We start from the raw sequence: 57671 nt of genomic DNA on the forward strand, positions 1-57671 counted from the left end.
TTTTCAGTATTATCTTTTTTCATTTTCTCCTTGACTTTTTATTTGCAGGCTTTTTAAAAAACGCCCAGACAGGTTTTAAAACGCTTGCTGTTTTCACATCCTGTCCGGGCAAGGGGTAAACGTTAGATAAATAATTCGTCCTGTAATTTGCGCAGTTGTACAATCAGGTTATCATTGTTCAGAACAACATCGTCATAGGTGATGACTTCCCCGGCTTTTTTATCATGGACCAGCTGTGTTTTCTTATCAACAAGACCCATCGGAAGCGCATTCTGTCTGTCCGCTTCTGAAGCAGCCATAAAGGTTCCCCGGATAGTGTACCCGCCAATACCATCTAACATTTCGCCGGCTTTCATATCCTTTTTAGCGACAGCAATGGTTTCAGCCACACGTCCACAGCGTGGTACAATGGTTGGTTCATGATCAATGCAGGCCTTTGCCACAGACATTGGCGTTTCTAAAGAAGTTAAGTGATATGGACGGTACAGTGTATAGTTTGGTCCAGGTCCCATGCTCAGATAAGTGAGCTCTGCTGCAATATCCGGCTGATCTGTTCCGATGATTACAAACACGCCAGGCGCCACGCCATTGATATATTCAATAACACCATAGTTGTCTAACACACCGCCGCGGCCTTCACTCTTAAGGCTTAATACATCATTCAGATGGGCGACATCGCTTTCTGCACCGTGTGCACCGGTAACATCTGGTACAAAACCAGTGGCGTTGGCCATAGCTGTCATCTCAACCATGGTTTTAGTGCCGTCCTTAAAGGCGCAGATCATCTTTGGAGAAGCGCCTTTTTCTTTTGCGATTTCTGCTACGGTTTCTGGTGTGCAATCCAATGCCAGTGGATTGTTCTTTCCTTTACCAACAACCTTGACATCAAATCCAAGACCTTTTGCATAATCATACATTTCTACAACAGCCCCGGGTTCATCCCCTGCGGAGCCTGTGTAGACAACGCCGGCATTGTTGGCCAGTTTGTATAAAAGATGACCAATGCATACGTCGGTTTCAACATTTAACATACAAATGTGTTTACCGGCGTTGATGGCGTCCATCGCAACCTTGGCCCCGACTTCCGGTACACCCGTTGCGTCGACAGCACAATCAATAATATCGCATTTCGTTGCGATTTCATTATTTTTTGTAACGATAAACTTGCCCTGTGCCAAAAGCTTATTGGCTTCTTCGACCGTTTCTGCTTCTACAAAATCTTCGCCTTCTTTATAACCGGAATCCAGGTATGCACGTTTTGCATTTTCAAGCACAACGTCAACCACAACAACCGGGTCCATCCCTTTCATGACTGTCATTTGAGCGGCCATGCCACAACCCATCTGGCCTGCGCCAACGATACTGGCTTTAATTGGTTTGCCTTCGTCTTCCAACTTCTGCAGCTTGTACATCATGTTAATCATTTTAAATACCTCTTTCTATATTAAAAATTTGTTAAACAATTTTTATCTGGCAGATTAATACGAATCTGTTCTTTTTTGCCAGATTAAGTGAATAAAATTTCAAACTGATCTCCAGGCTTTATTTCCGGGATATCCCCGCCAGACAGTTCAATCTGCCCTGGCAGTTCCACATTCTCTCGTCCTGTAAATTTAAAAGAACAGTGCCCCATAGCCTTTAAAGTATGGTTTGCTTCCTCACCTACTGCGGTAACAATATATTGATTATTGCCAAAAATGACCACATCTCCTGGCTTAATTTCCTGATCCATTTCACAGATAGTATGAAGAATGGACATCTCTGCCAGAGATTCCGGCGCATTTTCATTAAATACGATTATAAAATTTCCTTCTGCCGCCATTTCCTCTACCAGCGGTCCAATGGTTGTTACAGTACTTTTATAGTCCATTTCATCCCTGCCTTTTAATATAACCCAATGCTGAAAGCATAAGCGATCAAAACAGCTACAGGACCTGTTATCAAGCGTTCAAACAGCACAGCGGGCACACCGGCGTCAATGGTTTCCGGTTCTGCTTCTCCAAGAGAAAGGCCAACTGGTACAAAGTCACAGCCTACCTGTGCATCAATGGCGAAGAGCGCTGGTAATGCCAGAGACGGATTGATGGCGCCCACGCCAATCTGCTGGCCAATTAAAACGCCGACCACCTGGGCAATAACAGCGCCTGGCCCAATAATTGGAGAAATGATTGGTATGGCACAAATAATACAGATAACCAGCAAACCTGGGAGTGTATTTGCAAGCGGCGAAATAGTGTTTGCGATCCAGTCACCAAGACCGGTTCCCTGAATAATCCCGATAAGCATGGCAACAAAGGCCATAAACGGGAGAATATTACGGATCACCATATCAATGGTATCACGGCCTGCCTGGAAGAACTTACCTACGACGCCGCCAACGCCTTTACCAAGCCGCACGATAATGCTTTCTTTCTTTTCTCCTTTAGCGCTTTCCTTCTTTTTGCTTTCTTCTTTCTTCTGCTTTTCCTGCTGGATTGTTTTCTCTGTGGCGATGGGTGCTTCAGAGCCATCTGCCAGCTGAATATTGTCCGGCTTTACGCCCGACACATAAATATCCTCAGTGATAAACTTAGCTAATGGGCCGCTCTGACCTACTGAAGTAATGTTAATAGTCGGTATCTGCTTTTTAGGGTAAACACCGCATCGTGCCGTACCACCACAGTCAATGACCACGCAGGCGAATTCATCATCAGGAACACCGGTCGAGAAGCCGTCAACTGCCGTCGCTCCGGTTAGCTCCGCAATTCTCTTCGTAAGCGGGTCAATACCGCCGCCTGTAACAGAAACGATCTTACTGCGCTTTTCGGTTGGCTGGATAACCAGCGGGCCACCCCAGCCTGAAGAACCCTTTGATACTTTAACGGCTTTATACATTTGCGTTTTCCCCCTTTTTCATAAATTTAATGGTCAATCTTTCGCAGATAATCCCGCGGATCAGTATTACGATAACACCAACGATAAAGTAGCGAATCGCCAATGGTCCAAGATCTTTGCCTAAGGTTGTGAGCCCTGCCGCAATCCCGCCGTAAACAAAGTATTCACCAGCGTTTGCATGGGGGAACAGACCTGTGATTGGATGACAGAAGGACACTGCCGCATCATAAAATGCAGGCTTGTATTTTTCATCCAGGAAACGCCCCATTGTGTAAGCCATTGGGTTACACAGGAAAAACATTGACAGGATTGGCAGCAGCGTATACCTGAGTAAAAAGTTTTTACTGCAGATAATTCCCAGCTTATCAACCTTGTCCTGGCCGATGATCGCGATCAGAGCATTAACCGCTGTGATCAGACAAACAAGCGTTGGAATGATTCCGGTGATGTAGCCAACAAACTGTTCACCCCCGATTTGAAACAGCCCAATGAATGAAGTCGCTAAATTTGATAAGAATTCCATAATTACCTCCTCGTTCTTTTCTTTTTTAATAATCGCTGTTATGTAAGCGGAACTACCGTAATCTACATACAGCTCATTATTTACATTGACTCTTTAGCCGTAAGTTGTCCAGTACATTCAAGCATTCGTTTTTTATTCTCCGTTTGTGTATCTTCTACAGCAAGTCTTTTCTCGATAGACTCTACAGCCTGAATCAGGGCTCCCTTTTTTTTAGTCATTTCTTCCGGATCATAGGGATGTCTCCGTCTTCTACGCCGAAATTCTTTAGCATCTTCTTCCAGACCAATTCTTTTTAAATCTGACAGACTCTTTCCGAGCATGATTTCTTTTGTTTTAAACCCTGCAAAGATTGTAAGCCCCTTCATCTGACGGTAAGCTACTACCTGGTTTTTACGCCTGCTATAAGACACAATCAAAATTTGTCCTGCCTTCAGCCCTCCTTTCGTATGCCCAATACCAATGGTACCGGTCCCTCTTAGCTTACCCAGTTCCCGTTGATAGCGCTTTATCTGAAATAGACTGAGTATCATCTGAAGCGCCATCAACGCAAATACAACTAAAAACAATAAATTCCTTTGCATTTTCCTTTACCCCTTTTTTGTTTTTTAAGTCCAAATGCCTTTATTTTTGTCTTTTGTTCCTGGCTTTAGTTGAATTATATAATGCACATTTGTAAATGTCAATCAGTTATTTTGTTTTTGACAGCATCTTTGTTTATCAAAATTTATATAACTTTGGCTTAATTTAGCCGAATGTACTCGTTTTCTTTCGCATTATTTGTCTTATTTGTTAAAATAATGTCATTTTAGATTAGTGTTTTATAATTTACAAATGATAATTTAAAGATGTTATTTGTTTAACAATCATCGATAATTTACAAAAACAAAAAACACTTTATATAAATTTTGTTCTTAACTGTTTTAGGAAGAAAAAAAGCGCCACATTCTCATCAAAACAGAGAACGTGGCACCTCTTATATTTTATTAATAGCTATTCGCCAATCACGCAGACCTTACATTTTCTTGGTCTTGGGCGCGAGCAGTCAAAATCAACAAAATAAGCATATCCCGTCACACCAACGCCAAGATTTCCTTTTTCCACATCAAAAACCTCACTTGAGCCGATAATCGTCGCCTTCAGATGAGCATCACAATTGAAAAGCTGTGTCCGGTCACCTCCCGGAAGATAAGTTTCAGCATTCGGCCAGGATTCAACCTCTCGATAATGTTCTTCACCCGGATAAAGATACTGGTCCGCTGTTTCATGCTTCGGAAAAATTTTATTAAGCCCGTTATTCAGATCGACCTGCAAAAATTCATCCCCTTCTTCGGTATAATCGTGGACAAACTCCTCAAAAAAAACGGCACAGGTTGTATGCGGTGAGGAGACAGCACAGATACCGTCCTGAATACCACTCTCCTGAATAATTTTTTTTAGTTGTGGCGTAATGTCAAAATAAGTTGGTCTGCCACCGTGAGATTCCAGTTCAATTTGTTCTTTATACATCTTCATTGCATTGTTCCCCTTTCTTCTCTTTATCGGCCTTTGCCATGGCTTCTGCCATATCGCGTACCATCCGGGTCGGATCTGGCGCGCCGATAATCCCAGAAGTCGCACCGGTACCATCCGCGCCCAGCTTAATAATATTGTAAACATCCTCTGGAGAATTAACGCCTGAGGCGATCATGATCATAATTTCCGGATTCACGGCATGAATCTGTTCAGTTGTTTCCAGCACATAGCTGTCATCCGCCGTTTCTCCAGTGCCGATAAGGTCTGTTGGTTCAGACAATAAAATATCAGGCTTCATTTCCGCAATCGCCCTTGATTCTACAACCGAGTCCGCACAGACAACCGTGAGCATCTCAAGTTCTTTTGCACGGTTCATTGCAGCGTAGAGCTCTGCCACTGTACAGCTGTTCTCTGCGTGATTCAAAAAAACAGCTTCTGCTCCCGCAGCTTTTAAAGATTCTGGCAGCACATGTCCCATACCTCTTCCCGGACGCAGTGACTCCATATGCTGAGCTGTCACAATAATATTTTTGGTATTTTCTGCAATATAGCGAATATCCGCAAAGGGACAGGTAAAGAAAATTTCAACTCCGGTATCCTCTGCCACCTTGTCGGCGGCTTTGGCCAATTCTAAGCTTTTTTCACCATAAAGGTAGGATTTTGGGTTCACGATCAAAAAAGGCGTTCTTACTTTTCTCATTATCTATACCTCCACTGTTTTAGTCTCAAAAACACCATAATAATGCTCAAGGGTCTTCTGCATGCCCTCTTTGGAAGCCCTTTTAACATCCAGATAATTATCAGGTTTTTGTTTATTCAGGTTTTCCATAGCGCCGGCCAGAAAGTCAGAAAAAATGTTAATCTTAGAAATGCCGCTTACGGCGCACTTGTTCAAATTATCATCGCCAGACGAGGAACCGCCATGAAGAACCAGGGGTGTGCTTACTGCCGCAGCTATTTCTTTTAAACGGCCGAAGTTAATCTCAGGAATTCCTTTATACATGCCGTGGGCTGTCCCGATCGAAATCGCCAGGGAATCAACATTTGTCGCTTTAATAAAGTTTTCAGCATCCTCTACCGTGGTATATTTTGAGTCTGTTTCATCATGATTCTCATAGTTTTCTCCAGCGCCTACATGTCCGATTTCTGCCTCTACTACCACACCTCTCGGGTGCGCGTAATCAATAATCTCCTTCGTTCTTGCAACATTGATATCAAAGCTTTCCATCGAAGCATCAATCATAACTGAAGAAAAACCCAGATCAATCGCTTTTTTAATTAATTCCGGTGTCGCACCGTGATCCAGATGTAAAACCACCGGAACACTTGCAGCTTCGGCATATTTTTTGCCAACAAGGGCTGCATCCTCCAGATTAATGTCTTCTCCCAGATGGCTTTCCGCCAAAGCCAGAATAAGAGGAAAGCCTAGTTTTTCCGCTACCTCCACATGCCATTTCAATGATTCTAAATCAATAAAATTAGCTGCTGGTATTGCAAAATGCTTCTCTTGAGCTTTTTTAAACAATTCCTTTGATGTTACTAACATAATTAATCCCTCCATAGAATAAAAGCTGGCGATATCCGCCGCTAAACAGGCAAAAGGTGAGCTCTCCTTTTTTATAACATATGTTCCTGTAAGTCTTTTTTGTTCTTGCCTACTTATGATTATATGTGTTTTTTATTTTTTGTCAAATTTTAAACTCCAATTAAAAATTATTTTAAGAAGCGACATCTATTTTTTACATTTGTTATTTATTTCTTTTTTGATATTTCTTTTTTTCTAATCAAACACCTGATTTTCCTTTTATATAAGCCAATTTTCAAACAAATATGTTTTTTCTTTAAAAATAAAAAATATATCTTTATTAGCAATCAGAACGTTTGTAAAATATTTTTAGTTTTTATTTTTACGATTTTAAATTATTTTAACTTTTCTTTATTTTCTTTTTATCGTTTATTCTATTTAAAACATTTGTTAAATTACAACTAAAAACAATGGTTTTTCTAAGGAAGCTGTGTTAAAATTCAAATGAACTGATACATAGAATCGAGGAGTTTTCAATGAAAAAAAACATTATTGAGGATGAACGTATGATGCTGCGCGTCAGCGATATGTACTACAATAAAAACATGAGCCAGCAGGATATTGCCAATAAGCTATCCATTTCCCGTCCTACCATTTCCAAACTGTTAAGCGCTGCCAGAGAACACGGCATTGTTACCATTACCGTATCGGACACCACTGGACGTAAATACTTTCAGCTGGAACAGCTATTAGAAGAAAAATATGGATTGAAAGAGGTTTTCATTGTAGAAACCCTAGAGGACACAGCCGAAACCAAAGCGCTTATGGGCAAAGCCGCCGCTCAATATCTTTCACGAATTATACGTGACGGCGATGTTATTGGCGTTACCATGGGGACTACAGTCGCGCAGATTGCGCCTCACGCCAATAATTCCTACCACTCTAACCTTACCTTTGTCCCTTTGATTGGAGGCATTGGCACTGTCGCCACTGAACTACACAGCAACTATATTGCTGAATCCATGGCCCGCGCATTTGGAGGTATTTATTATCCGCTTCATGCTCCTGCCATGATCTCCAGAAAAAACACGAAAATTGAGTTGATGAAAGAAAACAGCATTCAGCGCGTTTTTAAAAAGGCTAAGCGCATGGACATCGCGATTTTAGGTATTGGCGCACCTACCAGCAATTCTACCATTATAAAAACCGGTTACTTTACCCCAGAAATGTTTGAAGAGATTCGCGAACAGAAAATGTGCGGTGATATCTGTATGGTTTTCTATGACGAAAACGGTAATATCGATAAATTTGAATATAATGAAAAAATGATGTCCATTGACCTGGGCGTGCTCAAAAACACGAAATACTCTATCGGTGTCTGCGGCGGGGTTGACAAGCCGGTTGCCATTTCCGGCGCCATTAACGGCGGTTATATTAATGTGCTGATTACCGATTATGCTTGTGCACAGATTCTGGACCGTATGAAAAGTGAATAATTTTTTACAACATAAAAGGGTGACCGCCCGAAACGGGCGGTCACCCTTTTATCGCTACTTCCTGTAACGCGTATGGATATTACGGATATCACTTTTAATTTGGGCTACCAGATCGCCGAGATTATCAAATTTAATTTCACCACGAACTCTCTCCTTAAAAGTCAGGGTAACGTAATCACCGTAAATATTCTCATCAAAATCATAAATGTAGGTCTCAATACTATAGGGATGCTTTTCAAAAGTGGGATTAAACCCTAAATTAGTAAGCCCATCGTGTTCCTGGCCACGAACCCTTATCTTTGTATAGTAAACACCACTGCTGGGAAGAATGACTTTTTCTTTCATTTTCAAATTGGCAGTAGGAATATCAAAGGTATGCCCAAGACCTTTCCCTTTTACAATGGTCCCCTCAATGCTGTAATCCCGGCCTAAAAAAGTCGATACTTCATTTACTTTTCCCGTGCCGATGAGCTCCCGAATCAGGGTGCTGCTAACTGATTGTCCGTCGATAATACACGGCGGAATAACGGTCACCCCAAAGTTAAAACGCTTTCCAAACTCTGTGAGCATCTGGATATCCCCTTCGCCTTTAAAGCCAAAGCTATAGTTAAAACCGACCACAATATGAACAACATTATACTTTTGCAGCAAATAGTCCCGTATAAAAGCTTTTGGACTGTAGCACATCAGCTGATCATTAAAAGGATTCAAAAAAACATAATCAATTCCCAAGTCTTTCATAATCCGGACTTTTTCTTCATTCGTGGTAATAAGCCACGGTGAGTATGCTGGGAAAATATGGGTCAGCGGATGCTCTGCAAAGGTCATGACACCACTGGCACAATTCAGCTCTTTTGCTTTTCTGATGGTGGCATTAATAAGCTCCTGATGCCCCAAGTGCACACCATCAAAGAAGCCAAGAGCCAATACAATTTTTTCATTTGGATTAATTTCGGTATTCATGGTTATTCTCCCTAAAACATTTTAATTGGTTGAACATAGGGTTCCTCGCCAGCGCAAAACCGGCCAATACCTACAAATTCTTCCTGGTCATAGAGACGCAGAATTTCACTGTCTTCAAAGTCCGCAAAATTTTCTACAGCATTCCACTGATACAAACGGTTGCCGCTCCTCAGAAAACGGCCGCCCCGTTCGTTGGCCGCTACCATTCTGAACTTTTCCAGCGCATACTCTGGCTCATGAAAAAAGCACTGGGCACGGCCGACCAGCATTAAATTTTTAAGCTGGGATAAGTGCAGTGCATTCTCTATTCTAAAATCCCCAACCCTTTTACGGTAAAGGTCTCCCATACAGGCTGCCGTCCCCAATTTTTTACCGATATCGCGGCAAAGAGAACGGATATATGTACCTTTAGAGCATTCTACAACAAAACGTGCCTTATAAGGCAGTTCACCCATCTCTATTGCTTCTATCCGGCTGATATGGATGGACCGCGGCGGTATTTCAACCTTCTCACCCGCTCTTGCATAGTCATAAAGCTTACGCCCATTGATTTTTAAGGCTGAATAAATGGGCGGTACCTGCATACTGTCTCCCTCAAAAGATTTAAGTACTTTTAAAAATTCTTCTTTGGTGAAGTGTACCGGCTCCTCTGCGGTCACCGTCCCCGTGCAGTCACAGGTATCCGTTTCCTGACCGAACAAAATTTCCGCCTCATAAACCTTATCAAGATCATTTAAATATTCTACCGCTTTAGTGGCTTTACCCACACATAAAACAAGCACTCCCTGGGCATTAGGGTCCAGCGTCCCCGTATGTCCGATTTTTTTAGTGTGTAATATCTGCCGGGCCTTAAAAACAACATCGTGTGATGTCATTCCTTTTTCCTTATAAATATTGAGATAACCGTTTAGCTCACTCATATATCTTCTTCATGCTTCCTGTAGTACTCGATCACTTCGATCAGTTCTTTTTTCAGCGCTTTCAGGTCTCCTTTAAAGGTAAATCCCGCGGCGCGCATGTGGCCTCCGCCTCCGTATTTACGGGCAATCAATGAAACATCAATTTTAAATGGCGTCTTTGAGCGGAGTGAAACACGGTAAATACCGCATTCTACTTCTTTTACTGTCGCAGACAGCTGAACGCCGATAACATTCATACCAATATTGGCAACATCGTCCGTTATCTGGACAGGGCCCCCATATTTACAAATATCAGCATAGCTTAAAAAGATCCATGCCAGGGTATTGTCTTCATACAACTGTAACGAGTCTACCGCCTTGCCATACAGCTTCATTTGGGCATAATTTTTCTCGCTGTGAAGCCGTTTGGACAACACCGCGAAATTATCCCGCTTTTCATAAAGACGGCTTAAAATCTGATGGGTCTCGGCAGTAACATTGGCAAACTGAAAGCTGCCGGTGTCGGTAGAGATACCAGTAAAAACAGCCTCAACCATCTCAGGATCCAGTTCAACGCCCAGAGCATCTAAAATACGAAAGACCAGTTCAGCAGTAGCGGCAGTTATCTCTAAAAAATTAATGTCGCCATACCCCTGATTGGTGGCGTGATGGTCTATGACCATGGTCGTCCGCGCATCCACCATCGGGACTGGCTTAAACGCATATTCTATTGTTGAACAGTCCAGAAAAGTTACAACGTCATATTCATCCCGAAGCTCATCTTCAAAATAGCGGCTTTCACTGAAAAACTGAAGCTTATCCTCTAAAGGCGTTTCGATGTAATAATCGACGTTCTTCCCCAGGGCTTTAAGGCCTTTTCCAAAGGCAATAGCAGACCCGATGGCATCGCCATCGGGTTTATTATGCACGAGAATCAAAAAGCTCTGATTCTCTTTTATACAATCAAGAATCTCTGTCGGTACCTTCTTCATCCTCAGATGCTCCTTTATCTTTTTTCAGACTTGCTAAAATACTGTCGATATGCATGCCATATTCTACAGAATCATCTAATTTGAAAGTAAGCGCCGGAATGGAGTGAACCTTAAGCACTTTCCCAAGGTTTGCCCGCAAAAAGCCTTTTGCATTATCTAAGAGTCCCAGGACTTCTTCTTTTTCTTCAGGCGTTCCGAAAATACTGACATAAACCGTTGCAGTTTTGAGATCAGGCGCCGCCTTAACATTTGTAATACTAAGCGTATCACGATTAAAACGGCTGTCCTTCATTTTTTGTTGAATGATCAGACTCAGCTCACGTTGAATCTGACCATTAATTTTTTCTATACGATGTGATGCCATAATAGCACCCCCTTTATTTTACAGTTCTCTTGCCACGGCTTCCATGACAAAAGTTTCGATAACATCACCGATCTTGATATCATTGTATTTATCAATTCCGATACCACATTCGTACCCACTGGCAACCTCTTTGACATCATCCTTAAAACGTCTTAAGGACGCGATTTCGCCTTCAAACACGACGATACCATCGCGAATAATCCGAACCTCATCGTTTCTGGATATCTTACCATCCGTGACATAGGAACCGGCAATCATGCTGCCATTAGGTATCTTAAACACTTCTCGGACTTCGGCATTCCCGGTAACTTTTTCAACAAATTCCGGTGCCAGCATCCCTTCCATGGCTTTTTTGACATCTTCGATCGCATCGTAGATGACACGATATAAACGGATATCCACTTCTTCGGTTTCTGCCGCCGCCAGCGCATTTTTATCAGGACGCACGTTAAAGCCAATGATAATTGCATTGGAGGTAGACGCCAGCATAACGTCTGTCTCGTTAACCGCGCCAACTGCACCATGGATCACATTAATACGTACATCATCTGTGTTCAGTTTTTCAAGCGACTGCTTGATCGCTTCAATGGAACCCTGAACATCCGCCTTGATAATGATATTGATATCCTGAATCTGCCCTTCCTGAATCTTTGTAAACAGGTCATCCAGAGACAGGCGCATCTTAGCCTGACGGGCATCCTTTTCCATTTCACGGCGTTTTTCTGCCAGCTGTCGTGCTTCTTTTTCATTTTCGAGCACGATAAAGTCATCCCCTGCCACAGGAATATCCGACAAACCGGAAATTTCAACCGGAGTGGATGGACCAGCTTTTTTAATGCGCTTGCCCTTATCATCGATCATAGTACGAACTTTACCATAGGTCATACCTGAGATAATGGAGTCTCCCACGTGCAGTGTCCCCTGCTGTACCAGAAGACTGGCAGTTGCGCCCTTTCCTTTTTTAACCTGAGCCTCAATAACGCTTCCACGGGCTGCACGCTTAGGATCTGCTGTCAACTCGCCCATTTCGGAAACTAACAGTACCATTTCCAGCAGCGTATCGATATTTTCGCCCTTCTTGGCTGAAACCGGCACAGCGATAACATCACCGCCCCATTCTTCGACTACCAGATTATGCTCTGTTAATTCCTGTTTAACACGCTCAGGATTGGCGCCTTCTTTATCAATTTTGTTAATCGCAACAATGATCGGAACGCCGGCCGCCTTGGCATGGTTAATGGCTTCCACAGTCTGGGGCATGACGCCATCGTCAGCCGCTACCACCAGAATGGCGATATCGGTCATCTGCGCCCCTCTGGAACGCATGGCGGTAAATGCCTCATGGCCTGGTGTATCGATAAAAGTGATGGATTCACCATTGATGGTAACCGTATATGCACCAATATGCTGGGTAATCCCGCCAGCTTCACCGGCTGTAACATTTGCTTTACGGATACGGTCTAAGAGGGAGGTCTTACCATGGTCAACATGACCCATAACAGTAACAACCGGCGGACGCTTAACTTCGTTTCCGGTATCTTCTTCGTCGTATTCTTCCAGAATTTTGGTGACGACATCCTCCATTTTAACAGCTTTAACTTCATAGCCCAGCTCAGACGCCACAATTTCAGCGGTTTCATAATCAATCTGCTGATTAATGGTCGCCATGGTACCTGCCATCATTAAAATTTTAATAATTTCGGTCGCGCCAACATCCAGAATTTCTGCCAGCTCTCCAACGGTTACCAATTCAGGAATCTCAAAGACCTGATTCTTCATCTTTTCAGTCTTCTTCTCATCCTTCATCTTTTTGTAAACACTGCGGGCCGTTTTCCCTTTTTTGCTGTGATCTCTTACTTTAGCGGGCTGATTATTATTGTTATTATTTCTTTTCTGGTTTTTATTTTTGCGGTCTGGCTTGCTGTTATTGGGCACAGTCTGGCCTTTGGCATTATTGGGACGATTGTTATTATTGCTTCCGTTGTTTCCCTGTCCGCTGATATTTCTCTTTTGCTGGTTCTGGCCGTTATTCCCATTTCTCTGGCCATCTGCTGGATGGCGGTTCTGAGGTGCATTATTGTCCCTTTGCTGAGGCTTTCTTTCCTGCTGCTGAGGCTTTCCCTGCTGAGGTTTGCGCTCTTGCTGCTGAGGCTTGGACTGCGGCTGCGCTTTAGGCTGGGACTTGTTGTCCTGCTTGGACTGCTGAGGCTTGCGGGCCTTTGCTTCCTGTTTCGGCGCTGCTGCTTTAGGTGCTGCTTTTGGCTGTTCCTTAGTATCTTCACCTTTTTTGTATTCTTTTCTGAAATCAGTTACCTGTTGTTCTGTTAACACACTCATGTGATTTTTTACGGGAATATTATGCTTATTTAAGATATCGACAAATTCCTTACTGGGAACGTCGTATTCGCTTGCTAATTGATAAACTCTTAACTTTGACATATAATTCCTCCCTTCAATTGTTTTTATTTGTTCATAGATCTCTCCATAGCTGTATTTTTCATCTGCCGTTATGGCCTATGACAGCTGTTCTTTTATTTTTTGACGCACTTCTTCGACGGTATCTTTGTCGATTGGCCGTTTAAAAGCTTTTTCAAGAATATTTTTACTCAGAAAAGCGTCCAGACATTTGGGGTCATCACAGATATAGGCACCCCGCCCGTTGGCTTTTCCCGTTGGATCATAGAATATTTCATTGTCTTTATTGCAGACAATACGCAATAGATTTTTCTTCTCAATTTTTGAATGACAAACCACGCAGGTTCTTACGGGCATTTTTTTCATTGCTTCCTCCTGCACACATTATAATATTATATCACAGAGATATGGGATAAATCTTTACTTATTCAAAAAAGTCATCCAAATCCTCTAATTCGTCCGTCATTACCAGATCGTCCAGTACATTATCGAGGCTTTCGGCATTATCTTCATCAATCTGAATGTCCAGTACCTCGTCCAATTCATTTTTCAGCTCATCCAGAATATCCTCTTCTTCTCCCACGTGTGTATAATCCGCGTCAAAGTCAGGGTTTTCTGCCAGCATACGCTCATAATCACTTTTGCTCTTGATATCAATTTTCCAGGATGCCAGCTTTGCCGCCAGCCGCACGTTTTGCCCCTCTTTGCCAATGGCCAGTGATAATTGAAAATCATCAACAACAGCAATAGCGGTTTTTTCGGTTTTATTCGGCAGAATCCGGTAAATCTTTGCAGGACTCAGGGCGTTAGACAGGTATTCACGTACATCATCGCTGTATTTAATAATATCAATCTTTTCACCGTTCAGCTCATTAATAATGTTCTGAACCCGGATTCCCTTTTGTCCAACACAGGCCCCAACCGGATCAACCGACGAATCATTGGCTTTAACGGCAATCTTGGTTCTCGAGCCTGCTTCTCTGGAAATAGACACAATGTCTACAATCCCATCATAAATTTCCGGCACTTCGGTCTCAAAAAGCCGCTTGACCAGACCCGGGTGTGTTCTCGACAATCTGAGCTGCGGCCCTTTAGTGGTCTTGCGTACCATGAGCAGATAAACCTTCAGACGCTGTCCTGGGTAGTATTTTTCTCCAGGAACCTGTTCCATTGGCGGCATACAGCCTTCACTGTTTCCAATATCTACAAATACATTGCCACGCTCAATACGGTTGATGATCCCGGTCATTACCTCATCCTGGCGTTCCAGGTATTCATTATAAACCATATTGCGTTCAGCTTCCTTGATTCGCTGAACAATGAGCTGCTTTGCATTCTGAGCTGCAATACGTCCAAAATCTCTTGGGGTGATAACCTTACGGTAGACATCTCCAACTTCATAGGTCGGATCAATCTCACGCGCCTCTTCGAGGGATATCTGTGTTTCCAGATTTTCGACATCTTGGACAATATCGCGGGTTGCATAAACGGTAATTTCTCCCGTATCACGGTCGAGCTTTACATCCACATCCTGCACATTGCCATAATTTTTTTTGTAGGCGGATTCGATGGATACCTCAATGGCGTCGATCAGTTCCTCCTTGTCGATGTTCTTTTCTGCTTCTAAAGCATCAAGAGCTCTCATAAACTCTGCATTCATAATTATTCGCCTTCCTAAAATTCAATTTCCGGAGCAACCTTGGAAACAGCAGACATTTCCAGCTCCATCATTTCTTCAGAGTCAAGCTGTAGGGTCAGCGTTGCACCATTGTAACCTTTGAGGATACCGCTTAACTGTTTACTGCCATTCACCGGCGCATAGAAATTGACCACAATGCGTTTATCCATATTGCGGACAAAATCCTTCTCCTTTTTTAAGGGACGGTCAATTCCCGGAGACGAAACCTCCAACAGGTAGCTCTGCTCAATGGGGTCTTTTTCATCCATCAGGTCACTGAGCTTACGGCTGACCGCTTCGCAGTCATCCAGCCCAATGCCGTTCGGCCCATCTATGTAGGCAGTTAACACCCAGTCTTTTCCGGCCTTTTCAAAGGTAACATCAACGCACTCATAGCCCTCAGCTTCCACCACCGGTGCAATGAGTTCCTCCAGCATTGATTCCTTGGATTGTTTTTTCATATATTCTCCTAAATTTTAATAAGCTTCAGAAAACACACAAGAGTGGGTTTCCCCACTCTTGTGAAAGACTTATTTAGTTTCACAAATAAAACCAAGATGGTTTCAGTTGACAATCAAATCACTTCTGGCTAAACTGCCATGATCTCCGCTTCTTTTTCCTTCAGCACACCCTCGATGTTTTTCACTTCATCATCGGTTAGCTTCTGAATTTCCTTTTCGCCCTGGTGCAGCTCATCCTCACTGATCAGGCCTTCCTTTTCAGCGTCTTTCAGATCCTGTACGGCTTTACGGCGTATATTACGCATGGCAACCTTACATTCTTCACCATATTTCTTGGTTAATTTAACCAGCTCTTTACGGCGTTCTTCTGTCAGTTCCGGCACAATCAGACGAATGATTTTACCGTCATTCGATGGGTTAAAGCCCAGATCCGCAGTCAAAATAGCTTTTTCGATCGCAGAGATCGAGGTGCTGTCATAGGGCTGAATGGTGATCATACGCGCTTCAGGCACTGCCACGCTTGCCAGCTGGTTGATGGCTGTCGCCGCTCCATAATAATCAACCGTAACTTTATCAAGAATATGAGGGTTCGCACGGCCTGCTCTCAGACCTCCTAAACTCTCATTTAAGTTATTCAGGGCTTTCTGCATTTTATCATTGGCTCTGTCTTTAATTTCGTTTAACATTATTCTGCCTCCTCGATAATTGTTCCGATGGTTTCGCCGCGAACGGCTTTTAAAATATTTTCCGGCTGGTCCAAGCCGAAAACAAGGATTGGTATTTTATTATCCATACACAGGGTAATGGCTGTGGAATCCATAACCTTTAATCCCTGGTTAATAACGTCAATATAAGTCAGACGATCATATTTTTTAGCGTCTGGATTCACTTCCGGATCGGAGTCATAGACTGCGTCCACACTCTTAGCCAAAAGGATCATCTCTGCATCTACCTCGGCTGCACGCAACGCCGCTGTGGTGTCCGTTGTAAAGAATGGATTGCCTGTTCCGGCTGCAAAAATAACCACGCGTTTCTTTTCCAGATGTCTGACTGCTTTGCGGCGTATATAAGGTTCAGCTACTTCTTTCATTTCGATGGCGGTCTGTACCCTTACCGGCACACCCATCTGTTCCAAAACATCCTGAAGTGCCAGCGCGTTGATAACAGTGGAAAGCATTCCCATATAATCGGCAGTCGATTTATCCATTCCCTCGCCAAAACGGCCTCTCCAGAAATTGCCGCCGCCTACAACAATCGCGATCTCAACATCCTGCTCAAAAACCTCTTTTACAGATTCACAGATACGCTGTACCGTCGGTGGATCAATGCCAAAGCCAATCTTACCAGACAGGGCTTCGCCGCTCAGCTTGATAATAATTCTTTTATATTTCGTCTCCATATAATCCCCCTTTTATTCTTAGTTTGATTATACCTCAGAAGCCCCTTTTTTTCAAGACAGGCTCAAGAATAACCCAAACTGTAAAAAAAGAACACTTTCGTGCTCTTTATCACAAATCTATTCAGGTACCGTTTGTATCGGCTTACCTTTATGCCAAAGAGCCGACGCAATCATAAACTGTCTAATATACAGTCATAATGAACATTTATATTATAACTTAAAGCAGGCGCTTGCGTCAAGCTTCTTTCACAAGAAATTAGCAAAAACAGCTTCATCATTTATCAGCGCTGTTCTTTTTGAAAAATACTGCAACGAGATGAGAAAGGCCGTTTACCAATGTCCACCTTTTTTCCGTTATCATTCCTGACACATTTTGTTAAAATACGCTCTATGCCAAAGGCAATCACCAATACTACCCCAAATAGCAGAAGCGCCCCGGTATTCAGAGCCATCTCCAATCCCAGCAGATGGCTGAATAAAAAGACTGCTCCAAAATAACCCGCCGCCATTGTGACCACAACAAACAAACGCAGCTTTGTAAAAGGCATGTTATTTTTTATGACAGCCTGCATACTGAGTAAGCCTGCCAGTAAATAAAGTATGGTTATTTTCTCGACCATTCCGATTTGAACCACACCCAACACTGCTGCGAAGTTTATCAGCAAAAACGCCGCAATAATGGCCACTGCATTCGGCAGAGCTTTTCGCAAAGCTGATGGCAGAAACCGTTCCCTGATCCTCCGTCCATCTGCTTCAAAGGCTGTTACAAATGAAGGATAAGCTTCTATCGCTGCATCGATCAGTGTAATCTGGATCGGCAGAAAAGGAAACGCAATGTTAGTCAAAACGCAAATGAACGTCAAGACCACCGAATAAATCGTCTTGATAAAAAAAACCCCCGCGGCACGGGTAACATTATTCACCACACGCCGCCCCTCCAACAAAAGTCCTGGCAGCGCCGAAAAGTCTGATTCTAGCAAGACCACCTGTGCAGCCTGCCTGGCCGCATCGCTTCCATTTCCCATAGCAATGGAGCAGTCAGCTTCTTTCAAGGCCAAAAGGTCATTGACGCCGTCGCCCGTCATTGCGACAGAATGCCCTTCAGCTTTTAATGCCTGAACCAGTTTCTTTTTCTGCTGGGGCGTGGTTCTTCCAAACACCGTATATTTTTCTGCAATTTTTCTAAAATCTACATTTTCACCCACAGACATCATGTCAATCGCTTTGTCATAATTCTTTAGCCCGGCGTCCTTCGCAACCATGGATGCCGTTACTGGGTTGTCGCCGGATATTACTTTAACGGTGACGCCTTGTTTTCTAAAATAATTTAAAATTTGGGGTGCGCTCTGGCGTATGCGGTCCCGAATAACGATCCCTGCTATGGGGATCAGCTTTGTTTCAGATAAATTTGTCTGGCTTGTCATTGTACCCTTTGCAATACTCACGACAAGCACCCTCCTGCCTCTTTTTATTTCTGTCTTTAACGCATTGGGTATTTCACCCTGTAACACTTTTTCCGGTGCGCCGATAACCAGTGTATCTCCCTTTTCAAAAGTCATCGCAGCCCATTTTCGTTCAGAGGAAAATGCGACGCTTGAGTATACAGCATAAGTGCTGCTCTCTTTAAAATATGCTTTTAACGCCTGAAAGGTCGCATTATTATCAATACTGTGCTTTAAAAAAGAACCCATTAATGGCTCAAGTTTTACCTTTTTTGCAATGGTGTTTTCAAAAGGCAGTATCCTTTCTACCTCCATTTTCCCTTCCGTTAATGTGCCGGTTTTATCGAGGCATAGTACGTCTACATGGGACAATGTCTCTAAAGAAAACATATCCTGAATCAATATTTTATTTTTTGCCAGCTTAATGACGCCGCCGGCCAATGATACGCTGATCAATAGCACCAACCCTTTTGGCAGCATTCCTAACAGGCCAGCAGAAGTGGATACTACCGAAATGAAAAGCGGATCGCTCCTCAAAACAAATGCTTCCAGAAACAAGATAATTCCTAAAGGAATAATAAACAAACTGGTAATACGGGTTACCTTACGCATGGACTGCATGAGCTCAGAACTCTGTTCCTTTACCTGTTTGGCCTCCCGCGCTATTTTAGACGCGTAATTATCTCCTCCAACGTGAGTGACCTTCGCCAGGCACCGGCCGCTGACCAGGCTGCTGCCAGACAGCAGATCGTCGCCGGTTCTCTTTCCAACAGCGTCCGCCTCACCTGTCAGGAGTGCCTCATTTACCTCGGCGTCGCCAGAGAGCACTATCCCGTCACAGCAAATCTGCTGACCTGCGCTCAAAACCATAACATCTTCTTGAACAACCTCATCAGTCGCAATCGTCTTTTCTTTTCCGTCGCGCAGCACAGTAACAGAAGGAACCGATAGAAGCGATAGTTTTTCGACGGTTTTCTTAGCCTTGATCTCCTGTGCAATACCAATGATCATGTTTAAAATAATGATCCCAATAAACACCATATTGCTGTAAGCACCCACACAGAAAAGCGCAGTAGCGATCAATAAATTCATAAGATTAAACAAGGTGAAAACATTCCGCCTGATGATCTCACCCGTTGTTTTTGTCATGACGCTTTGGGCCAGATTCTGCTTGCCCTTCTGCACACGCTGTGTTACCTCTTTTTCAGAAAGCCCATTTATAAGATTTTTTTCAGTCATTGACAGCCTCCATTATTTTGCTGTCCTTATTGTAACGAGACTTTCTAACCTGCTTATAAAGAAATTATTAAAAGTTTATTAACAATTTGCATCCTTATACACATACTTAAATATATAAAAGGCCGCTTTCTCATTTACTGTCTTTACTTAAACAAATCAAAACACTTAGTATTCTGTGTAACTTAGCCGTAGTTTTGATTCCATCTTTTACACAAATTTTTTGTTGTGTGCTACACAAAAACATATGCACCTCCACACCAATGTAAGCAGGTTTATGCGATGTCCAAAAAACAACTGTTTTAAAAGAAAAAACCGTCCAAAAACAGTACTGTTCTTTACTATCATAAGTAAAACAGTGTTTTTGGGCGGTTTATCATATCTATATTTAGTTCAAATAAATACTAAAGGTTTTTGTGAACAGATATTTTCTTTATTTCATCTGCGCAGCTACTTCTTCTGCAAAGTTTTCCTGTTTCTTTTCAATGCCTTCGCCTAACTGGAAGCGGGCAAAGCGTCTGATTTTTACATTTTCACCGATTGCCATGATCTGTTCTTTCACAAGATCTTCAATGGTGATATCTGGGTTTTTAACAAAAGGCTGTTCTAGCAGGCAGATTTCCTTGTAAAATTTACCGATACGGCCTTCAACCATTTTGTCGACAATTTTTTCGGGTTTGCCTTCATTTAATGCCTGATGTTTCAGGATTTCTTTTTCATGCTCAACTTCTGCTTCCGGCACTTCTTCTTTAGAAACATAGGTTGGGTTAGCAGCCGCAATATGCATTGCAACGTCTTTAGCAAAAGCTTTGAAGCCATCGGTTTTAGCAACGAAATCTGTTTCACAGTTGATTTCTACTAAAACACCGATCTTACCGCCCATATGGATGTAAGATTCTACAACACCTTCAGCAGCTACACGGCCAGCTTTTTTGGTGGTAGCAGCTAAGCCCTGTTCTCTTAAGTATTCCATTGCTTTTTGGATGTCACCATCGGTTGCAACCAAAGCTTTTTTGCAGTCCATCATGCCTGCGCCGCTTTTTTCTCTTAATTCTTTAACTAATTTAGCGTCCAAGTCTGTATCCTCCTCTAATCAAATGTCAAGCTGCTTATTCAGCAGTTACTTCTACTACTTCTTCCACAACTACGTCGCCGGAAGCATCTTCAGCTACAACAGTTTCTTCTACGACAGCTTCTTCAAACTGTTCGCCCTGTTTTCCTTCAATAATAGCATCTGCTAATACACCAAGGATTAAAGCAACGGCACGGATTGCATCGTCGTTTCCAGGAATAACGTAGTCAATTTCGTCCGGGTCACAGTTGGTATCGACAATACTAACAATCGGAATACCCAGTTTATGTGCTTCTGCAATGGCAATTCTTTCTTTCTTGCTGTCGATAACGATCATTGCGCCTGGCATTTCTTTCATGTCTTCAATGCCGCCTAAGAATTTCTGCAGTTTTTCACGTTCTCTTTTTAATTTGATAACTTCTTTTTTCGGTAACAGTTCAAAAGTTCCGTCTTCTTCCATCGCTTTTAATTCTTTTAAGCGTTCGATACGTTTGCTGATGGTGGTGAAGTTTGTCAAGGTACCACCTAACCAACGATGGTTAACACAGAAGCTTCCACTTCTTTTGGCTTCCTTTTCGATGCTGGTCTGAGCCTGTTTTTTGGTGCCGACAAATAAAATGCTTTCGCCGTTTGCTGCTACTTCTTTAACGAAGTTACAGGCGACATCGATTTTTTTCACTGTCTGCTGTAAGTCAATGATGTAAATACCGTTTCTTTCAGTGAAAATGTAAGGGGCCATTTTAGGGTTCCATCTTCTGGTCTGGTGACCAAAGTGTACACCCGCTTCTAATAATTGTTTCATTGTTACTGCTGCCATAATAATTCCTCCTTAGGTTTTTCCTCCATTTTTCTCTCCGGATTCGGCCCACCTGCTCTGCAGGCACCTGCCGCTCCTCGAAAAATGTGTGTAATAACAACATACTGCCCTATAATAACATAATTACAGGGCAGTAGCAAGTACTTTTCTTAAATTTTTTAAAGCAAAAATCTGGAATAGCTGCGTTCACGCTCTGTCGGTTTAAAAACAGAGTTGACGTATTCTTTGTTAACCACAAAGGTGTCCGCATCATAGTCAGACGCATAGAAAGATACCTCTTCCAACAGCTTTTCAAGAACTGTATGCAGCCGTCTGGCGCCAATATTTTCCTGTTCCTCATTCTGGGCAAAAGCAATCTGCGCCAATGTTTCGATGGCATCGTCCTCAAAAACCAGATTGACATCCTCCGTTTTCAGGAGCTCCTGATATTGGCGGATGGCAGAGTTTTCAGGCTGGGTAAGAATCTGTTTGAAGTCTTCCTCTGTCAGGCTGTCCAGCTCAACGGTGATTGGGAAACGGCCCTGAAGCTCGGGAATCATATCGGATATTTTAGCCACATGAAAAGCGCCTGCGCCGATAAACAGAATAAAGTCGGTTTTCACCGGACCATATTTGGTGGTGATAGTACTGCCCTCAACGATTGGCAGAATATCCCGCTGCACACCCTCGCGTGAGACATCCGGGCCGTTATTGTTGCCGTTCCCGATGATTTTATCAATTTCATCAATAAAAATAATCCCGTTCTGCTCTGCTTCGCGCAGGCCGATTTCCTTGACCTCATCCATGTCGATCATTTTTTGAGCTTCCTGATTTGTGAAAATCTTACGGGCGTCCTTGACCTTGACATGACGTTTTTTCTTCTTAGACGGCAGAAAGTCACCGAGAATGTCATTGATGTTAATGCTCATATCATCATTCATCCCTGCCATGACGCCAATGGTTTTGGATCCGTCATCCTCCACCTCGATCTCAATAACCTCGTCCTCCATCCTGCCGTCAGCCAAATCCTGGGCGATGGCTTCACGTTTAATCTGGAGATTTTTTTCTTTTTCAGCTTTTTCCGCTTCCTTAACCGGATCTGGTGTTTCTGGCTGAGCCGGCTGTTTATTACTCTTCATAAAAATATCGAAGGGCGTCTTGATGGTTTCTTTTTTCTTTTTCATGGGTACCAGGATATCCAGGATCAGTTTATTCGCCCGTTCTTCGGCCTGCTCGTAAACTTCCTTCATTTTTTCCTGCTGTACCTTACGGATGGAGGTGGTCACCAGGTCGCGCACCATGGATTCCACATCGCGTCCGACATATCCCACTTCCGTGAATTTAGTGGCCTCTACCTTAATAAAGGGAGCAGACACCAGCTTGGCGATCCTTCTTGCAATCTCGGTCTTCCCTACACCGGTGGGTCCCATCATAATAATGTTCTTTGGTGTAAACTCATCCCGCATTTCCTCTGACAGAAGGCTTCTGCGGTAACGGTTTCTCAGGGCTACAGCCACAGCCTTTTTTGCCGGTTCCTGGCCGATAATATAGCGGTTTAGCTCTTCGACAATTTTTTTAGGCGTTAAATCTTTCATTTCCATAAATTTTACCTCAAATTTACTCTAATTCTTCGACACGGATATTATCATTCGTGTATACACAGATTTCAGATGCGATCTTAAGGGATTCGCGGGCGATTTCCTTTGCGCTTAAATTCGAATGGCGTTTTAAAGCTCTGGCAGCAGAAAGCGCGTAGTTTCCGCCAGAACCAATGGCGGCGATGTCGTCGTCCGGTTCAATGACCTCGCCGCTGCCGGAAAGCACCAGCGTTTCATTTTTATCCATCACGATTAGCAAGGCTTCCAACTTTCGTAACGCCTTATCCTGACGCCAGTCCTTAGCCAGTTCAACCGCTGCGCGCTGCAGGTTCCCGTTGTACTGTTCAATTTTGTGTTCAAAGCGTTCACACAGTGTAAAAGCATCGGCCACTGATCCTGCAAAACCAACCAGTACCTGATCATTATAAATTTTTCTGACTTTCTTGGCCGTTGCCTTCATAATGGTCGTTTCACCCATTGTCACCTGGCCGTCACCGGCAATGGCAACCTCGCCATTGTGTCTTACACCAACGATTGTTGTTGCATGAAACATTTCTTTATTCCTCATTTCATTATATATTTAATCTAATAGGTCATTTTAGCAATGAATACTTAAATCTGTATATAAATGACGACCGCCCGAAACGGACGGTCATCAGTCGTATGCGTATCTTCTATTGCTGATCCGGCGATTTTTCAAAACCACATTTGGCGCAGTAAATCTTTTTACGTTTACCCAGACCTTTTTGGAACATCGTCTGTCCGCATTCAGGACATTTTTCGGGTACCGGCATATCCCAGCTCATATATTCGCAGTTTGGATAATTGGAGCAGGAATAAAAGGTACGGCCCTTTTTAGAGGTACGCTTAACAAGGTCTCCGCCGCATTCAGGACAGATACCGCCAGTTTTTTCAAAGTAAGGCTTTGTATTTTTACATTCGGGAAAACCGGGACAGGCTAAAAACTTACCGTATTTCCCTTTTTTAATGACCATTCTTCGGCCGCAGAGCTCGCAAACCTCATCGGATTCGGGGTCTGCGATGGTAACCGCTGCCGCTGCCTCCTGAGCATGGTCCAGCTCTTTCTTAAACCCACCGTAAAAGTTTTCCAGAAGCTTTACCCAGTCCGTTTCGCCATCTGCTACCTTATCCAGCTTCTCTTCCATTTCTGCGGTAAAGGTCAGATTGACAATATCCTCAAAATATTCCTTCATAAGGTGCGTAACGGTGATCCCCAGCTCTGTTGGCACAAAGTGCTTTTCCACCACCTCGACATAATCTCGATTTTTAATGGTGGCAATGGTCGGCGCATAGGTGCTTGGACGGCCAATCCCTTTTTCTTCAAGAATTTTTACCAGAGAGGCTTCTGTGTAGCGTGCCGGCGGCTTCGTGAATTTCTGTTCTTTATTGATTTTAACAAGGTTGAGCTCCTCGTTGTCCTCGAACTCGGGCAGGCGGTTTGCCTCTTCCTTCTCTGCTGAGCTGGCTGTGCGGTATACGGCTGTAAAGCCTTTGAATTTCATGATCTCACCCTTTGTTTTAAAGAGCAGATTCGCGCAGGCTACATCCACATCTGTTACGTAATACTCGGCATCTGCCATCTGGCTGGCGACCATACGATCCCAGATAAGCTTGTACAGCTTATACTGATCCTTCTCAAGGGAATCGCGCACTTCCTCGGGCAGGTTAAAAACCGATGATGGACGAATCCCTTCGTGGGCATCCTGGACATTTTTTTTCTTCACAGTCTTTTTCGCAGAGCTCTGCTGATAATCCGGGCCATAGTTGGCTTCGATAAAATCTTTTGCTTCTGCGATGGCTTCATCCGCCAAACGCGTGGAGTCGGTACGGATATAAGAAATCAAACCGACAAGGCCTTTGCCCGCGACCTCAACCCCTTCGTAAAGCTGCTGGGCAATGCGCATGGTGCGCTGTGTGGTAAAGCCCAAAACCTTGTATGCCTCCTGCTGCAGAGTACTGGTGGTAAAGGGCAGCGGCGGCTTCTGTTTGCGCACACGCTTTTTAACTCCGGCAACCGTAATGGGGTTATGCAGCACAACCTGCTCCAGACGGGCCGCCTCTTCGGCATTCTTGATGGTTTTCTTTTTTCCATCTTCAGAATAGAAACGGGATAAAAAGATATTTTTATCCTCATTTTTTTTAAGCTCCAGGTCAAGTCCCCAGTACTCTTCGGGGACAAAAGCAGCAATTTCCTCTTCCCTGTCCACAATAATACGGGTGACAACCGACTGGACACGGCCACCGCTAAGTCCTTTTTTAACCTTTTTCCATAAAAACGGGCTCAAAGAATAGCCGACAAGCCGGTCAAGTATTCTTCTTGCCTGCTGGGAATCTACCAGATCCATGTCCACCGCGCGCTTGTTTTCAATGGCGGCGTTCACTGCTCTCTTGGTAATTTCATGAAACTCGATCCGGCATTTGGTATCCAGGTCAATGCCCAAAAAGTTGGCCACATGCCATGAAATCGCCTCGCCCTCGCGGTCGGGGTCAGTTGCCAGCAGGATATTATCTGCCTTGTTGGCTTCCTTCTTAATTTTTTTCAGCAGCTCACCTTTTCCTCTGATTTTAATATAGTCAGGTTTAAAGTGGTCTTCGATATCAATCCCGATACGGCTTTTGGGCAGGTCGATGACATGGCCCATGGTTGCCTGCACCTCGTAGCCCTTAGGCAGATATTTTTTTATCGTCTTAGCTTTTGCGGGTGATTCAACAATGACGAGATTTTTTGCCATTGTATTCCTCCTTCAATATATATTTTACCTTTATAACTTGTTTTTATTATGTATGATAAAAGTCAAACAAGCTTCATTATAACAAAGGAATCTTTTTTTTTCAAATTTTGAATACAGAAATCCATAAGGTTTCTCTCTAAAGAATATATACCTTTCCATATTCTACTTTAACACGGTCGTCAAGCTCCAGCATGGAAAGGGTACTGTTGACTGCCTGAATCTCCATTCCAGACATTGTCACCAGCTCATCCACTGTCGTGTAGCCTTCGGCAACATAGTTTAATATTTTTTTCTGTTCCGGGTCCTCTACTCCCTCAGCGGCTCGCTCGAGATTGATGGGATTATGAAAATTTTCAATATCCTGAGGCAGCATGTCAACATAGTCCTCCAGTACATCCTCTGGCTCTGTAACGACCTTTGCGCCTTCCTTGATGAGCTGGTTGCTGCCAACACTCTGATAACGGGTGATATCACCAGGGACAGCATAAACGTTTTTTCCCTGCTCCAGTGCAAAGTCGGCTGTGATCAGAGCACCGCTCTTTTCCCTGGCCTCTACTACTAACAGACCATCGCACAGACCACTGATGATCCTGTTTCTTCTCGGAAAATGAAATTTCAATGGTTGCTCATCCATAAAAAATTCTGTGAGGATGAGCCCGCTGTGGGCGATCTTTTTGTACAGTGGCTTATGCTTCTCAGGATAGCACACATTGATACCTGTGCCCATGACAGCAATGGTCGATCCGACCCGCCCACAGCTGCCCAAATGGCTCTCACCATCTACACCCTCTGCCATTCCGCTGACAATGGTGATCCCCATATCGGAAAAGGTTTCGGCCAGTTTGCGGGCTTGCTTAAGGCCCGTTGGCGACGCTTTTCGAGAACCTACAATCCCCAAATACATAGGACGATCCAGCAAATCAAGGCTTCCCTTGGCAAACAAGCCGACCGGCGGGTCATAAATATTTTTCAGCCTTGCCGGATAAAGACTGTTTTCTATGGTTATAAGGTCAATTCCATGGCGCTCCATAAAGCCCCTGGCCTTTGTGGCAAGATACAGGTGCTGCTGGCTTCGGATATACCTGCAGTCCTTTTCCCGAACTGCGCCAGAGGCCATAAGGCTTTTCTCATCAGCAAGATATATTTTTTCAGGCGTCTCAAAATATTTTAACAGCTTTAGCTTGCGCTGGTTCCCAAGCTCGGTCAACGACATCAACCATATCCAGAATAAGTCCCTTTCCATATCAATTCCCCTTTTAAAAAATATGATACTTTATCATAACACATATTTTAACACTAATGTTGTGTATTTTTAACTTTCTTCTTAAAACACCATCTTTTTCATATCTATTTCTTTTTATTACATTACATATCTTTCTTTTTTTGCAGGCCGCTTCTTTAGTCCCTTCGACTATGGTATAATATAAAAAAGCAATCGCACAGAAAAGAGATACTATATGAATGACCGTGGGTTAAAATCAAGAGTATGGCGGCCTATTCTTGCAGCGTCGCTGCTGATATTTATAATCGTCATTATCGCTTATGTCTACACATCCTATCTGGACCATTTTTTAGAGTCGGAGACTCAAACCACCTTAAAAGAGCTGTCCCAGCAGTCCGCCACGACCATCCAAAACCGGCTGAGGGGCGACTTTAATACGCTTGACGCCATTGCCACCTATATCGGCAACGCTTCACCGGATAATATTCTAGGTACTCTTCCTGTTTTAGATCAGGAGAATAACCGCAATTCTTTTAAGCGCATGGGAATCATCACACCCGATGGTGTCGCCCATACCACCGATGGCTATGACGAGGATTTTTCTGACCGGGACTATTTTTATAAGGCCTTAGGGGGCAAAACTGTTGTTTCCGGTATTCTGACTGATAAATTCGGCGGAGAACCCATCACTGTCTACGCAGCGCCAATCCGTTCAAACGACAAGATTTTGGGCGTACTCTTCGCGACCAATGCGATCAGTCAATACAGCAAAGTCCTTTCTGTAACGAGCTTTAACGGCAAGGGCTATTCCTATATCATAAACGATAACGGGGACATCATCATCCGTTCCAATCATCCCGGCAGTAATCAGAATATTGAAAATATCACAGAACTCAGCTACTCAAATGATAAAACGCGCAGTCAGGTAATAAAGGCTCTGGAGGCCCGTGAAACCTGTGTTGGGGAATACCATTATAATGGAGAGCTTTACTACTTCAGCATTGCCCCGGTGGATACAAACAACTGGAATGTACTAATTGTAGCACCCAAAAGCGTCGTTTCAGAAAAATCCAGTCAGATTATTCAATCCACCCTTCTAACCTGGGGTATTATTCTGTTTTTCTTTACTGCCCTGATCGTGTACATTGAAATCCACCAGCGAAAAAGCCGCCGTGAGCTGAAGCGCATGGCCTATACAGATGATATTACAGGCTTTTCTAATTTCAACAAATTTGTCCTTGACAGTGAACACTGGTTAGGCGGAAAGAAAGAGCTTCAATACGCAATTGTCAGCTTCGACATTGATAAATTCAAGGCTATAAATGATCTTTATGGTTTTCAAAGCGGCAATCAGCTTCTGGCCGCCATGTCTGAAACCATCGCCAGCTTTCTGGATGATAAAGAAACTTTTTGCCGTGTCGCCTCTGATGATTTTGCACTTCTGCTTCATTATAAAACCATAGGGGACTTATCCGGCCGATTGGAGGCTTTAAGAGGACATCTGGCCTGCCTGGATTTTGACATTCCCTTTACTTTATCCTTTGGCATTTATCTGGTTCAGGAGGACCATCTCACGGTTAACCATATGTATGACCGGGCAGACATGGCCCGCAAATCCATTAAAGGCACCAACGGGAATGGTATTGCTTACTTTGACACCGTCATGCGCAATCAGATTCTCCGGGAAAGAAAAATCGAAAATCAGATGGATGAGGCACTGGCTTCAAACCAGTTTAAAGTCTATCTTCAGCCAAAGTACTCCCTTAAAACCTTACAGCCGGTTGGCGCTGAGGCGCTTGTCCGCTGGCTCCACCCGGAAAAGGGGCTTATACCTCCCGCGGAGTTTATTCCGCTCTTTGAAAAAAACAATTTTGTCATTAAGCTGGACTTCTTTATGTTTGAATCCATCTGTAAACAGCAGCGCATGTGGATGGATCAGGGGCTGTCACCGCTGCTGATCTCGGTTAATTTTTCCAGAAAGCATTTGAGTCATTCGGATTTTGCCGAGAACCTTATGGCTGTTGTAAAAAAGTATGACGTGCCGCCTGACTGTTTGGAGCTTGAGGTAACTGAAAGTGCGGTTTTTGACAATATCGATGTGCTCGCTTCTGTCTTTAAGGCCCTCAATGATTTTGGGTTTAAAATCTCGATTGATGACTTTGGAACGGGATACTCCTCATTGAATCTGCTAAAGGAGCTGCCCGTAGATGTCTTGAAAATGGATAAGGAATTTTTTAACGAGACGACCTTATCGCGCAGAGGCGAAAAGGTGGTGGAAAGCGTTATCCAAATGGCGCATTCACTGGATATTAAAGTGGTAGCCGAGGGTGTCGAAACACAGGACCAGATCGACTTTTTGAAAAAGATCGGCTGTGATATTATTCAGGGCTACTACTTCGCAAAAGCAATGCCTGTCGAAGATTTTGCCTGTCTGGTTTACAGTGTGCAATAAAAAAGGTGAGCGTCCAATACGGTTCTGGACACTCACCTTTTTTTAATTATCCCTCGGGGCTAAAGCTACGGTACTGTACTGCCTCTGATAGATGGGCAGTGTTTATATTCACAGCGCCCTCCAAATCCGCAATGGTCCTTGCCAGCTTGAGAATACGGTGATAACCTCTGGCACTGAGGTTCATTTTCTTATAGATTTTTTCCATGAGCTGCTTTTCACGCGATCCGAGCTTACAATACTTTTCAATGGACCTCGGTGACAGCTGAGCATTAAAATAAAGGCCTTTTTCTTTCGCGTAGCGCCTGTTCTGAACAGCGCGCGCTGCGTTTACCCGGACCTTGATGTCTGCAGAGCATTCACCCTTTGGCGCTGTTTCAAGCGCATCAAAGTCCATGGCTGGCACTTCAATTTTTATATCAATTCTATCTAAAAAAGGGCCGGATATTTTTCCGGCATAGCGGTGTATCTCACTGGTACTGCAGTGGCATTCATGGGTTGGATCGCCGTAATAGCCACAAGGACAGGGGTTCATGCTGGCGATCATCATAAAAGAAGCCGGATAGGTCAGCGAAGCGTTGACCCTCGAAATGGTTACCTGCTGGTCTTCAATGGGCTGTCTCAAGACCTCCAGTGCGCTTTTTTTAAACTCTGGCAGTTCATCCAGGAACAATACGCCAAGGTGCGCCAGAGATACTTCACCCGGCTTAGGGATTCGTCCCCCGCCAATCAGAGATATATTTGAAATGGTGTGGTGCGGCGATCGGAAAGGTCTTTCGGTCATTACCTGGGCATCACGCAGAAGACCCGCCACTGAATAAATTTTTGTTACCTCCAGGGCTTCCTCCACAGTCATATCTGGCAGGATTGACGGAAACGCCTTTGCCATCATGGATTTTCCTGCTCCAGGCGGCCCGCTCAGCAAAAGATTATGGGCTCCTGCAGCGGCAATTTCAAAGGCTCTTTTGGCATGTTCCTGTCCCCGTATTTCTGAAAAATCCGTCTCGCAGCTATGCGTACGCGCCTTTTTGAACAGAGCGTCAATGTCCACCTCACAGGGCACCTTACAGCATTCGCCGGACAGGTGCGCTGCCGCCTCTGTAACATTATCCACCGGAAAAATTTCAATTCCATCAACCACAGCCGCCTCGTACCGATTGGCCGAAGGAATCATAATCCTTTTAAAACCATGATCTCTGGCGGCCAGAACCATTGGCAGAATGCCATTAACCGGCTTGATCTCACCGCTCAGAGAGAGCTCTCCCAGGATTACATAGCTTTCAATGTCAACGGGCGCCAGCTGCTCCGAAGCCATCAGCAGCCCAAGGGCTATTGGCAGATCATAGGCTGGGCCTTCCTTTTTAAGGTCTGCCGGCGCCAGATTGATGGTGATCTTTTTCATAGGGTAGCTGTAGCCGCTGTTCTTCAGGGCGGAGTATACCCTCTCCTTAGACTCCTTAACGCCTGCATCCGGAAGGCCTACCAGCACATAGGAGGGCAGGCCGTTTAATACATCAATCTCTACTGTAACGATCTGGCCTTCAATCCCTAAAAGACTGCAGCTGTAAATCTGGGAAAGCATCGCCGCTATTCCTTACCGTTCCAGCAATAGGTGCAAACCTTGCAGGGATCAATACCAATCGACTCGATCATATCCTCCAGCTCATGATATTTGAGCGAGGTGAATTTAAGCCGCTCGCAGATCGTGTCGACCATTTCCTTGTGATTCTGAGAATTCTGGTCTGCATAATCTGCTACAACATTCGCGTCATTGTCTCCCTCACGTTCGCGGATAATACGACGGGTGATCAAATCATACTCTGAAGTGGAACGCGAGAAGTTCAGATATTTACAGCCATACATAATCGGCGGGCAGGCTGACCGGACATGTACCTCCTTGGCGCCATTGTTAAACAGATGGCTGGCGGTATCACTCATCTGAGTCCCGCGTACAATGGAGTCATCAATAAATAAAAGCTTTTTATCCTTGATCAGGGCATCGACTGAAATGAGCTTCATCTTGGCAATAAGATGCCGCATGCTCTGTGTCGGCGGCATAAAGCTTCTTGGCCAGGTGGGCGTATACTTAATCAGCGGTCTTGAAAATGGGATACCGGATTCATTGGCATAGCCAATGGCATGTGCAATCCCGGAATCCGGAACCCCGGCGACTGAATCGACCGGTACATCTGTGTCACGTTTCGCCAGGGCTTCGCCACAGCGGTAGCGCATTGCCTCCACGTTTACCCCCTCATAGGTCGAGGTTGGGTAACCGTAATAGGTCCACAGGAAGGCACAGATTTTCATCTCCTTGCCCGCAGGTGATACCGTCTCATAGCCGTCAGCTGTGATATAAACTATTTCATTTGGGCCCAGCTCATAGGCGTCACTATAGCCCAGGTTTTGATAGGCAAAGGATTCAAAAGACGCACAATAGCCGTCTTCTTTTTTGCCAATAATCAAAGGGGTTCTTCCCAGGCGGTCTCTGGACGCATAGATCCCATCCTTTGTCATGATCAGCATGGTTAGAGAACCATCCACCATTTCCTGTGCTGCTTTAATTCCATCCAGAAGGTTATCTCTGGCGGCAATAATCGAAGCGACCAGCTCGGTAGCATTTACCTTTCCGCTGCTCATTTCCATAAAATGGGCGCGGTGCTTTGACAATACCCGTTCCACAATGTCATCGGCATTGTTAATCCGGCAAACCGTGGTGAGTACAAAATTGCCATAATGCGCGCGGACAATGAGCGGCTGCGGATCGCTGTCGCTGATACAGCCGATACCGATCTGTCCTTTCATCTCCTGTACATCGCGTTCAAACTTTGTACGGAAAGGTGAATTCTCTATATTATGAATTGCCCGGTCAAAGCCTTCTTCTTTATCGTAGACGGCCATGCCTCCTCTACGTGTTCCTAAATGTGAATGATAATCTGTCCCGAAAAACAAATCTGCTACACAGTCTTTTTTAGATACAACTCCAAAAATTCCTCCCAAAGTCTTTTTCCTCCACTTTATTCATGTTATCAAAAAATTCCATAGTACTATTATATACTAAGGCCCTGCTAATAAAAAGCCCTAACCAGAAAAAAACCTCTCCGGTTTTCCAGAGAGGCTTATGTTCTTATTGCTTATTTATCGTCGTCTTCATCATCGAATGACAGACCTTCAAAAAGATTACCAAAAGCATCACCTAAGGTTACATTAGCTGATTCTTCGTAAACAGTTTTATTCTTATTCTGTTGTGGTCTTCTTCTTGGGGCGTCAGATCTTGGTGCAGAGGATCTCTCATAAGAAGAATCTGATTTTTTCTGTCTTGCAGGTCTTTCAGGTGCTTCTAAGGTTGCTTTGATGCTCAGGCTGATTTTTTCTTTTTCAGTATTGATACCAATGATTTTAACCTTGACAACATCACCTGGTTTCAGAACGGCTGCAACAGATTCTACACGGTCATAGCTGATTTCAGAAACGTGAATTAAGCCTTCAACGCCTGGCAGAATTTCAGCGAAAGCACCGAAATCCAGTACGTTTGTAATCTTAACTTCAACTTCGTCATCCACTTTATAGTTTTTAACGAATTCTTCCCAAGGTCTTTCTTTAAGAGCCTTAACGCTCAGCTTGATCTTCTTGTCTTCGTCGTTCTTAGAAATAACCTTAGCTTCGATTTCCTGACCCTTTTCTACCAGGTCTTTTGGTTCGTTAGCTCTTTCCCAGGTTAAATCCGAGCGATGAACAAAGCCATCAATTCCGTTTAAGTCTACGAAGATACCAAAGTTGGTGATGGTTTTAACGGTACCGCCCACGATATCGCCGACTTCAAGCTCGTCAAAACGTTTTTCCTTGGCTTCTCTTAAAGCTGCCTGTTTTTCTTTGATTTCTTTTTCAAGAATAACCTTCTGTGATAAGATGGCTCTTCTTCTCTTTGCATTGTAGTCAATGATGATACCTTTAACGTCTTCGCCGATTAAAGATTCAAGATCCTTGACATAACGCACATGATACTGGGATGCTGGCATGAAGATATCTGTAAATCCGATATCAACAATGAGACCGCTGCCAGATACGCCTTTTACTTTACCTTCTAAAACAGTTTTATTTTCAAAGGCTTCTGCTAACTGACGCTGAACTTTCTGATTGTCATATTTGATCTTAGACAATTTAACGCTGCCAGAACCGTCATTTAAGTCGGTCACAATAGCATTGACTTTATCACCAAGTTTGACAAGGTCTGCCAGTTCTTCATCATGTTTCCATGTGAAGTCATTCTTCTTAATGACTGCATCTGCCTTGTATCCAATATTCAAAATAACTTCATCATTGTCAATGTGAATTACTTCACCTTCTACTGGGGCACCCTTTCTGATTGGTTTGAGGGATTCTTCAATTTCAGCTGCGAAATCGAAATTAGCGTCTGCAATTTCATTTGCTGTCTGCACTTTAGCAGCTTCTGTTTCCTGAACCACCTCTTGAGTTTGTTCTTGTTCCAATTTGTTTTCTTCCATACTTTCCGTTACCTCCTTAACGATCCAATCCGGTGTTGATGCGCCCGCTGTGATTCCGATGGTTTGATACTTCTTAATCTCATTAGGGTCTAATTCTCCGGCTGTTTCTATATGACAAGTGTTTTTGCAATAGGTCTTACAGATATCTAATAATTTTTGGGTATTGGAACTATGATATCCGCCTATTACGATCATATATTCTACTACCTTTGCAGTTTTGGCCGCAGCCGCTTGTCTTTCAGCTGTTGCACTGCAAATAGTATTAAATATAACAATTTCATCCGCTTTTGACTTCAGGGCTTCTGTAATTTTGTTAAAATTCGCCTCAATGATGGTCGTCTGCGCCACTACACATATTTTATCATATTTTTTTAAATTTTCTACACTTTTTATGTCGTTTATGACAATTGCTTCATTATTGCACCATCCTGTAGCCCCAACAACCTCCGGATGATCCCGATTGCCGACAATGACAATCTGGTAGCCCTTTTCGTAGTAATCCTCAACCTTTTTCTGCATGGCCCTCACAAAGGGGCATGTGGCGTTGACAATTTCAAGGCCCTTGGCTTCAGCCGCATCAATCACATCTTTCCCCACACCGTGAGAACGAATGATGACGCAGCCGTGGTCTATTTCATCGATGGTCTCCGCCTTGACAACCCCTCTGTCAATCAGCCGGTCCATTTCCTGACGGTTATGGGATATATCCCCCAGGGTATAGATTGATTGATTCTGATGGTTTGCCAGAGTATCCTCGACCATTTTCATGGCGTTTTCAATTCCAAAGCAGTAGCCTGCCTTATCGGCAATGATAATCTGCATAGTCTATCTCCATTATTTTATTGTAAATCATAGACAATGTCCATAATTTTTTCACTTATTTTTGACATTTCTTCAGGTTTCACTTTTTTTCCATAATATTCGTTTAATTCAATGGGTTTTCCAAATTTTATGTTTATTTTACCTCTAAATTTGTATTCACCTTCAATATGTACTGGCAGGATGGGAGACTTGGTTTTTAGGGCAAACACCACGAAACCCTCCATTGGTTTCCTGCGTTCTCCGTTTTTTACACGCGTCCCCTCCGGAAAAATCCCCAGAATCTCACCGTTTTTGAGAACTCTTAAGGATTCCTTTAGTGTTTCCAGTGAAACCTTTCCCCTGTCGACAGGAATGGTGCCCACGGCAAGCAGCACCTTTCTGACAATAAAATTTTTATAAAGCTCGGCCTTGGCCATAAAATGCACCTGCCGCTTCATATGGGTCGCTACTGCCAGAGGGTCATAATTACTGATATGATTGGGGCAAAGGACGACCCCGCCTGTCTTTGGAATATTTTCTTCCCCCTCCACATGGATGTTATACAAAATAAGGTTTAAAAGCTTGATAAGGGCTCTTCCAAATCTATAAAACATGGGCCTTTCCTCCCCGGATATTCTCTAAGATTACCTGACAGACCTCCTCGATGCTTTTGCCTGTGGTATCAACCACGACTGCATCCTCTGTACAGACCAGCGGACCCTCGTCACGGTGACTGTCATTATAATCCCGAACCGCAATGCTTTCACGGATACTGTCAAAATCCTGATCGATTCCCTTAGCCTGCTGTTCAATGGCACGCCGTCTGGCGCGTTCATCGATGCTGGCGTCCAGATAAAACTTATAGTCTGCTTCTGGAAGTACAACAGATCCAATATCTCTGCCGTCCATAATAACCGAATGGCTGCCTGCGATGCTCTGCTGCTGCCCAACTAGCAGTCTGCGGACTTCGCCGATACAGGCCACATCTGACGTGTGCTTGCTGACAATGGGCAGGCGGATTTCTTCTGTAACCTTCTCTCCGCTTAAGTAGACATCTGTCCCTTTAAAATCAATGGTATTCTCTCTTGTAAAATCGGCGATGGCCTCCTGATCTGAGAAGTCCATTTTGTTTTTCCAGACACCGTAGGTAATGGCCCGGTACATGGCACCGGTATCTAAATAAAGAATACCCAATTCCTTTGCAATTATTTTCGCAATGGTACTTTTTCCCGCCCCGGCGGGGCCGTCAATCGCAATTTGCATAAAGCTCTCCTTAACCTTCTTCCGATAAGCCTGCCAGCCATCCGGTACTGGCGGCAATCTGTATGTTAAATCCTCCGGTCAGGGCGTCGACGTCAATCATTTCGCCGGCAAAATAAAGCCCCCGGACAAGTTTTGATTCCATTGTACTCGGGTCTATCTCCTTGACATCCACACCGCCTGAAGTGATAATGGCGGTATTGATATCCTGAAGAGATATCACGTGAAGCGTCAGCCCCTTAAAAACCTCGGCCAGATGTCTGCGTTCTTCCCGCGTGATCTGGTTCACCTTTTTATCCTCTGGAATACCTGAACATTTTACCATAACTGGAATCATTTTTGAAGGTAATAAATCCACTAAACTGTTAATAAAATGCTTGTTATGATATTTTTCAAAATCGCGCTGCAGCCGGGCATCCATCTGTTCCATGCTGAGCGCAGGCTTCAAATCGATAATCAGACTATAGTCGTCATATGGCGGCTTCATAAAGGCGCTCATGGTAAGCACCAGCGGGCCGGAAACGCCAAAATGTGTAAAGAGCATTTCCCCTGCTTCATAACGGACCTTTTTCTTTCCTTTTTTCATGGTCAGGCCTACATTGCGAAGTGAAAGGCCCTGCAGTTCCGGCACCCATGCCTCCTGGATATTAACGCCTGCCAATGATGGTCTCAGCGGCGTTACCCGGTGCCCAAGCTCCCTGGCCATTTTAAAGCCTGAGCCGTCAGAGCCTGTTGAAATATAGCTTCTCCCGCCGGTGGCCAGGATGACCCGGTCATAGTTTTCTACCCTTCCATTCTCCAGACGGATCCCTGTGACCTTTGTCCCAGCGCTGTCTTCTTTCGTCTCGACAGCCACAATACGCTGGTTCAGGCAAATCTGCGCTCCCATGCGCTCCAGAATTTTTCTATAGGTTTTGATGATGTCGCTGGATTTGTCGCTTTTGGGAAAAACCCGCTCGCCCCGCTCAATTTTAAGGGGACAGCCGTTTTTTTCCATCAGATCCATGAGCGCATCATTGGTAAAGGTATAAAGGGCTGAATAAAGGAAATTCTTATTGGTGACAATGCTGTCAAAGAATTCGCTGATGTCGCAGTGATTGGTCAGGTTGCACCGGCCTTTTCCGGTAATGTAGAGCTTTTTACCCAGTTTTTCATTCTGGTCATAAAGATCCGCCTGCTGGCCTGAGCTCAACGCAGCGATGGCTGCGGTCATCCCCGCGGGGCCGCCGCCGATAATGGCTGTTTTTTTCATTCTTTCTCCTATAAATCCTTGACGAACTCGTCGCCTGTGTAAATGTAATGCTCTTTCCAGATTTCTTCGAGCTCGTTAAAAGTCTGCTTTGTTTCCTTGATATTTTTAAAGCCAACGGCCACTACCAAAGCATTAATCAGGCTTAAGGGCGCCACAAGAGAGTCCACAAAAGAATAGACATTGCTCTTCGCAATGAGCTTGTAATCTGCAAACTCATTGATGGGTGCGTGCTCATTATCCGATATGGTGATTATTTTGGGGCCCCGGTTTTTAAGAAACTCCACAGCCTCGTAGGTTTTCTGCGCATAGCGCGGGAAGCTCATGGCAATAACCACGTCGTCCTCGCCGATTTTAATCAAATGCTCATATACGTCTGTTACACCGTGGTTAATCACCCGGACATCGTCCAGAATCAGGTTCAGATAATAGCCCAGATGCTCGGTCAGCAGGCTGGTCGTTCTAAAGCCGATAATGACTACCTTGCCGGCACTGCGGATAATGTCCACGCATTGTCTGAGCGCTTCATAGTCAAAAGATTCAAGGGTTCCGTTGATGCTGTTTATGTCGCTTTTGAGCACCGCGGCCACAGAGCGCTGCATCAGCTTTTCTTTTTCCTCATCACCCAATGTCATGTTGATACGCTCAATGGTGGTTAATTTACTGTTTATTTCGTTTTTGAGCGCTTTTCTGAACTCGGGGTATCCTTCGTAGCCTAAAGACAGCGCAAAACGCACAACTGTGGCTTCGCTGACTTTTACGTGCTGTGCAACCTTGATGGCTGACATATCCGGAGCCTTCTCGTAATTTTTCATCACAAAGGCCGCAATTTTTTTATGGCTTTTGCTCAGGCTTTTATAGCGCTCCTTAATCTCTGCAAAAATATCCCGTAGTTCTGGTTTACTATCATGTTTCGTATCCAATGATTGATTCATTTCTGTTGTTTGCCTCATTTTGTCTTTTCCGCCAGAATTAAATAGGGCGGATTATTTTTATTGATTGTCTCAAGTTTATGCACATTAAAGCCTGCTCCAAGCTGCGCGCACCATTTTTCAACGGCTCTGCTCTCATCCAGTCCGGCCGGGTGCCGGTACAGGCAGAGTGTCAGAAGCCCCTTTGGCGCCAACAGCGTCACACTGCTTTCCAGTGCTGCCAGTGTGGTATCTGTCTTTGTAACGATTTCTTTGTCTCCATGAGGCAAATACCCTAAATTAAACATAATCCCCATTATTTTAGAGTCCTGCCGAAGCTCTGGCACACTGCCCATTGTTTCGTGGCCCCTGTGAAAAAGAAGAACACGGTCTCTTAAACCCTCAGCCGACAGACGCTGCTCTGTTTCCTTCAGGGCTTCTTCCTGGACATCAAAGGCATAGACTCTTCCGTGCGCGCCCACACTTTGGGCCAGCAGACAGGTGTCCGCGCCAGTCCCGGCTGTCGCGTCGACGGCTGAGTCTCCCTCGCGTAAATGCTCAGCCATCAGGGCCCCTGCCAGTAAGGTCACTCTCCTGAAGTCATTAATCGACGGCACCAGCACACCCCGGACACGGCTTGAAAAATTCATCGACATAAGCGTCATGGCTGATATATTCGCCGCAGTCATTAAATTGATGGCCTTCAAAATAAGCCTTCAACGCCTCAGGCACATTATAGACCCTGCAGGCCTCGCACCCCAGGTCAGCCGCCTGGAACAGGGTCGTGCGGATTAAGCCGTCCAGCACCGCCATGGGTACCTCTGGCATGATGTTTATAATATCGTAAAGCTCTGCTGTCTCGCCTTTTACCATAAAACGGGCAACAGCCAGAAGCTCTTCCCCATCCATGGCAGTCAGATAAAGGCTTCGTTTATGCTCTGGCTCTTTAAAATAAGGCGCGACCACCTCAAAATTCTTAGGAATCACAATTTTAATCATCTTTTTCTCCCTTTAGATAACGTATTTCTTCCTCAGTAAGATAACGCCATTCACCGGCTTTTAATCCCTTTAAGGTAATGCTACCAATGGCTATCCGCTTGAGGTGAATGACGGGATGGTGGATAGCCGCGCACATTTTGCGGATCTGGCGCTTCCTTCCCTCGTGAATCGTCATTTGAAGCAAGGTTGTGCTTCTGTAGGTCTTTAGTACCTGCACAGAAGCGGGTGCAGTGGTATGCCGCGTATGGTCGTCATCCTCGATTTCGACCCCCTCAGCAAAAAGCTCCAGCTCCTCGGTGCTGGGAATCCCCTTTACAAGCCCTTCATAAATTTTATTGAACTCATGGCTGGGATGCGTCAATCTAAAGGTAAGGTCTCCGTCATTGGTTAAAATCAGCAGGCCCTCTGTATCCTTATCCAGCCGGCCCACCGTAAACAGCCGTTCCTTAATGGGCAGCAGATCCATCACGGTCTGGTCTGCGTGGCGGTCTGCCGAGGTGGAGACCACGCCTCTTGGCTTATTCAGCAGCACATAAATTTTCTTATCCTCAGCGATGGCTTTGCCGTCTACTTTAACAATATCAGCCTCCGGGTCTACCTGAAGTCCTGGTGTCAGCACTGCCTCACCGTTGACACTTACCCTGCCTGCGGCAATCAGCTCCTCCGATTTACGTCTTGAAGCAACGCCGCACTGGGCCATATATTTCTGTAATCTCAATTCAATTCCTCAACTGTGTTTATTTCCATATTTTCCGCCATAGAAGCGGAGATATCAATTTTCTGCTGTTCTCCCTCGGCAAACTGCTCAAAGGCCGGCAAATCCTCAATATGCTTCAAATGAACGGTTTTTAAAAAGGCGGGTGTTGTTTTATAGAGAATCGGCCGCCCTGGCGCTTCCATCCGGCCTGCTTCCTTGATCAGCCCCCGGTCAAGGAGCCGCTGAACCGAGCTGTTGGAGCTGACCCCTCTGAGATTGTCAATATCGATACGGGTAATCGGCTGGCGATAAGCGATGATCGAGAGGGTCTCCAGAGCTGCCTTGGACAGCCCTGAGGCCTCCTGCTGCCCCAGAACCTGTCTGATAAAATCGTAATGCTCAGGTTTTGTGGACAGCTGCCAGGTGTTGTTGACCTGCACCAGGCGAAGCCCCCGCTCCACACTGCCATAGTCCTTTTCAAGCTCTGCCATTAACGACTGAATGGTGTTCCCGTCCAGCTCCATCGCCTTTTCAAGCTCACGCAGCGCGACGGGCTCACCACTTGCAAAAAGGATGCCTTCAATGATTCCCTTTAAACGCTTTTTATTACTTTTTGAAAGTTCCTGCATTTATTTTTCTGTCCTCTGTCTGATGATTATTTCCTGAAATACACGGTTCTGAAAAAGCCGGATGTGATTGATCTTATACATCTCCAAAAGCGCCAGAAAGGTTACCACAACCTCTCCCCGGCTGACTTTTTTTCTGAAGAGCTCTGAAAAATGAAGCTCTCCAGAGCGGTTGAGCTCAAACTGCTGCTCAATGTATTCAATTTTTTCCTCCACAGTAAAAACTTCCCTTACAATCTCCTGAGAAAAATCCTTAAACTCAATCTCATCGCTGTATAGGGAAAATATATTAGAGTATGCCTTAAAAACATCCTCTGGGTTGATCTCCACCTCTGCGTCCTGGTTCATAGCCGGAATATATTCCGGGTCCTTGTAAACCGCATGAAGCTCGGCGCACTCCCGTTCCTCCAGATAACTGCTGATATTTTTAAAGATTTTATACTCAATAAGCTGTCGTACCAGCTTTTCTTTCAGGTCCTCTTCGTCCTCTTCCTCGTCCTTCGCTCTTGGCAGAAGCATTCTGGATTTGATCTCCAAAAGCTTGGAAGCCATGACCACAAACTCACTGGCAACCTCCATATCCAGCTCACGCCATTTCTCGATATGGGCCAGGTATTGATTCGTGATTTCCGCGATGGGGATATCATAAATATCAATTTTGTTTTTTTGAATTAAATGAATGAGAAGGTCCAAAGGACCTTCAAATTTCTCTAAACTGACTTCATAACTATTCATTTTATGACCAAAGCATTAAAAAAAGTGGGTTTAATATCATTCTGAACAACCCGTCAATCCCGTTGATGATGGGTGTGATAATCAGGCCGAACACATTAAATACAACCAGCAGCAGCAGGATAATCATCCCATAACGTGAGAACTGATAGAATTTCTGTTTTGCGTTGTAAGGCAAAAATTCAGCCAGAATCTGCGACCCGTCGAGGGGTGGAATGGGAATGAGGTTAAAGACTGCGAACATCAGGTTATACAGATACAAATACTGCAGAATCTGCAGCAGGTACACATTGGCGAAGGGTGAAACCGCATAGATCGCAATGAGCGAAATAAATCCTAACAAAAGGTTTGTGAAGCAGCCCGCCAGACTGACAACGATGATTCCCTTCCGATGGTTTTTAAAATTATTCGGATTAACCGGCACAGGCTTCGCCCAGCCAAAACGAAAAAGCAGCATGCTGATAAAGCCGATGGGGTCAATGTGCTTAAGGGGATTGACTGTCAGGCGCCCTGCCAGCTTGGGGGTTGGGTCACCCATTGCATCTGCCGCGTAGCCGTGGGCCATTTCATGAAAAGAAATGGCCACCAGGATACCGGGCAGGCTCAGCAGAAGATTGATAAAATAACTCGTGCTAAACATAATCAGTCCTCAAGCCAGGAAGGAATCCTGTCATTCTTGACCAGATCCTCAAAACTTTCACGTTCCACCAGAATTGCGGACCGATCCCCCTTTAAAAGAACAACAGCCGGCCTCCTGAGACGGTTATAGTTACTGGCCATTGAGTAATTATAGGCCCCTGTATGAAGCATTGCCAGTGTGTCGCCAGGCTGAGGTGAGGGCAGCTTAATGGATTTAATCAAGGTATCTGTCTCACACGCTTTACCGCTGACTGTAACCTCTTCCATCAGCGCCTCGTCCTGAGGCTTATTGCAGATCACAGCATCGTAATCCGCACCGTAAAGTGCCGGACGTGGATTATCTGCCATTCCTCCGTCAACACTCACGTACTTTTTCAGTCCCGGAATCTGTTTAACGGTGCCCACAGTATATAACGTAATGCCCGCCGGCGCCGCCACAGAGCGGCCAGGCTCTACCACGATTTTAGGCATCGGAATCTGTCTCTGCTCAGACATCTCCCGCATATGGTCAACCATTTTAGGAATATAATTGGTGACGTCAAAGCTTGGATCATTTGGTAAATAAGGAATACCAAAGCCGCCGCCCAGATTAATCTCCGTCAGATTCAGCCCGTCGGAGATCAGTTCCTTATAAAGATCCAGCATCACTTCTGACGCCAGTAAAAAAGGCTTTTCATCTGCGATCTGAGAGCCGATGTGGCAATGAATGCCGACAGCCTCCACATAGTCCATTTCTTTTGTACGGCCGATAATTTCACGGGCCTGGCTCAATGGCAGGCCAAACTTGGAATCAATCTTCCCTGTCTGTATGAGCTCGTGCGTGTGGGCTTCTATGCCCGGAGATACCCGAAACAGCACCTTGACGGACTGCTCGAGTTCTTCGGTCAAAAGACGCAGCCGTTCCAGCTCCCATTCGCTGTCGATGACAATACGGCCTACCTTATAGCCCAGAGCCATTTCCAGCTCTGCCTGATTTTTATTGCTGCCATGAAAGCAGATACGGGCAGGATTAAAACCACTTTTCACAGCCGTATAGAGTTCACCGCCTGAGGCCACATCCAGAGAGACGCCCTCACTTGCAACGATCCGGCACATTCCCATGTTTAAAAAGGTTTTGCCGGCATAGTTCACATCATAGTCCGCACCTGCCGATTCAAAGGCGTCCTTAATGCGGTTGATGTTTGCTCTCAAAATATCTTCGCTCATCACATAAAGCGGCGTCCCGTATTTCTGCGCTAACGCCACTGTGTCATGACCAGAGAATATAAAATTTTCTGACATTCAGTTTCTCCTTAAAAGCTTTAATTTATTTGCCACAAATAATAAGAAAAGTGATCTGTTATCCTGTGTGTAACACAGATGATAAAAGACCACCTCGATGATTTTATTTACATAAGAGAAAAAAAGCGACCTAAAACACAGGCAGTCTTTGCGTCTGAAAACTTTCCTTTAAGGTAAAGCGCCCAGACTGTCCGTATAGGCATTTCGACAATTTCGATGAATTCATCATCATCCTGTTTTCTCGGCTCAATAACAAATTGAGACGCCATAAATAAAGTGGTCACTTCATTGGTAAATCCCGGTGAGGGCCACATTTCTCCTAAAAAGTGCAAATCCAGGGGCTTCAGGCCAATTTCCTCCTGCAGCTCCCGCACTGCCGCCTCTTTAGGATCTTCACCCGCTTCAACCAGACCTGCCGGTATCTCCAGGATCACTTTTTCGATGGCCTTTCTAAACTGGCGCACGAAAATAATCCGGTTGCCTCTGACAGGCAGAATACCGACGCCCTGTTTGTGGTCTACCAGTTCCCGGAAAGAGGTCCCTCCATCGGGAAGCTCGACTTCGTCGACCTTTAAATTTAAGATGCGTCCATTATAAATCTCTTTGGACGCAATGGTTTTTTCAAAAAATTTCATTCACTACTCCACGCCTTCAGCGTTCAGACATAAGGCGGTTCAGTTCATCCATAAAGGATTCGACATCCTTGAACTCACGATAAACTGATGCAAAACGAACGTAGGCCACCTGATCGATATCCTTGAGCGCATCCATGACGCGCTCTCCAATATAGGATGATTCCACCTCTTTATCTTCAACCTGATAAAGCTCCTTCTCCATTAAGTCAACAACACGCTGGATGTTGTCGATGGGAACCGGACGTTTTTCACAGGCCTTGATCATCCCATTCAAAATTTTATTTTTATCAAAGGGGACACGCTGCCCACCTTTTTTAACAACGATCAAGGGAATGTTTTCAATCCGCTCATAAGTCGTAAACCTTTTGGCGCACCGGATACATTCCCTTCTTCTACGAATCATAGTGCCTTCTTCAACAGGTCGTGAATCAACTACTTTGCTTTCGTCATAATCACAAAAGGGACACTTCATTCAGACACCTTAGTCTTCGTTGCTTAAAAATCCAGGAATCGCAAATTCGCCAGCACCGCTGGTTGTTTTGGTTTCAGGCTTAGCAGCTGTATTTGCAGCAGCAGCATTTGCGCTGTTTAAGATCGCAGCTTTTTTAGCTTCCACTTCTTCTGCTGGTAAGAAACCGGTCGCAATAACCGTAATCTGGATTTCATCGCCAAAGCTTTCGTCAATGGTCGCCCCAAAGATAACGTTAGCGTCTTCGTCAGAGGCTTCTCTCGCAATGGTTGCGGCTCTGTCGACTTCAAAGAGCGACAGGTCTTCACCTGCTGTAATATTTAAAAGCACGCCGGTGGCGCCGTCGATTTCAGTTTCCAGGAGCGGGCTTAAGATGGCTTCTTTTGCAGCTTCTTCGGCACGGTTTTCACCGGAAGCACGGCCAACGCCCATGTGAGCCAGACCGGCATCTTTCATGATGGTCTTAACATCGGCAAAGTCAAGGCTTACAAGACCCGGCATGGAGATCAGGTCAGAGATACTCTTAACACCCTGTAATAATACATCATCTGCCAGTTTGAAAGCGTCTCTTAAAGAAGTGGTTTTGTCAGCCATTCTTAACAAACGGTCATTTGGAATGGTGACCAGCGCATCGACATTATCCTGAAGGAAATCACTGGCAATCTGAGCGTTGCGCATACGGACTCGGCCTTCAAAAGAAAATGGTTTGGTGACAACACCAATGGTTAAGATTCCCATTTCACGGGCAATTTTTGCAATGATCGGCGCAGCACCGGAACCGGTTCCGCCGCCCATACCAGCAGTGATAAATAACAGATCTGTTTCCTGAATTAAATCTGCAATGGCGTCACGGCTTTCTTCCGCAGACTTCTGACCCATTTCAGGGTTACCGCCCGCACCAAGACCGCCGGTGGTCTTTTCACCAATCTGAAGTCGTTTTTCAGCCAGGGTCAGGGCCAGCGCCTGATTATCGGTATTGATGGATATGAAGTCAACACCCTTCAGACCGGATTCGATCATGCGGTTAACGGCATTGTTCCCGCCGCCGCCAACACCAATTACACGAATTCTCGCAAAATTATCATTGTAGCCATCTAATTCAATCACTTTTCTTCCTCCTCTATTTCACGTAAGAAACTCTTAGTTTGTTTTTTATCATCATTTTTTTGTTCTTCATCCAGTTCTTCATCATCTTCAAAGACTTCATCCTCGTCGGAAGCATCACCGCGGTAGCCGTTCTCGTCAAGCTCGACGGCATCGTAGTCTTCTTCCTCATAGTCCTCTGTCTCGTCTAAATCATCGGTCGTGGAATGTATTATTTCTATAGGCTCAGCTTTATGGCCGGTTGAATGACCATGCTTCTGCTCCTTTGAAATCGCTTTAGGATCTGATTCTTTGCTGCCAGACCGGAAATAATAACGCCGGATCTTCGCAAAATTTGAAAACAGGCTGGTTCCAAAATAAAAGATTGCTGCGTAATAAATTGGAATCCCTACTCTGTCACCGATATAGGTCAGCAGCGCCGCTAAAATGGTGTTGCCAAAAAAACCGGTAATAAACAGTTTTTGGTCAAATTTTCCTTCCAGGTCTGCCTGAATACCGCCAAATACTGAATTCAGCGAAGCGAGTATTGCGATTGAGAGATAGGATGAATATGCCAGCGGTATTTCAAAAGGCAAAACAACACCGATTAAAAGCCCTGCAAGCAGCCCTATTAATGGATATAGCATCGTTGTCCTCGTTTCTCTGCAAAAAATCAAATTACAGTTTATTACTTTTGTTGAGTAGTAAATATTCTGACTTTTCTATATTAACCTTTATTTCCCAATATTTCAACAGTTGAATAACACTTTCATCAGAATTTAAGTAAATATACATGGATTCTGGGTCTCCAATGGCCTCAATCACAAATGGCGGTGAGGATATCTCATCATCTACATTGATGACCGCGCCGCCGCAGTCGATGTTGCTGCTGTTTGTCACGCGCATCTTATTGAGCTGGATTCCCTCCGCCCCGGCTGCCTTCAGTTCGTTGATGACCGCCAGCACATCTGAGTTGTGTACCAGGTATTTATTTGGGTTTTCACCAGGCTCGATGGCTTTGTCACTGTCTTCCAGCGTAATGACAATGCCAGGTCCCTGGATGGGTACAGAGCCGTCTGCCATTTTATAGTTTTCAAGCTCTGCGTCCAGATATTGGCCGACGGTATCGACCACAGACCCTTCATCCTCGATGGCCCTTCTGGCCTGTTCGTAGGTTTCAAGCCTTTTCTGCTCAGCCTCTATTTTTTTGCCGAGCTCCTCATTTTTGACCTTGAGGTTATCCTCCTCAAGCTCCTGGTTATATAAGGTCTTCGCATTGACAAAGGTACGCTGCGCCGGGATGTCTTTTGAACCAATTTCCTTAACGATCAGAGCCATTCCAATGCCAACCACCAGAAAGACCAAAACCAGTATCCGGTTCATGGTTTTTTCACTTATACTTTTCATAGCCCACCGCTACTCATCGGCCCCACTGCCTGAGGCCGGCGTTGCATACTTAAGGTCAATCACACCACTGTAGGCCTTTACCAGAACATTGTCCTCCTGTGAAATAGAAACCTTCAGTTTATTGGACTGCATGACATCCACAACACCAGCCCGCATTTTGATGGCAGCGGACAGATCCTGGGGATTGCCAATGACTTTCACCTCAAAGGGTGCACCGTATTTGTTACGGTTAATATTAATATAGGAGCCCGCCTGGCGGATCTCCGAGGTATTAATCAAACGTTCGCCATTGATGGAAATGGCTTCTGCGCCTGCTGCGTTCAGCTCGTTTACCAGTGAGAGCAGCAGATCGGAGCTCTTGGAATAGAGAGACGCGTCGTAATCTGTGCTGTCGGTATCGATGGTGATGACCAGGCCTGAGCCCGTCACATCCGTCACGCCTGCAAGCACGCGTTCCTTCTCCAGCTCCTGCTGTTTTTTCTTTATGACATCATCGGTTCCAGCGGCGTCAGATTCATAGTTAGCCAGCTGTTTTTCGAGATCCTTGAGCTGATTGTTCAGCTCGTCATTTTTGTTTTCAAGGGCTTTCACTTCAGCAGCCAGGTCGCCAGCGCGCTCGGAATCTACCGTCCCGCCCAGCTGGTCGACTGTTTTCATCTGAAGGATAATCAAAACGCCCACAAAAATACATATTAACGCAATGGCCAAACTGCCTTTTCGCTTCAAGCCTTCACCTCAGTTTATCTTGGTTTCAGAATCGGTTTGTTACCGCCAGTGGTCAGATTGATATCCAGATTGCTCTTGTTTTCGGCAAACACCGTATTGATATAATCATAAGAGCTCTTAAAGTTATCCAGATCCGCCACTGTCATAACCACATTATTTTTTGTAATGATCCGATAAGTATTATTTTCCGTAATACCCACTTCCGAAATCTTCGCAAGGTTGCCATCATTCTGGAAGGTCTTCAGAATCTCCATGACTGTGTCAAACTTCCAGTCCGGATTAAAGGTTACCGGATGTCCGATTTTATCAATGGTAATATCCGTGAAGCCCGTCACAATAGGAATATCCGTTTTGCGCAGATACTCACTGCGCTCAACCAGAAGGCCCTCACGGTTGATATAATTGATCTTGCCATCGTAGTTGACCGCGCAGATTGCCGGCGCTTCCTTTACCTTGATCACGATTTTGTCCGGCATGACTTTTGTAATCTCCAGCTTTTCAACATTTATGAGTTCCTCAATATTATAATGAGCCTTATTTAAATCTACCCAAAAAATGCTCTCACCTTCATTGATTCCTGAAGTTTCTATAATTGTTTCGCTATCGACAACTTCATTCCCAATTACTTCAATATGCTTAATGTTAAACACACCGGCGGAAATGGCGCTTGCCATGACAAAAATAAAGACAAATAAAATAGAAACAGCAACCACTAATAGTGTAACATATTTTAGCAGTCTTTTCCTTTTATTTTTTTTTAATTTTTTACGTCTTTGCAGCTTTTCATCCATTTTATCACCATTTACCGGTTTTTGTCACCCTTTTTATTTGTTTTTGTTCAATTTATTTGATCAGCTTCAAAGCTTCTGCACAAATCCGGTCACCTGCATCCAGTATTGCCCGTTCTTTCGTAGCTTTCCGCATCTTTTCAAGCCCCTTTTCATCCCGGAGCAGCGCCGGAATGGTTTCGGCCAGCAGGTCCGGCGTCAGCTCGGCGTCATGGATCAGGATTCCGCCGCCGTTATCGGTGATAACACGGGCATTGAATTCCTGGTGGTTTCCTGCCGCCATGGGGTAAGGGACCAAAATGGATGGAATTCCCACCGCCGCGATCTCAGCCACCGACATGGCGCCGGAACGGCTGACAACTAAATCTCCTGCGCCGATAAGGGTGTGGACGTCATTGCTGTAGGCTAAGACATTTATATTACGGCAATCATCTAATTTTACACCATTTTCCTTTAATTTTTCTAGGACTTTATCATACTGTCCTCTCCCGGTCAGGTGATAGACAACAATCTCCGGATTATCTGCATTCCGGACGATAAACGAAGCGGCTGCATTGTTGATGCTCCCAGCCCCCTGGCTGCCGCCCATGATGACGACCAGACGCTGGCTGTCCTTCAGGCCAAGCTTATCTCTGAGGGCCCTGCGGTCTGTCTGTTTAAACACGTCGCGCACCGGGTTGCCAGCCAGAAAAGTCTTGTCCTCCGGAAAGTACTCGGCGGCCTCCTTAAAGCTGATGGCCACGCGGTCCACCTTTTTCCCAAGCATCCGGTTTGTCTTGCCCGGGTAGGCGTTCTGCTCATGGATCATGGTGGGGATGCCCCGCTTCGCTGCCTCGAGAAGCAGCGGGCCACAGGTGAAGCCGCCTGTCCCAACCACCAGATCCGGCTGATGCCTTTTCAAGACCTTCTTTGAGTCTGAGATACCGTCAAAGATCCCCTTGACCGCAGCCAGCGTTTCCAGCGACAGCTCACGCTCAAAGCCGCGGACACGGATGTACTCAATAGGATAGCCCTCCTTGGGCACAATATTTTTTTCCATGCCTACCTGTGAGCCGATAAAAACGATCTCGGCGTCGGGCAGGCGCTCCTTTAGTTTATCTGCAATGGCCAGCCCCGGATAAATATGTCCTCCGGTGCCGCCGGCCGCTACTAAAATTTTCATTTTCTTCTCCCTTTCCTTTTGCGCAGGTCGGCCTGCCTTGAAATATTGAGGATGGGCCCCAGCATGGCAAAGAGCACAACCATCGAGGTCCCGCCAGCGCTGACAAAGGGGAGCGCCATGCCGGTAACCGGGATGACCGAGGTGGCGACCCCCACGTTTACAAACACCTGAAAGCCGAGCAGCAGCATGACACTGCTGGTGTAAAGGTAGCCGAACCGGTCTGGCGAGGTGTTGGCAATTTTGAAGCCGCGCCAGATAATGAAGGCGAAAAGACCCAAAACAAAAACACAGCCGATGAGGCCGAACTCCTCACCGATATTGGCGAAAATAAAGTCATTCTGAAGCTCGGGCAGGAACAGAAATTTCTGCTTGCCGTTGCCCAACCCCTGGCCAAAGATTCCGCCGGTCCCAATGGCTAAAAGCGACTGGGTGATCTGATAATCATAGCTCCCGCGGCCCAGGAACACGTTAAAACGTTCCAGCCGCCAGGGCTCAAGGATCATCAGCCCAATGACACCCGCCGCGCCCAGAGCCGCATAGGGCGCAAAGCGTTTAAAACGCACCCCTGCAAAATAGAGCACTGCCACCATGCCAAAGCCGATGGCCATGGCCGCGCTCAGCGAGGGCTCAATGGCTGTGATACCGCAGATCAGAAAAATAGGGACCATGCACTGCTTGGTAAACTCCCAGGTACTGCCGTTCAGCACCTCCGGCTCCCGCGTGAGCAGCGAGGAGAGATAAAGAATGCCTGTGACCTTTGCGAGCTCCGAGGGCTGAAACTGACCGATGCCGACATTCAGCCAGCGTCTGGCATCATTGACCTTAACCCCGATGCCCGGTATCAATACAAGGAGCAGCAGAAAGACCGTCACGCCCAGCAGGACCATGCTGATTTTTTTATTGTTGTATTTGCGATAATCGATATTACTCATAAAGCCCATTACAAGGAGCCCCAGCGCTACAAACCCAAATTGCTTGAGAAAGAGCGAGTAGCCCTTGCTGCCGTCGACTGTTGAAGAATACATGCTGGCGCTAAAGACCATCAGGAGGCCAAAGCCTACCAAAATCAACAGAGCGATGACAAACGGCCTGTCTACTTTTCCTTTTTTCATCAGTTACTCCCGATTCGTTTAACTAAATCCTTAAAGACCTGTCCTCTGATTTCAAAATTATCAAACATATCCCAGCTGGCACAGGCTGGTGACAGCAGCACCACATCGCCTGGCGCCGCGCATTCAGAGGCAACCTTGACCGCCTCGTCATAATCGCCCACGCGCACGGTGTTGTAATAGCCCTGGCTCTCGGCTGTCTCCTCAATCTGAGACGCGGTTGCTCCGACCAGCACCATCCGTTTCACCTTTTTCCTGACCACCTCGATAAATTCGCTGTAGTCTTCTTTTTTATCGTAACCCCCGGCGATGAGGATGACCGGTTTGGTCATGGCGTTCAATGCCACGATGGCCGCGTTGGTGTTCGTGCCCTTGGAGTCGTTGATATAATCCACGCCGCCGATGTTCGCCACAAATTCCTGACGGTGTTCTACCCCGCCAAAGGATTTCAGCGTTTCCGCGATACTGACCACGTCCACGCCCATAAAATAGGCGAGCACTGTGGCCGCAAGAGCGTTCTGTACGTTGTGAGGGCCCTTGATACCCATTTCCTCGATACGGCAGATTGGAATGACTGATTCATTGTCATTGATAAAAATACCGCCGTCCATGGCGTAGGCACCCTGGGCCACTTTTTTGTCCAGGCTGAAATAGTACTTCCGGCACTGTGCCTGGCGGCCCAGCTCACAGACCTGTTCGTCATCGGCATTAAGCACCAGAAAATCCTCGCCGCGCTGGTTTTCAAAAATCCGGGCCTTGGCGGCAATGTAGTTTTCCATGGTGCCGTACCGGTCCATGTGATCCGGTGACAGGTTTAAAATGGCCGAAGCGGCTGGACGGAATTTATTGATGGTCTCCAGCTGAAACGCGCTGATCTCTGTCACAAAAACATCCTCGGGCGCTGCTTCCATCACATAGTTGCTGATGGGGTCTCCGATGTTGCCCACCGTATAGGTTTTCCGGCCGCTGTTTTTAAAGATTTCACCTGTGAGGGTCGTGGTGGTGGTTTTGCCGTTGGTGCCGGTGATGGCTACAAAAGGCGCCTTTGTCATACAGTAGGCCAGCTCAGCCTCGCCGATGACAGGAACGCCGCAGCGATAGGCCTCGGCGATGATGGGAATGGTCAGCGGCACGCCCGGGCTTGTGACCACACGGTCAATCTCATTGATAACCCCGGTGTCGATCTGACGGCCAAAAACCGTTTCGATGCCCTTTTCCTCAAGCTCTGCCAAGGTCTCCCGCACCTGGGGAAACTCTGCCAGAACCACGTCCTCCGGACGGTTATCGGTCAGTACCACTGCTTTGCCGTTATCCATTAAAAGCTTTGAAACCGCCACACCGCTGCGGGCAGCCCCAATCACTAAAATCTTTTCACTCAATTGTACTTACGCCTCCTAAATTATAAACATAAAAATGCCAGTGCCACAAAGACTGCCGTAACAATCCAGAACACGGTGACCACCCGGGTCTCACTCCAGCCCTTCAGCTCGAAATGATGGTGAATCGGCGCCATTTTAAAGAAGCGCTTGCCGTGGGTCAGCTTGAAATAACCCACCTGTATCACGACCGATAAGGCCTCAATCACGTAGAGCAGGCCTGCGATCAGCACGAATATCTGCATCCGTGTAATGATGGCCATCACGATCACAGCGCCGCCCAGAGCCATGGAGCCCGTGTCGCCCATAAAAATCTCGGCCGGGTTTGAGTTATAGCGCAGGAAGCCAAGGCACGCGCCGATCACCGCGCCGCTGAAAACAGCGGTGCTGACCTGATTCAGCGCAACGGCCATGGCCAGGAAAAAGACGCAGACAATGGCAGTAACGCCAGAAGCGAGACCGTCAAGGCCGTCGGTCAGGTTGACCGCGTTGGTCACTGCCACGACAGCAAAAAAGGTAAAAGGAACATACCAGAACCCAAAATCCACAGTGGCGCCCATAAAGGGGACAACCAGCTCTGTGCCGATGGAAGGCGTCCACGCCGCGTAAAGGGCAATGGCCAGGGCCGCCACAAACTGAAGCACCAGTTTCTGCCAGGCGCGCAGTCCCAGATTATGCTTCTTCGAAACCTTGATAAAATCATCGATAAAGCCTATGGCCCCAAAGGCCACCATCACGATCAATGGAAAGAAGTCCCATTTTCTGGTAAATAAACTGATGATCATAACAGCGATGAGAACCGCGCCCTGGATGACAAGGCCGCCCATGGTGGGTGTGCCGGATTTTTTCATATGGCTTTGGGGACCCTCCTCACGGATGGCCTGCCCGAAGTGCAGCCGGTGCAGAATCGGCAGGACTCTGGGCATCGCGAGCCAGACAATGATAAACGCGGCTAATAAACTGACAATTGAAATTTTTAAAGTATCCATCTTTTCCTTGTTTCCTCTTCCTTTACTCCTGAATCATTTCCAGTGTTTTTTCCAGATGTACGCCCCTGGAGGCTTTGATGAGAATCACGTCTCCCGGCGCCATAAGCTTTCTCAGCAGTCTGCCGGCGCCCTCTGCGTCGGCAGACCAGAAGCAGCGCTCATCTGCCAAGCTGGCGCCTGCGCCTTTGATATAGGCTTTCGATTCCGGGCCGACCGCAATGAGCACATCGGCCTTTTCTGCCGCATAAGCGCCAATCTCGAGGTGGCCGGTCTCAGACATCTCGCCCATTTCCAGCATATCTCCGAGCACCGCGAGCCTGCGGCTGCCTTTTCCCATATCCCACAGCATATCAAGGGCTGCCTTCATGGCGTCGGGATTGGCGTTATAAGAGTCGTTGATCACCGTGGCCGCTTTTACCTTGACAATATCCATGCGGTTGCCGCTTGGTTTAAAGGCGTCGAGGCCGCGCTGGATTTCGTCATGGGTCATCTGATAATATCTGCCGAGCCAGATGGCGGTCAGGCAGTTGTAAACATTGTGAATGCCAGGGTAAGCAAAGTGGTAGTGTTCGCCGTCTGCCTCAAAGCGGATACCCTGGGCAGAGGACTCGACCTGTTCTGCCTTAAGCGACAGACCCGCGCCCCTGATCCCCACTCGGGCAACCGAGAAGGGCTCTTCATCCTCTCTGATCTTATTGAGATACACATCGTCCCCGTTGAGCAGCGCGATGTCGCCGGCGCCCATGGTCTCAAAGATCTCCTTCTTGGCCGCCAGGATGTTATCCTGGGTTTTCAGGATCTCGATATGGGCTGTGCCGATATTTGTGATAACACCGATATGCGGCCTGACCTCACCGATGGATTTTCGAATATCGTTCAGGTGGTCCATTCCCATCTCGATCACGGCGATTTCGTGCTCTGGCTGTAAATTAAAGAGAGTCTGGGGTATTCCATACTCGTTGTTAAAATTCCCCTGGGTTTTCAGGGTGTTGTATTTCTGAGACAGCACTGAGGCGATGAGGTCCTTGGTGGTGGTCTTCCCGCTGCTGCCGGTAACGGCGATGACCGGTATATCATAGCACTCCCGGTTGTACTTCGCCAGGGCCTTCATGGCTTCCAGGCAGGATTCGACCAGAACGATGTTGATCCCCTCTGGAAAATCCAGGACTTCTGTCTCTGTAAAGCTTGTTGAGCAGCCTTTTTCAGCCGCGGTTTCGATGAAACGGTGCCCATCTACCTTTTCACCCTTAATCGGGATAAAAAGATCATTTTTTTCAATTTTACGGCTATCGATGGCCGCGCCGGTGACCCAATCCGTTTTTCCTTTCTGGATAAGCCGGCCTTCTGTGATTTTCACCAATTGTTCAAGTGAAACTTTTTCCATATTTAAGTATCTTCTTTCTCTTGTTGTTTTGTCAAAGACAAACTGAAATTTTTACATACTTTCTTATTATAGCAAAACCACAGGCAAGGTTCCAACAATTTTATATTTTATTTACAAATTGACAAAAAGAAGCAAGAAAATCCTGCTTCTTCAATGATGATTTTAAGCTTAAACGCCACGACCGTACGAAACGGGCGGTCGTCGCTGAACAGCTAAAACCGCCGATGGATATTATGAGATGTGGCGCAATCAGGGTACTCTTACCTCTCAGCTTCGGCGGCTCCGTTGAGAATTGATTGTATTGTGGCGCAGCAGGTTATATTTAAATAAAGAATGTTTAACCTAAACAGACAGCTTTGATCTCTTTTAGCTAAAAGCAGCTGAACCGCTGCCCTTCAATTTTATGAGAAAGCAATGGATTTTTCACCCTTTCGCACCGCAGAGCGTAGCACTTTACCGAACTGCGCCTACGGTCTCATTACCGTACAATTATGTACAGATAACGCAGAGCCGTCGAAGCTGTGAGGTAAGAGTGCTGGGATTTGCGGCATCCTAAAAAAATCCATTGCTTGTCCCGCGCTACACCGTTGACCGTACGTTTCGTACGGTCGTCGCTGCCTTTACTTTATGCTTTAAGGCTTAAAAGTCACGCTGATCTCACTGCCCTTATCGACAACGGTTCCCGCCGCCAGGGACTGCTCGGTGGCAAAGCCGGAGCCGGTGACCTTAAGATTGAGGCCAAGGCCGGTAACAATCTCGTTGACAGACTGGATGGACATGCCATTCAGGTCTGGAACGGTGACTTTGTCACCATTTTCACTGCTCTGGGACCCAATTTCAAGCACCAGCTCTGTATTGGGGTCGTAGACACTCTGGGCCGGGAAGCTCTGGGAAATGACCGTATCTCCGTCACCCTTTACCTCCAGCTTATACTTGATGCCCTTTTCCTCCAGAATTTTAACGGCAAAATCCTTTTCCTGGCCGATCAGGTCCGGGATGGTAATGGAGTTCTGCTGAATCTGGGTGTCGCTGTCGGTCTGGCCGCCCATGTAGTCCAGAACCTGCTTCATCAGATTAATGGCTGTCGGCGCGGCGCTGGTGCCCCCAAAGGCGCTGGGGTCTGGCTCGTCAAGCACCATAAGGATTGAGTACCGCGGGTCCTCGACCGGCGCGTAGCAGAAAAAGGAGGTAACATAATAGGTGCTGTTGTAAGCGCCGTCCACAAATTTTTCGGCTGTACCGGTCTTGCCGCCAATGCTGTAGCCCTCTGCCAGATTGGCGAGGGTCGAGTTTTCAGCGACGACATTTTTCATGATGTTACGCATTTCCGCCGAGGTATCTGAGGAAATGATCTGCTTGGGGCCGTTCAGCTGATTATTGACATATTCCTGCTGGCTGCTCCCCTTTCCGATGATGGTCGGATTCATATAGTAACCGTTATTGACAACACAGTTCAGCGCTGAGAGCAGCTGAATAGGTGTGGTGGCAAGGCCCTGTCCAAAGGAGAAGGTGGCGTAGTCCAGAAGGTTGATCTCACCGTTTCCATCAAATGGGCGGTTGATGATCCCGGATTCCTCTCCCGGGAGCTCGATGCCAGTCTGCTTGCCAAAGCCAAAGTTGTAAACATATTGGTAAAACAGCGCCGGGTCCAGCTTCTGAATGATCTGAACCAGCCCCGGGTTACAGGAGTTGGCAATGGCTTCTGAAACTGTCTGTGTGCCGTGGGAGCCCGTACAGTTGACGGTTACGCCGTTAATATTGATGGAACCGCTGCAGTACACCTTGGTGTCCGGCGTCACCACGCCCTCCTCAAGAGCGCTGGACGCTGTTACGGCTTTAAAGGTAGAGCCAGGCTCATAAATAAAGCTGACTGCAGGGTTCTTCCACATCTCACTGAGCTGGTCAGCCTTGGATTTATCCTTAAGGTCGCCCGCATGCTTCGAACTGTAGTAGTCGCTGATGGAATAGGGATCGTTCAGATTATAATCCGGCTGGGTGGCCATGGCGATGATCTCGCCGGTTTTGGTATCCATGACAATGGCGGTGCCGCTTTTGGCCTTCCACTCCTCAACGGCAGACTTGAGTCCCCGCTCGGCCAGCATCTGAATATTGCTGTCGATGGTCAGCGTCAGGTCCTTGCCCTGGGTCGGTTTCTTGATGATTTTAGTCTGTGAAGGGATCTGGTTTCCCTGGGCATCCTTCTGGAAATAAATGATGCCATCGTCCCCCTTCAGCTGATCGTTGTAGGAGGATTCGACCCCGGTGAGCCCGGTGTGGTCCTGCCCGGTAAACCCTAAGACATAGGAGGCAAAATTGCCGTTGGTATAATAGCGGCGTTTATCCTCAATGAGCTCAATGCCATTGTAGCTCTTGGTCTCGCCCTTTTCATTTTTAATGGCCTGGTCCTCTTTAATCTCCCGGGCCAGGGTGTTGTCAACCTTGCCCTCGATGAGCACCGCACTGTTTTCCTTGCGGGTCAGCACCTCGTAGGCGTCGTCGTAGTCCATACCCAGCACGCTGACCAGCACCTGCGCGGCAGATTCGGGGTCTTTGACCTCATCGGGCACTGCGTAGACGGTGCCGTCCAGAAAGCTGACTCCCTCGGGGATGCCGGCCACGACCTTCTCGCCATCGCCTTTTTTAACCCCGTTTTTAACCTCGACCTTGTCATCCTCCGTCTTGTTGACCTTGTCCAGAACCTCCTGGTAATCAAGGTTCAGCTTCTCACTGAGTTCTCTTGCCAGTTTTTCCGGTTCCTTGACCTCCAACGGGATGACGTGGATAGCGGTGGCCGAGGAGTCCTGCACCAGGATACGCATGTTGCGGTCATAAATATTTCCCCGGGAGGCCTTTAACGGCACCTCCTCCACCAGCTGATCCACCTGACGCGAGTACTGGTCGGTGGAGTCGATAATCTGGAGATACATCAGCTTTATTACAAGTATTAAAAATGCAACTGCTAAAATAACAATTGCATAATACATACGGGATTGCTTTAAATTTTTCTTTTTTCTCTTACGCACTCTCATTGTCACCCTCGATTATTTAAAAATCGAACGGAGCCAACTGTCGCCCTGGGTGTCCGCTGACGCTCTCTGCGTGTTTTCCATGGTGGTTTCATAGACATACTGGCCGGCAGTGGGCGTGGTCATGCCGTAGCCCCTGGCAGTGGCCTCG

The 57671-nt window shown here is 45.8% G+C and carries 54 protein-coding genes and 1 pseudogene (1 of these 55 running past the window's edge); 2 read left to right on the top strand and 53 right to left on the bottom strand.

Annotated features, from left to right (window positions below):
* Window positions 1-122: 122 nt before the first annotated feature.
* The 8 genes from DW091_RS12210 to DW091_RS12245 form a co-directional block, all read right to left on the bottom strand.
* A complete protein-coding gene (locus tag DW091_RS12210) occupies window positions 123-1424 on the bottom strand; it encodes a hypothetical protein (RefSeq protein WP_058694287.1) in 1302 nt (433 codons plus the stop codon).
* 83 nt (window positions 1425-1507) lie between these two features.
* Complete coding sequence (locus DW091_RS12215; RefSeq protein ID WP_074617326.1) at window positions 1508-1870, bottom strand: PTS glucitol/sorbitol transporter subunit IIA; 363 nt, start codon at window positions 1868-1870, stop codon at window positions 1508-1510.
* Window positions 1871-1884: 14 nt separating this feature from the next.
* On the bottom strand, window positions 1885-2874 hold the full coding sequence (locus DW091_RS12220; protein ID WP_118518263.1) for a PTS glucitol/sorbitol transporter subunit IIB: 990 nt from the start codon (window positions 2872-2874) through the stop codon (window positions 1885-1887).
* A complete protein-coding gene (locus DW091_RS12225) occupies window positions 2867-3397 on the bottom strand; it encodes a PTS glucitol/sorbitol transporter subunit IIC (RefSeq protein WP_058694284.1) in 531 nt (176 codons plus the stop codon). The genes DW091_RS12220 and DW091_RS12225 overlap by 8 nt, the downstream gene beginning before the upstream one ends.
* 80 nt (window positions 3398-3477) lie before the next feature.
* Window positions 3478-3978 (bottom strand): transcriptional regulator GutM, encoded by a 501-nt coding sequence (locus DW091_RS12230; RefSeq protein ID WP_118518264.1) that lies wholly within the window; start codon window positions 3976-3978, stop codon window positions 3478-3480.
* A gap of 409 nt (window positions 3979-4387) precedes the next feature.
* Window positions 4388-4903, bottom strand: coding sequence for a YjbQ family protein (locus DW091_RS12235; RefSeq protein ID WP_347561018.1), 516 nt, complete (start codon window positions 4901-4903; stop codon window positions 4388-4390).
* Window positions 4896-5609: a triose-phosphate isomerase gene (locus tag DW091_RS12240; protein ID WP_118518265.1), complete on the bottom strand. Its 714-nt coding sequence runs from the start codon at window positions 5607-5609 to the stop codon at window positions 4896-4898. The genes DW091_RS12235 and DW091_RS12240 overlap by 8 nt, the downstream gene beginning before the upstream one ends.
* A 3-nt stretch (window positions 5610-5612) precedes the next feature.
* The gene (locus tag DW091_RS12245) at window positions 5613-6470 is read right to left on the bottom strand and encodes a class II fructose-bisphosphate aldolase (RefSeq protein WP_347561019.1); all 858 of its coding nucleotides are present in this window, start codon (window positions 6468-6470) and stop codon (window positions 5613-5615) included.
* A gap of 500 nt (window positions 6471-6970) precedes the next feature.
* On the opposite strand from DW091_RS12245, the gene DW091_RS12250 reads away from it, so the two are divergent.
* Entirely contained in the window at window positions 6971-7930 is a 960-nt protein-coding gene (locus DW091_RS12250; RefSeq protein ID WP_074617321.1) for a sugar-binding transcriptional regulator, read from the top strand.
* Window positions 7931-7984: 54 nt separating this feature from the next.
* Here the strand turns inward: DW091_RS12250 and DW091_RS12255 are convergent, their stop codons facing one another.
* From DW091_RS12255 to dprA, 17 genes are all read right to left on the bottom strand, one after another.
* Window positions 7985-8893 carry a bifunctional riboflavin kinase/FAD synthetase gene (locus DW091_RS12255; RefSeq protein ID WP_058694278.1) on the bottom strand — a complete coding sequence of 303 codons (909 nt, stop codon included), beginning with the start codon at window positions 8891-8893 and terminating at the stop codon, window positions 7985-7987.
* 11 nt (window positions 8894-8904) lie between these two features.
* Complete coding sequence (gene truB / locus DW091_RS12260; RefSeq protein ID WP_096919689.1) at window positions 8905-9813, bottom strand: tRNA pseudouridine(55) synthase TruB; 909 nt, start codon at window positions 9811-9813, stop codon at window positions 8905-8907.
* Window positions 9810-10784 (bottom strand): bifunctional oligoribonuclease/PAP phosphatase NrnA, encoded by a 975-nt coding sequence (locus DW091_RS12265; RefSeq protein WP_058694276.1) that lies wholly within the window; start codon window positions 10782-10784, stop codon window positions 9810-9812. Before DW091_RS12265 ends, truB begins: the two co-directional genes overlap by 4 nt.
* Window positions 10756-11148, bottom strand: coding sequence for a 30S ribosome-binding factor RbfA (rbfA, locus tag DW091_RS12270; protein ID WP_058694275.1), 393 nt, complete (start codon window positions 11146-11148; stop codon window positions 10756-10758). Before rbfA ends, DW091_RS12265 begins: the two co-directional genes overlap by 29 nt.
* Before the next feature lie 18 nt (window positions 11149-11166).
* Window positions 11167-13587 (bottom strand): translation initiation factor IF-2, encoded by a 2421-nt coding sequence (gene infB, locus DW091_RS12275; protein WP_118518267.1) that lies wholly within the window; start codon window positions 13585-13587, stop codon window positions 11167-11169.
* A 75-nt stretch (window positions 13588-13662) separates the two neighbouring features.
* The gene (locus DW091_RS12280) at window positions 13663-13929 is read right to left on the bottom strand and encodes a YlxR family protein (protein ID WP_038351432.1); all 267 of its coding nucleotides are present in this window, start codon (window positions 13927-13929) and stop codon (window positions 13663-13665) included.
* 58 nt (window positions 13930-13987) lie between these two features.
* Complete coding sequence (gene nusA, locus DW091_RS12285; protein WP_058694273.1) at window positions 13988-15223, bottom strand: transcription termination factor NusA; 1236 nt, start codon at window positions 15221-15223, stop codon at window positions 13988-13990.
* Window positions 15224-15237: 14 nt separating this feature from the next.
* On the bottom strand, window positions 15238-15702 hold the full coding sequence (rimP, locus tag DW091_RS12290) for a ribosome maturation factor RimP (protein WP_058694272.1): 465 nt from the start codon (window positions 15700-15702) through the stop codon (window positions 15238-15240).
* 128 nt (window positions 15703-15830) lie between these two features.
* A complete protein-coding gene (gene frr, locus DW091_RS12295) occupies window positions 15831-16388 on the bottom strand; it encodes a ribosome recycling factor (RefSeq protein WP_013380784.1) in 558 nt (185 codons plus the stop codon).
* On the bottom strand, window positions 16388-17101 hold the full coding sequence (gene pyrH / locus DW091_RS12300) for a UMP kinase (RefSeq protein WP_118518268.1): 714 nt from the start codon (window positions 17099-17101) through the stop codon (window positions 16388-16390). Before pyrH ends, frr begins: the two co-directional genes overlap by 1 nt.
* 281 nt (window positions 17102-17382) lie before the next feature.
* Window positions 17383-19782: an HAD-IC family P-type ATPase gene (locus DW091_RS12305; RefSeq protein ID WP_118518269.1), complete on the bottom strand. Its 2400-nt coding sequence runs from the start codon at window positions 19780-19782 to the stop codon at window positions 17383-17385.
* 430 nt (window positions 19783-20212) lie between these two features.
* Window positions 20213-20854, bottom strand: a complete 642-nt coding sequence (tsf, locus tag DW091_RS12310) for a translation elongation factor Ts (RefSeq protein ID WP_074617316.1) — start codon at window positions 20852-20854, stop codon at window positions 20213-20215.
* Between the two features lie 34 nt (window positions 20855-20888).
* A complete protein-coding gene (rpsB, locus tag DW091_RS12315; protein WP_013380801.1) occupies window positions 20889-21668 on the bottom strand; it encodes a 30S ribosomal protein S2 in 780 nt (259 codons plus the stop codon).
* Window positions 21669-21826: 158 nt separating this feature from the next.
* Window positions 21827-23242, bottom strand: coding sequence for an ATP-dependent protease ATPase subunit HslU (gene hslU / locus DW091_RS12320; RefSeq protein ID WP_199678169.1), 1416 nt, complete (start codon window positions 23240-23242; stop codon window positions 21827-21829).
* A gap of 22 nt (window positions 23243-23264) precedes the next feature.
* Complete coding sequence (gene hslV, locus DW091_RS12325; protein ID WP_317985602.1) at window positions 23265-23798, bottom strand: ATP-dependent protease subunit HslV; 534 nt, start codon at window positions 23796-23798, stop codon at window positions 23265-23267.
* Between the two features lie 121 nt (window positions 23799-23919).
* Window positions 23920-25998: a type I DNA topoisomerase gene (gene topA / locus DW091_RS12330; RefSeq protein ID WP_058694268.1), complete on the bottom strand. Its 2079-nt coding sequence runs from the start codon at window positions 25996-25998 to the stop codon at window positions 23920-23922.
* A gap of 136 nt (window positions 25999-26134) precedes the next feature.
* A complete protein-coding gene (dprA, locus tag DW091_RS12335; protein WP_118518270.1) occupies window positions 26135-27241 on the bottom strand; it encodes a DNA-processing protein DprA in 1107 nt (368 codons plus the stop codon).
* A gap of 214 nt (window positions 27242-27455) precedes the next feature.
* On the opposite strand from dprA, the gene DW091_RS12340 reads away from it, so the two are divergent.
* Complete coding sequence (locus DW091_RS12340) at window positions 27456-29672, top strand: EAL domain-containing protein (protein ID WP_118518271.1); 2217 nt, start codon at window positions 27456-27458, stop codon at window positions 29670-29672.
* Window positions 29673-29718: 46 nt separating this feature from the next.
* On the opposite strand, the gene DW091_RS12345 is transcribed toward DW091_RS12340, so the two are convergent.
* From DW091_RS12345 to DW091_RS12480, 28 genes and pseudogenes are all read right to left on the bottom strand, one after another.
* Window positions 29719-31251 carry a YifB family Mg chelatase-like AAA ATPase gene (locus DW091_RS12345; protein ID WP_118518272.1) on the bottom strand — a complete coding sequence of 511 codons (1533 nt, stop codon included), beginning with the start codon at window positions 31249-31251 and terminating at the stop codon, window positions 29719-29721.
* 5 nt (window positions 31252-31256) lie between these two features.
* A complete protein-coding gene (locus DW091_RS12350) occupies window positions 31257-32666 on the bottom strand; it encodes an amidophosphoribosyltransferase (protein WP_058694264.1) in 1410 nt (469 codons plus the stop codon).
* 134 nt (window positions 32667-32800) lie between these two features.
* Window positions 32801-34993: a bifunctional 4-hydroxy-3-methylbut-2-enyl diphosphate reductase/30S ribosomal protein S1 gene (locus tag DW091_RS12355; protein WP_096919681.1), complete on the bottom strand. Its 2193-nt coding sequence runs from the start codon at window positions 34991-34993 to the stop codon at window positions 32801-32803.
* A 17-nt stretch (window positions 34994-35010) separates the two neighbouring features.
* Complete coding sequence (locus tag DW091_RS12360) at window positions 35011-35586, bottom strand: lysophospholipid acyltransferase family protein (protein WP_074617311.1); 576 nt, start codon at window positions 35584-35586, stop codon at window positions 35011-35013.
* Window positions 35576-36235, bottom strand: a complete 660-nt coding sequence (cmk, locus tag DW091_RS12365) for a (d)CMP kinase (protein WP_118518273.1) — start codon at window positions 36233-36235, stop codon at window positions 35576-35578. The genes DW091_RS12360 and cmk overlap by 11 nt, the downstream gene beginning before the upstream one ends.
* Window positions 36236-36245: 10 nt before the next feature.
* Window positions 36246-37484, bottom strand: coding sequence for an NAD(P)/FAD-dependent oxidoreductase (locus tag DW091_RS12370; protein ID WP_118518274.1), 1239 nt, complete (start codon window positions 37482-37484; stop codon window positions 36246-36248).
* 8 nt (window positions 37485-37492) lie between these two features.
* Window positions 37493-38416 carry a MurR/RpiR family transcriptional regulator gene (locus tag DW091_RS12375; RefSeq protein WP_224168794.1) on the bottom strand — a complete coding sequence of 308 codons (924 nt, stop codon included), beginning with the start codon at window positions 38414-38416 and terminating at the stop codon, window positions 37493-37495.
* A gap of 14 nt (window positions 38417-38430) precedes the next feature.
* Entirely contained in the window at window positions 38431-39048 is a 618-nt protein-coding gene (locus tag DW091_RS12380) for a class I SAM-dependent methyltransferase (protein ID WP_158577888.1), read from the bottom strand.
* Entirely contained in the window at window positions 38996-39391 is a 396-nt protein-coding gene (locus tag DW091_RS12385) for a hypothetical protein (RefSeq protein ID WP_118518276.1), read from the bottom strand. The genes DW091_RS12380 and DW091_RS12385 overlap by 53 nt, the downstream gene beginning before the upstream one ends.
* Complete coding sequence (locus DW091_RS12390) at window positions 39384-40115, bottom strand: pseudouridine synthase (protein ID WP_347561020.1); 732 nt, start codon at window positions 40113-40115, stop codon at window positions 39384-39386. Before DW091_RS12390 ends, DW091_RS12385 begins: the two co-directional genes overlap by 8 nt.
* Window positions 40106-40717 carry an SMC-Scp complex subunit ScpB gene (gene scpB / locus DW091_RS12395; RefSeq protein WP_096919678.1) on the bottom strand — a complete coding sequence of 204 codons (612 nt, stop codon included), beginning with the start codon at window positions 40715-40717 and terminating at the stop codon, window positions 40106-40108. Before scpB ends, DW091_RS12390 begins: the two co-directional genes overlap by 10 nt.
* Window positions 40718-41449 (bottom strand): segregation/condensation protein A, encoded by a 732-nt coding sequence (locus DW091_RS12400; protein WP_074617309.1) that lies wholly within the window; start codon window positions 41447-41449, stop codon window positions 40718-40720.
* A 1-nt stretch (window position 41450) separates the two neighbouring features.
* Window positions 41451-42086, bottom strand: a complete 636-nt coding sequence (locus tag DW091_RS12405) for a site-2 protease family protein (RefSeq protein ID WP_058694254.1) — start codon at window positions 42084-42086, stop codon at window positions 41451-41453.
* Window positions 42087-42088: 2 nt separating this feature from the next.
* The gene (lysA, locus tag DW091_RS12410; RefSeq protein WP_118518277.1) at window positions 42089-43366 is read right to left on the bottom strand and encodes a diaminopimelate decarboxylase; all 1278 of its coding nucleotides are present in this window, start codon (window positions 43364-43366) and stop codon (window positions 42089-42091) included.
* A 107-nt stretch (window positions 43367-43473) separates the two neighbouring features.
* Window positions 43474-44001 carry an NUDIX hydrolase gene (locus DW091_RS12415; protein ID WP_118518278.1) on the bottom strand — a complete coding sequence of 176 codons (528 nt, stop codon included), beginning with the start codon at window positions 43999-44001 and terminating at the stop codon, window positions 43474-43476.
* Between the two features lie 16 nt (window positions 44002-44017).
* Window positions 44018-44473, bottom strand: a complete 456-nt coding sequence (gene nrdR / locus DW091_RS12420; protein WP_038351403.1) for a transcriptional regulator NrdR — start codon at window positions 44471-44473, stop codon at window positions 44018-44020.
* 9 nt (window positions 44474-44482) lie between these two features.
* Complete coding sequence (ftsZ, locus tag DW091_RS12425; protein ID WP_058694251.1) at window positions 44483-45577, bottom strand: cell division protein FtsZ; 1095 nt, start codon at window positions 45575-45577, stop codon at window positions 44483-44485.
* A 311-nt stretch (window positions 45578-45888) separates the two neighbouring features.
* Window positions 45889-46200 (bottom strand): annotated as a pseudogene (locus tag DW091_RS20575) (small basic family protein); the annotation flags it as partial.
* 31 nt (window positions 46201-46231) lie between these two features.
* On the bottom strand, window positions 46232-46960 hold the full coding sequence (locus tag DW091_RS12435) for a DUF881 domain-containing protein (RefSeq protein WP_058694250.1): 729 nt from the start codon (window positions 46958-46960) through the stop codon (window positions 46232-46234).
* Window positions 46961-46969: 9 nt separating this feature from the next.
* On the bottom strand, window positions 46970-47668 hold the full coding sequence (locus DW091_RS12440; protein ID WP_207665240.1) for a DUF881 domain-containing protein: 699 nt from the start codon (window positions 47666-47668) through the stop codon (window positions 46970-46972).
* A gap of 32 nt (window positions 47669-47700) precedes the next feature.
* Complete coding sequence (locus DW091_RS12445) at window positions 47701-48360, bottom strand: FtsQ-type POTRA domain-containing protein (protein WP_144432302.1); 660 nt, start codon at window positions 48358-48360, stop codon at window positions 47701-47703.
* Window positions 48361-48529: 169 nt separating this feature from the next.
* On the bottom strand, window positions 48530-49636 hold the full coding sequence (murG, locus tag DW091_RS12450) for an undecaprenyldiphospho-muramoylpentapeptide beta-N-acetylglucosaminyltransferase (protein ID WP_118518279.1): 1107 nt from the start codon (window positions 49634-49636) through the stop codon (window positions 48530-48532).
* Entirely contained in the window at window positions 49633-50748 is a 1116-nt protein-coding gene (gene ftsW / locus DW091_RS12455; RefSeq protein WP_118518280.1) for a putative lipid II flippase FtsW, read from the bottom strand. Before ftsW ends, murG begins: the two co-directional genes overlap by 4 nt.
* Window positions 50748-52124 carry a UDP-N-acetylmuramoyl-L-alanine--D-glutamate ligase gene (murD, locus tag DW091_RS12460; RefSeq protein ID WP_058694245.1) on the bottom strand — a complete coding sequence of 459 codons (1377 nt, stop codon included), beginning with the start codon at window positions 52122-52124 and terminating at the stop codon, window positions 50748-50750. The genes ftsW and murD overlap by 1 nt, the downstream gene beginning before the upstream one ends.
* A gap of 20 nt (window positions 52125-52144) precedes the next feature.
* Entirely contained in the window at window positions 52145-53110 is a 966-nt protein-coding gene (gene mraY, locus DW091_RS12465) for a phospho-N-acetylmuramoyl-pentapeptide-transferase (RefSeq protein ID WP_118518281.1), read from the bottom strand.
* Between the two features lie 22 nt (window positions 53111-53132).
* A complete protein-coding gene (murF, locus tag DW091_RS12470) occupies window positions 53133-54494 on the bottom strand; it encodes a UDP-N-acetylmuramoyl-tripeptide--D-alanyl-D-alanine ligase (RefSeq protein WP_118518282.1) in 1362 nt (453 codons plus the stop codon).
* Window positions 54495-55126: 632 nt separating this feature from the next.
* Window positions 55127-57478, bottom strand: a complete 2352-nt coding sequence (locus DW091_RS12475) for a penicillin-binding transpeptidase domain-containing protein (RefSeq protein WP_224168795.1) — start codon at window positions 57476-57478, stop codon at window positions 55127-55129.
* Between the two features lie 57 nt (window positions 57479-57535).
* A protein-coding gene (locus DW091_RS12480) for a hypothetical protein (RefSeq protein WP_074617299.1) crosses the window boundary here: on the bottom strand, window positions 57536-57671 show its 3' end. The gene runs 377 nt beyond the window's last position; the window shows 136 of its 513 coding nt (coding positions 378-513); its start codon lies beyond the right edge, outside the window; its stop codon occupies window positions 57536-57538.

The organism is Eubacterium sp. AM05-23 (assembly GCF_003477535.1).
In the GTDB taxonomy this organism is placed as follows: domain Bacteria; phylum Bacillota; class Clostridia; order Eubacteriales; family Eubacteriaceae; genus Eubacterium; species Eubacterium maltosivorans.

Bases quoted from the DNA above. Each gene is read 5' to 3' on its own strand.
- DW091_RS12210 (WP_058694287.1), bottom strand. From the start codon at position 1,424: ATGATTAACATGATGTACAAGCTGCAGAAGTTGGAAGACGAAGGCAAA.
- DW091_RS12215 (WP_074617326.1), bottom strand. From the start codon at position 1,870: ATGGACTATAAAAGTACTGTAACAACCATTGGACCGCTGGTAGAGGAA.
- DW091_RS12220 (WP_118518263.1), bottom strand. From the start codon at position 2,874: ATGTATAAAGCCGTTAAAGTATCAAAGGGTTCTTCAGGCTGGGGTGGC.
- DW091_RS12225 (WP_058694284.1), bottom strand. From the start codon at position 3,397: ATGGAATTCTTATCAAATTTAGCGACTTCATTCATTGGGCTGTTTCAA.
- DW091_RS12230 (WP_118518264.1), bottom strand. From the start codon at position 3,978: ATGCAAAGGAATTTATTGTTTTTAGTTGTATTTGCGTTGATGGCGCTT.
- DW091_RS12235 (WP_347561018.1), bottom strand. From the start codon at position 4,903: ATGTATAAAGAACAAATTGAACTGGAATCTCACGGTGGCAGACCAACT.
- DW091_RS12240 (WP_118518265.1), bottom strand. From the start codon at position 5,609: ATGAGAAAAGTAAGAACGCCTTTTTTGATCGTGAACCCAAAATCCTAC.
- DW091_RS12245 (WP_347561019.1), bottom strand. From the start codon at position 6,470: ATGGAGGGATTAATTATGTTAGTAACATCAAAGGAATTGTTTAAAAAA.
- DW091_RS12250 (WP_074617321.1), top strand. From the start codon at position 6,971: ATGAAAAAAAACATTATTGAGGATGAACGTATGATGCTGCGCGTCAGC.
- DW091_RS12255 (WP_058694278.1), bottom strand. From the start codon at position 8,893: ATGAATACCGAAATTAATCCAAATGAAAAAATTGTATTGGCTCTTGGC.
- truB (WP_096919689.1), bottom strand. From the start codon at position 9,813: ATGAGTGAGCTAAACGGTTATCTCAATATTTATAAGGAAAAAGGAATG.
- DW091_RS12265 (WP_058694276.1), bottom strand. From the start codon at position 10,784: ATGAAGAAGGTACCGACAGAGATTCTTGATTGTATAAAAGAGAATCAG.
- rbfA (WP_058694275.1), bottom strand. From the start codon at position 11,148: ATGGCATCACATCGTATAGAAAAAATTAATGGTCAGATTCAACGTGAG.
- infB (WP_118518267.1), bottom strand. From the start codon at position 13,587: ATGTCAAAGTTAAGAGTTTATCAATTAGCAAGCGAATACGACGTTCCC.
- DW091_RS12280 (WP_038351432.1), bottom strand. From the start codon at position 13,929: ATGAAAAAAATGCCCGTAAGAACCTGCGTGGTTTGTCATTCAAAAATT.
- nusA (WP_058694273.1), bottom strand. From the start codon at position 15,223: ATGAATGCAGAGTTTATGAGAGCTCTTGATGCTTTAGAAGCAGAAAAG.
- rimP (WP_058694272.1), bottom strand. From the start codon at position 15,702: ATGAAAAAACAATCCAAGGAATCAATGCTGGAGGAACTCATTGCACCG.
- frr (WP_013380784.1), bottom strand. From the start codon at position 16,388: ATGTTAAACGAAATTAAAGACAGAGCCAATGATAAAATGCAGAAAGCC.
- pyrH (WP_118518268.1), bottom strand. From the start codon at position 17,101: ATGGAGACGAAATATAAAAGAATTATTATCAAGCTGAGCGGCGAAGCC.
- DW091_RS12305 (WP_118518269.1), bottom strand. From the start codon at position 19,782: ATGACTGAAAAAAATCTTATAAATGGGCTTTCTGAAAAAGAGGTAACA.
- rpsB (WP_013380801.1), bottom strand. From the start codon at position 21,668: ATGGCAGCAGTAACAATGAAACAATTATTAGAAGCGGGTGTACACTTT.
- hslU (WP_199678169.1), bottom strand. From the start codon at position 23,242: ATGAAAGATTTAACGCCTAAAAAAATTGTCGAAGAGCTAAACCGCTAT.
- hslV (WP_317985602.1), bottom strand. From the start codon at position 23,798: ATGTTTCATGCAACAACAATCGTTGGTGTAAGACACAATGGCGAGGTT.
- topA (WP_058694268.1), bottom strand. From the start codon at position 25,998: ATGGCAAAAAATCTCGTCATTGTTGAATCACCCGCAAAAGCTAAGACG.
- dprA (WP_118518270.1), bottom strand. From the start codon at position 27,241: ATGGAAAGGGACTTATTCTGGATATGGTTGATGTCGTTGACCGAGCTT.
- DW091_RS12340 (WP_118518271.1), top strand. From the start codon at position 27,456: ATGAATGACCGTGGGTTAAAATCAAGAGTATGGCGGCCTATTCTTGCA.
- DW091_RS12345 (WP_118518272.1), bottom strand. From the start codon at position 31,251: ATGCTTTCCCAGATTTACAGCTGCAGTCTTTTAGGGATTGAAGGCCAG.
- DW091_RS12355 (WP_096919681.1), bottom strand. From the start codon at position 34,993: ATGCAGATTATCATTGCCGATAAGGCAGGCTACTGCTTTGGAATTGAA.
- DW091_RS12360 (WP_074617311.1), bottom strand. From the start codon at position 35,586: ATGTTTTATAGATTTGGAAGAGCCCTTATCAAGCTTTTAAACCTTATT.
- cmk (WP_118518273.1), bottom strand. From the start codon at position 36,235: ATGCAAATTGCGATTGACGGCCCCGCCGGGGCGGGAAAAAGTACCATT.
- DW091_RS12370 (WP_118518274.1), bottom strand. From the start codon at position 37,484: ATGAAAAAAACAGCCATTATCGGCGGCGGCCCCGCGGGGATGACCGCA.
- DW091_RS12375 (WP_224168794.1), bottom strand. From the start codon at position 38,416: ATGAATCAATCATTGGATACGAAACATGATAGTAAACCAGAACTACGG.
- DW091_RS12380 (WP_158577888.1), bottom strand. From the start codon at position 39,048: ATGTCGATGAATTTTTCAAGCCGTGTCCGGGGTGTGCTGGTGCCGTCG.
- DW091_RS12385 (WP_118518276.1), bottom strand. From the start codon at position 39,391: ATGATTAAAATTGTGATTCCTAAGAATTTTGAGGTGGTCGCGCCTTAT.
- scpB (WP_096919678.1), bottom strand. From the start codon at position 40,717: ATGCAGGAACTTTCAAAAAGTAATAAAAAGCGTTTAAAGGGAATCATT.
- DW091_RS12400 (WP_074617309.1), bottom strand. From the start codon at position 41,449: ATGAATAGTTATGAAGTCAGTTTAGAGAAATTTGAAGGTCCTTTGGAC.
- DW091_RS12405 (WP_058694254.1), bottom strand. From the start codon at position 42,086: ATGTTTAGCACGAGTTATTTTATCAATCTTCTGCTGAGCCTGCCCGGT.
- lysA (WP_118518277.1), bottom strand. From the start codon at position 43,366: ATGTCAGAAAATTTTATATTCTCTGGTCATGACACAGTGGCGTTAGCG.
- DW091_RS12415 (WP_118518278.1), bottom strand. From the start codon at position 44,001: ATGAAATTTTTTGAAAAAACCATTGCGTCCAAAGAGATTTATAATGGA.
- nrdR (WP_038351403.1), bottom strand. From the start codon at position 44,473: ATGAAGTGTCCCTTTTGTGATTATGACGAAAGCAAAGTAGTTGATTCA.
- DW091_RS12435 (WP_058694250.1), bottom strand. From the start codon at position 46,960: ATGAAAAGTATAAGTGAAAAAACCATGAACCGGATACTGGTTTTGGTC.
- DW091_RS12445 (WP_144432302.1), bottom strand. From the start codon at position 48,360: ATGGCAAGCGCCATTTCCGCCGGTGTGTTTAACATTAAGCATATTGAA.
- murG (WP_118518279.1), bottom strand. From the start codon at position 49,636: ATGAAAATTTTAGTAGCGGCCGGCGGCACCGGAGGACATATTTATCCG.
- ftsW (WP_118518280.1), bottom strand. From the start codon at position 50,748: ATGAAAAAAGGAAAAGTAGACAGGCCGTTTGTCATCGCTCTGTTGATT.
- mraY (WP_118518281.1), bottom strand. From the start codon at position 53,110: ATGGATACTTTAAAAATTTCAATTGTCAGTTTATTAGCCGCGTTTATC.
- murF (WP_118518282.1), bottom strand. From the start codon at position 54,494: ATGGAAAAAGTTTCACTTGAACAATTGGTGAAAATCACAGAAGGCCGG.
- DW091_RS12475 (WP_224168795.1), bottom strand. From the start codon at position 57,478: ATGTATTATGCAATTGTTATTTTAGCAGTTGCATTTTTAATACTTGTA.